We start from the raw sequence: 57,671 nt of genomic DNA, 5'->3' as shown, positions 1-57,671 counted from the left end.
GCGGTGAGCACCTGCCCAGCCCGCAACGACTCAGCCGACGCGTTCTGCGGCACCACCAGCTCGACGGATTTGGCGCCGAAGACCGTCGATGAGCCGATGTCGACCGTGACGTCGGACGGGATGGTATCCAGGTACGTCGGGTTGATCGCCAGATGGATGGCGGCGCGGCCATCGGGCAGTGTCTCGATGGAGTCCACTGAACCCACCTGAGCACCATGGAGTTTCACCTTGGCGTCGGGGTTCATCACCAGACCGGCGCGTTGCGACAACACGGTCACCGGCACGGTCGTCGTGAAGCTGCCCCGGAACAGTCCGATCGCGACCGCGATGACGGCGACCCCGGCGAGGACCGTGGCCAGGCCGGCCCGGGAACGCGTGTCGAAGCTCGTTGTCATCAGATGCTCGCTAGCCCGAGAGCTTGAAGTTGCCGTTGGAGCCGTAGATCGACAGTGACACCAGCAGGGTCACTGAGACCACGACCACCAGGGAGGTCCGTACCGCGTTGCCTACCGCCGCGCCGACCCCGGACGGGCCGCCGGAAGCGAAGTAGCCGAAGTAGGTGTGCACCAACAAGATCGCGATCGCCATCAGGATGGCCTGCAGGAACGACCACAACAAATCGATCGGGTTGAGGAACGTGTCGAAATAATGGTCATAGAGCCCGCCGGACTGACCGAACAACACCACCGTGGTGAACTGCGAGGCCAGAAACGACAAGATCACCGCGATCGAATACAACGGCGCGATCGCCACCATCCCCGCCACGATGCGGGTGGAGACCAGATACTGCACCGGCGGAATCCCCATCGACTCCAACGCGTCGATCTCCTCGTTGATCCGCATCGCCCCCAGCTGCGCGGTCACCCCCGCCCCGAACGTCGCAGCCAACCCGATCCCGGCCACCACCGGCGCCGCGATCCGCACGTTGATAAACGCCGCCAAGAACCCCGTCAGCGCCTCGATACCGATATCGCCGAGCGAGGAATACCCCTGGATCGCCAACGTCCCACCGGCGGCCAGGGTCAAGAACCCGACGATCACCACGGTGCCGCCGATCATCGCCAACGTGCCCGCACCCATGGAGATCTCGGCGATCAACCGGATGATCTCCTTACGGAAATGCACCGCCGCATGCGGGGTCCCGGCCAGCGCCCGCCCGTAGAACAACGTGTGATCACCGATACCGGACAACCAATCCACCGGCCGGTTGACATTCTTGGTCAGCCGCGGAAACCGCGACCGCAACACCGCAGAAGTACCCATAGCGCGCCCTAGCCCGTCGTCATCCGGATACCGATGGCGGTGACCACCACATTGATCACGAACAACGCCATAAACGCATACACCACCGTCTCGTTGACCGCGTTACCCACCGCCTTGGCCCCACCCCCGGAGATCGTCAACCCCCGGTAGCAGGCCACCAACCCCGCGATCAAACCGAACAACGCCGCCTTGACACACGAGATGATCACCTCGGGCACCCCGGTCAACAGGGTGATCCCCGCCGCGAACGCCCCCGGGTTGACGTCCTGGACGAACACCGAGAAGAAATAGCCGCCCAAAATGCCGATGATCACCACCAAACTGTTGAGCAGCAGCGCCACCAGACCCGATGCCAGCATCCGCGGGGTCACCAACCGCTGGACCGGGTTGATGCCCAGCACCTCCATCGCGTCGATCTCCTCACGGATGGTGCGCGAGCCGAGGTCGGCGCACATCGCGGTGGCCCCCGCCCCGGCCACGATCAGCACCGTCACCAACGGACCCACCTGGGTTACCGCACCGAAAGCCGCACCCGCGCCCGACAAGTCGGCCGCCCCGAGTTCGCGCAGCAGGATGTTCAGCGTGAACGACACCAGCACCGTGAACGGGATGGCCACCAACAGCGTCGGCGCCATCGACACCCGCGCCACAAACCACGACTGCTCCAGAAACTCCCGCCACTGGAACGGCCGCACAAACACAAACCGCACCGCATCCAACGCCATCGAGAAAAACCCACCGACGGCCTGCATGGGAGCGGAAGAACGCAACAGCGGGATCCCCGTCGACCAGCGGTCTGCGGCCTTGTTCACCATGTGCCGCCGACCCCTTCTTCGATGACGGATGTGAGCTTCTGCGCCATTCCGGCGACACACACGGTGACAGCAGCCAGTGGCGCAGCACACAGCCCGTCCCATCCACCGGGAAGCACTCGGCCCCGGGACTCGGCGGGCTGCAACATCGTCGGTGCGCCGACGCCAACCAAGGACGAAATCATGAACCTGCCCGCAGCCGCTGCGACCGCCGCACTGACGCTCGCAGCGCTCACTTCGGCACCATCTGCCCAGGCCGAGCCGTTCTTCGCGAACTACTCACTCAACATCGAGGGTCGGTATGACTTCCACACCTGGACGTGGGCGGTCACGTACTGCATCCCTGACACAGCGGACTGCGCGCGAATCAAGGCGATCCCGATGCCGACCGCCAAGGCCTTCGAGTACAGCGGCGACGCGCACCTGGTGGACGGCCGGTATACGTTGACGGTCGACGTCCCCGACGGATTACGTTGCGGGAACGTCTATTACGGTCCCGTCATACCCACCCGCGACGTGTACACCTGGGATGCCGACTCGCTGCGGGGCACGATGACCTCGTCGTTCGCAGCGGGCTGCGACGGCGCTCCGGGTGGGGCGTTCACCTATCCGTTCGCGCTGGTTCGCCTCTGAGGGGCACGTCCTTCGACTCCGGCCATCAGCAGTTCGTGGGCTTCCGGGTTCCCGTCAAGCATGCGACTGGTGCGCGCGGTGATCTGCCAGCGCCCGTCGATCCGGCGCACTTGAAAATGGTTGGCCGCGGCGCGCCACACCACGTACCCGGCCTTCGGTAGCCCCTTTCCGGTCGCAGCGCTCCCGCGCCCCGGAGAGCCGTCGTCGACACGTAGCACGACAAGGGACTCGCACACCGCCACCGCGTCGTCCCCATGAACGGTGATCGCGGCGGGCCCGAGGAAATGGCAACAGCCGTTGTCGACCAGCCGGCGATGTCCGCCGGAGCGCACCATCGCCTCGACGTCGCCACGGCTCGACATTCGCCAGCCCTCGACGTCGTAGCTGCCGTCGGAGCTCCACAGGGCCGCCGCACCTGCGGCGTTCGCTGCGTCCACGCACGGGCCGTACGTTGCGATGAGGCGTGCGATCTCGCGCTCGTCCTCGACGACACCCAGGCGTTGCTCGAGTCGACGGAGACGCTCTTCGAGGGCTGCGAGGTCCGGGGACATTCGTTTCTTTCCCTTCGTTGTTTCAGAGTGTTTCGACCAGCTCGCGCAACGATGCGAGTTGCTCGCAATAGTGTTCGGCCGAGTCTGCGGTCAACGAGCACGTCACTGCTGTGGCGCCCACATCACGCAATGCCCGCAGCGGCTTCAGGCATTCGGCGGGGGCGCGCGGATCCAGGGGACCAACCGGCAGTACGACGTCGAAGCCGTCCGGAACCTCTGTGGCGGCGAGCATTTGGGCGATCTCGGTGGTTCGCAGCCCGAACGGCATCCAGCCGTCTGCGAGTTCGACCGCGCGACGCAGCGAACGTCTGGTGCGTCCACCCACCCAGATGGGCACCCGAGGTTGCATCGCGCAGGGTTCGACCACCATCGCCTCGTAGCGGTAGAAGTCCCCGTGGTAGGACGGTTCGGGTACCGACAGTGACGCGCGTAATGCGCGGATGGCGTCGTCGGCGCGGGCTCCGCGGTCCTTCCATGCCGCACCGAGCATGTCGAACTCCGCGCCCAGTGAACCGACACCGACGCCGAGCACGAGTCGCCCACCGCTCAACCGGTCGAGGGTGCCGTAGCGCTTGGCGATCTCCAGCGGGTGGTGATAGCCCAGAACCAGTACCGAGGTGGCCAGCCGGATGCGCGTCGTCCGGGCTGCCAGGAACCCGAACGTGGCCAGCGGATCCCAGTAGACGCTGCCGCGGACGGCCGCATCGGCGACGGGAACTGCGACGTGCTCGGAACATGTCAGGTAGTCGAACCCGAGTCTGTCGGCAGTTTCGGCGATGCGTGCGACGTCCTCGATGCCGGCATCCCGTTCCCAGGGGCTGGCCGCCGCGGGCGTTTGCACCAGCACGGGCGTCGACAGTCCGATCAGCATCGTTCCGTTATAGCCGTGCCGGGCTGCCGGAAACTCGGTAGGTCTCGTTCTCCGGTACGCGGTCGTCGATCGCACCCGCAACCGCGTCCTGATCAGTGGGACGCCCCTTCGTCCGCCCGGGCCAAAACATAGTTAGATGAGCTCATGACTTCAGGGAATGCACCAGGGACGGACCGCGCCAAGTACGGACCGTGGGCGGTCATCGCCGGTGGCTCCGAGGGGGTCGGCGCGGAGTTCGCGAAAGCGCTGGCTGCCGACGGGTTCAATCTCGTCCTGATCGCTCGTAAGCCCGGACCGCTCGGAGAGACCGCGGACACGTGTCGCGCCTTTGGCGCCGAGGTCCGCACCTTGGCGCTCGATCTTCTCGAAACCGACTCGACGCCGCGCATCGTCGAGGCAACTTCGGACGTGGAGGTCGGGTTGCTGATCTACAACGCGGGCGCCAGCACCTGCAACGAACGCTTCCTCGACGCCGAGCTGATTGACTTCGCCAAGGTGCTCGATCTGAATGTGACCCGAATGCTGGAACTGACACAGCATTTCGGGCGCCGGATGGTGGCCATGTCGCGAGGCGGCATCATCCTGGTCGGCTCCCTGTCCGGTTACATGGGCGCCGAACGGCACTCGGTGTACTCGGGCGCCAAGGCGTTCAGCCGGGTGTTCGCCGAGAGTCTGTGGCTCGAACTGCGGGACCACAACGTCGACGTTCTCGAGTTGGTGCTCGGTGTGACGCGCACGCCGGCCATGGAACGCGGCGGCCTGAACTTCGACGTGCCCGGACTCGTCGTCAACGACCCCGCCGAGGTGGCCCGCGAAGGTCTGCACCGTATCGCGGAAGGTCCCGTGGTGGTCGCGGGCGGCAACGCAGAGCAAGCTCTGCGCAACAGCGGCCCGGACCGAGCCGCCGTTGTGCTGGGTGCCCACGAGACCATCAGGCGGCTCACCAGCCGCGTCGACAGTTGAGGTCGCCGTATCGGCGCATGAGCCGCACCGGTCATCCCAGTCCGGTCGGCCGGATGCGTTGCCGTGCATCGCGCACCATCAGCGCCACCGACAACGACGTCATCGATTCGGCATCGGCCAGGTCCACCCCGAGGATTTCCTCGATCGCAGCCAACCGTTTGTAGAGGGCGGGTCGGCTGATGTGCATCTGCTGCGCCACCGCCGCTTTGTTGCCCGCCAGCTTGAGGTAGACGCGCAGCGTCTCCATGTCGGTCGAGCCGCCGGCGCGCAGGAGGGGCTGGAGTTCGGTTTCGGCGAATCGCTGGACGCGCGCGTCGTCGCGCAACAGGGTCATCAACCCACGCAACCGCACGTCGGCGGCCCGGAAGTACGGTCGGGCGTCGTCGTGCATGGCCGCTGCGACCTCCGCGACGTGGGCGGCTTCGGCCAGTCCGCGGATTGCATCGGTGAGCTCACCTTCCGCGGTACCCACCGCGCACACCGAACCGGCGACGCCGTCGGCGCGGCCGAGGTCGGTACGTATCCGCTGCCCGAGGTCGGCCAGCGCCCTGTCCGGGCCGCCACGCGCCGAGCCCAGTGACAACACAGCGGCGACCTCGTCGTTGCGCCGGGTGGCGAACAGCGCCGTGTGGCCTGCGGCGTTGACGGTATGCACCACCGTGTCGAGGACGGTTACGTTGTGTCGTTGCGTCACAACCGGATCTGTCGTCCTGCCGGTCCGGTCCACGCGGACGACCATCGGGTGGTAGCGCGGGGCCTTCCGCAGCCCGAGCGCGTGGGCGCGTGCCGCGACGTCGCGTTCACCGGGGACCCGACCTTGCAGGACGTCGTCGATGAGCCCGCTCTGCGCTTGCTGGTGCAGACCGGTGTTGGCGCGCTCGACCATGCGGTTGAGCGCCAGTGCGACAGAGGCCCTTTCGAGCACCATGATCGATCGCTGACGGTCGGGGACGGCAAGCGGCACGATCAGGCGGCCCCACTCCTCGGTGCGCGGACCCACCAGGGTGATCGCCCAACCCTCGGGTCCACCGTCGGTGGTAGTGCTACGACGCGAACGATGTTCCCAGTCTTCCAGGAGCGTCGCCGTTTCAGTGGCATGCGCCGACAGTGCGACGGCCTGGTGCGTCAGATCCTCGAGGACGACCGGGTGCTCGAGGATGCGGGCAGCTGCATCGACGATCGCGGCCACCGTCGGACGCTTCATGCTCAGTTCGGTGAAGGTTTCGTGCACCCGCCGGTCGAACGCGACTTCGTCGTACTGCTCGGCGACGATGCGTCGGTGCACGATCTCGGTGACCTCGACGAACCGGATCTCACGATGCAACACCACGAGCACGAGATCCAGGCTCTCCGCCAACGACGCCAGCGAGTCGGACAGTCTGGTCGATGCCGAGCCGATTTCGACGACGGCGCCGAGGGCACCCGCGTCGGCGAGCCCCTGCAGATAGCGGCGGGGGGATCGACCCATCCGCGCCACCGTGGTCAGGACCAGTTCCCCGCCGTGCAGCAGCGTGGACAGGTCGGCCACGCCGCCCACGTGCAACCACCGGACCGGTGTCGACCAGCGGCATGAGCTGAGCACCTCGGGCCGTCCGCGCTGCACCACCGGCAGTTCGATCACATCCCCGACCGTCACCGCCATTTCCATAGTGTAAATCTCAGATGGACATTAGATACGGACTGTCACGGTGCGGCGGCGACCGCGCGTTTCACACTGGTGCCATGACAACGACCATTCCGCACTGGCTGGCCGGCGAACCGTTCACCGGAAACAGCGGCACCACGGCCCCGGTGACCAACCCGGCCACCGGCGCAGTGACCGGCAACGTGGCACTGGCTTCCGTCGCAGACACCCGCGCCGTCGTCGACGCAGCTGCCGCGGCCTACCCGGCGTGGCGGGACACCTCCCTGACCAAGCGGACCCAGGTGCTGTTCCGGTTCCGTGAACTGCTCAACGAACGCAAAGACGAACTCGCCCAGATCATCACCGCCGAACACGGCAAAGTCGTCTCCGACGCACTCGGCGAGGTCAGTCGCGGCCAGGAGGCCGTCGAGTTCGCCTGCGGCATCCCGTTTCTGCTCAAAGGTGGGTTCACCGAGAACGCGTCGACCAACGTCGACGCCTACTCCATCCGACAGCCCCTCGGGCCCGTCGCGATCATCTCGCCGTTCAACTTCCCGGCCATGGTGCCGATGTGGTTCTTTCCCCTCGCGATCGCGTGCGGCAACACCGTCGTGCTGAAGCCGAGCGAGAAGGATCCGTCGGCGTCGATCTGGATGGCGCACCTGTGGGCCGAGGCCGGCCTGCCGCCCGGGGTGTTCAACGTGGTGCAGGGCGACAAGACCGCGGTCGACGAGTTGCTGATCAATCCGAAGATCAAGTCGGTGTCGTTCGTCGGCTCCACCCCGATCGCGCAGTACGTCTACGCCACCGGCACCGCTGCCGGCAAACGGGTGCAGGCGCTCGGCGGCGCGAAGAACCACGCCGTCGTGCTGCCCGACGCCGACCTCGACCTGGCCGCCGATGCGATGGTCAACGCCGGGTTCGGCAGTGCCGGTGAGCGGTGCATGGCGATCAGCGTCTGCCTGGCTGTCGGCCCCGTCGGTGACGACCTGGTGGCCAAGATCGCCGAACGTGCCGCCGGCCTGCAGACCGGCGACGGCACGCGGGATGCCGACATGGGCCCGCTGGTCACCCGCGCGCACCGGGACAAGGTCGCCTCCTACATCGATGCCGGCGAATCCGCAGGCGCCAAGGTCGTCGTTGACGGACGTGAGGTGTCCGTGGACGGTTCGGAAGACGGCTTCTGGCTCGGGCCCACCCTGCTCGATCACGTCACCCCCGAGATGAGCGTCTACACCGACGAGATCTTCGGGCCGGTGCTCTCGGTGGTGCGCGTGGACACCTACGACCAGGCACTGGACCTGATCAACGCCAACCCCTACGGCAACGGCACCGCGATCTTCACCAACGACGGAGGGGCGGCCCGCCGCTTCCAGAACGAGGTCGAGGTCGGCATGGTCGGCATCAACGTGCCGATCCCGGTTCCCATGGCGTACTACAGCTTCGGCGGATGGAAGTCCTCATTGTTCGGAGACAGCCACGCGCACGGTATGGACGGCGTGCAGTTCTTCACCCGCCAGAAGGCCGTCACCCAGCGCTGGCTGGACCCGTCACACGGCGGCATCAACCTCGGCTTCCCCCAGAACGCCTAGCCGTCCCGTTTTGTCTCGGCGAGCGCGCGTGTTTGCGCCCCGGCACGCCGCCGGTGACCGGCATTTTGCGCGCGCTCGCCGCGAGACAACAGCCCGAACCCCCCACGCCATCCACCGCGTCTGGCAAGATGCTGAGAAGTCTGTTCACCAGACATACTGTCCAGCGAATTGCCAGATGCGAGGAGTGCCAGCCGATGCCGGAGACGATCGCCTCCCCCGGCCCCCAGCCGCCGACGTACGACGCCGCATGGGTGCGCGCGAAGTACGCATACGAACGCAACAAGCGGCTGCGCCCAGATGCGGTCGACCAGTACATCGAGGTCACAGCTGATTTCTCGCACTACGCCGACGACCCGTACACCGAGTGGGTCGAGCGCGAACCGGTCCGCGACCACGTCGGCGTCCTGATCATCGGCGGCGGGCTGGGCAGCCTCATCGCCGCGGCACGGCTGCACGAAGCGGGCATCACCGACATCCGCGTTGTCGACACCGCGGGCGACTTCGGCGGCACGTGGTACTGGAACCGCTACCCCGGCGCGCAGTGCGACATCGAGTCCTACATCTACCTGCCGCTGCTCGAAGAGCTGAACTACATCCCGACCGAGCGTTACGCGCACGGCCCGGAGATCCGCGACCACCTCCAGGCGATCGCCCGCCACTACGGCCTCTACGACAACGCGCTGCTGTCGACGACCGTGACCGGCATGCGGTGGAACGAGCAGGTCGAGCACTGGGAGGTCTCGACCAACCGCGGCGACGCCTTCACCGCGACACTGGTCACCGTCTCCCCCGGCTCGCTGACCCGCCCGAAGCTGCCGGGTATCCCGGGCATCAACGAGTTCCGCGGCCACACCTTCCACACCAGCCGCTGGGACTACGACTACACCGGCGGCGACGAATCCGGAGGGCTGACCAAGCTGGCGGACAAACGCGTCGGCATCATCGGAACCGGCGCCACCGGGCTGCAGTGCATCCCGCACCTCGGTCGTTGGGCGCAGAAACTCTATGTCTTCCAACGCACCCCGAGCACCGTCGCTGAACGTGGAAACCGTCCGACCGACCCCGCCTGGGCGACGACGCTGACCCCCGGCTGGCAGCGTGACCGCATGGAGAACTTCACCCGCGTCACCTGCGGGGTCGAGATGGATATCGACCTCGTCGACGACGGCTGGACGCGCAACGCGCTGGCACTGACCGACCCCGCGGTGATCCGCGAAACCGCGCGCCTGGGACGGGAAATGACGCCCGACGAGATCACCGAGTTCCTCTATCGCCTCGACTTCGAGACGATGGAACGATTGCGCAAACGCATCGCCGACACCGTGCGCGATCCGAAGACTGCGGAGTCCCTCAAACCGTGGTTCAAGCTGATGTGTAAGCGCACCGGCTACCACGACGATTATCTGGAAACGTTCAACCGTGACAACGTGGAACTGGTCGACACCGACGGCCGCGGCGTCGAACGCTTCACGGAGACAGCGGCAGTCGTCGACGGCGTCGAATACGAACTGGACGCGTTGATCTTCGCGACCGGTTTCGAGGTCGGCACCGAGTTCACCCGCCGCCTCGGCTTCGAGATCGTCGGCCGTGACGGGGTGCGCCTATCCGACAAGTGGGCCAAAGGCATGCGCACGCTGCACGGTCTGCAGACCCACGGCTTCCCTAATTGTTTCTTCCTCGGCTACACGCAATCCGGCGTCTCGCCGAATTACACGCACACCGCCGAGGAGCGCGCCCGCCACTTCGCTTATCTGGTGAAGACGTTCGTCGAACGTGGCGCGTCGACCATCGAAGCCACCCTCGCGGCCGAAGAACAATGGCTCGCCACCATGAACGAGGCCGGCGAGAAGGCCAAGGCGTTCTACGCCGACTGCACCCCGAGCTACCTGAGTTCCGAGGGCGACAAGGACAATCCGCACGGCATGCTGTCGACGAACTTCGGCGGCAAACCGGTGGAGTTTTTCGACATGCTGGCCGCGTGGCGCGCCTCCGGCGCACTCGACGGGGTCACGCTGACATGACCAAGACCGATTACGTGGCACCGAAACTCACGATGCGTGACCGCCACCGTCTGATGACCCGCGACCACATCATGACCGCTGCGTTGGAGGCGTTCGCCGACCGCGGGTATGTCGCTGTCACCATCGACGACATCGTGCGCCGCGCCGGGATCGGTCGCGCGACGTTCTATCTGCATTTCGACAGCAAGGCCGCCGTGCTGCGGGAGCTGCGGAACACCCGGATGACGGTGTGGGCGCAGGAGGACGCACCGCGCGGCGGCAGGTCCGGACGTCCCTCTGTCCGCGCGTTCTTCGAAAAGGTCGTCGACTTCTACACCGCCTCGCCGCAGCTCTATATGGCGCTGCATCAGGCCCGGGCCGCCGATCCGGATTTCGCCGAAGCGCACCGAGCCACTATGGAGGCCAACGTCATCGAGTGGATCGAGGCCGACGCCATCCCCGGAGCCACCGAGTCCCAGATCCGATTGGCCATCGCGATGATGTACACGATGGTCGACTCCTTCATGCACCTCTGGCTGGTCGACGGGTGGCCGTTGGAACGCGAGGCCGCGATCGACGCGATGACCGACGCGCTCTACGCCACCATGCGATGAAAACTCACCGATAGGAAACACATGTCGCGTCATCTCCACCTGAACCTGGTCGCCAACGACATCAACCTGCACCAGGGCGCCTACGGCTACGAGAAGGCCCATGGCATCGCCGATCGCAGCACTTTCGAGCGGCTACTCGAGTACGGCCGGTTCGGCGACGAGGGACTGTTCACCGCGCTGTTCGTCGGTGACATTCCCGGCATGCAGGGCTCCCCCGCGTTCGACGGCGGGCCGGCCGAGCCGATCACCGCGCTGACCGCGATCGCGCAACACACCAGACATGTGGGGCTGATCGCCACGGCCTCGACGACGTTCTACGACCCGTACAACCTGGCGCGCTTGTTGGCCTCATTGGACCAGGCCTCCGACGGCCGCGCCGGCTACAACGCCGTCACGTCGGTGATCGACGACTTCGCACTCAATTACAGCCTGCAGCAACATCTCAGCCGCGAGGAGCGTTACCAGCGGGCCGACGAGTTCCTCGACGTCTTGCGCGGGCTGTGGGACAACCGGGCGATGCGTCCCGACGCCGACGGACGGATGCGGTTCCACGCCGACCCGATCAATCACCGCGGCAACCTCTTTCAGGTCACCGGCCCGCTCAACGTCGCGCCCAGTCGGCAGGGCCGGCCGCTGATCGCGCAGGCGGGTGGGTCCGGTGCGGGTATCAAGGTTGCGGCCAAGCACGCCGAGATGGTGTTCACGAACTCCTCGACGCGAGACAGCGCGGCGGAGTACCGCCAGACGCTGGACAAGGCGCTCGTCGAGGAGGGCCGCGAGCCCGGGTCCGTCCCGGCGATTCCCGGCCTGATCCCGTACGTGGCCCTGACGAAGGCCGAAGCCGAAGAGCGGCTACGCGAGTTGGACAGCTACGTCGACTGGGCACCGATCGCCCCATTCGCCCTGGGGCAGTTCGGGATCCAGGTTCCCCTCGACGACATCGATGCGCCCTTCCCGGTGGCGGCGCTGCCGGTTCCCGCCGACGTCGAGAAGACCATCAAGAGCACCTTCGGCAACTACGTCGGCCTGTACCACTGGATCCAGGCGCGTCCCGGCGTCACCGTCCGCGAAGTTGTCGCCCAGGCAGTCGGCCGCGGCGGTGCCACGCACCGCAAGTTCGTCGGCTCCTACGACGACCTCGTCGAGGACTTCGCGACCTGGCACGCCGACGGCAACGTCGGCGGCTTCAACCTCATGTTCTCCGCTGGGGCGCAATCCATCCGGGAGTTCATCGACGAGGTGGTGCCCCGATTGATCGACCGCGGCATCTACCGCAGCACACCGGACGACCGGCCGCTACGCGAACGGTTCTAGCCAGGCCAGCGCTCGGTGATCATCTCGGTCATCTCCTCCACCCACGCGTCGTCGAGCGCGGCGTCGCGCCGCAGCAGGATGCGGAAGATGGCGCTGCCGGCGACGACCTCGGCCAGCATGGGCAGCGCGTCGTCGCCGCGACGCCCCTGACCGAAGCGGGTTTCGAAGTCGGCGAGGTTCCCCCCGAGACGGGCGATCATCGTCGCGTGCAGTTCGGGGTCGGCGACGGTATCAGCGATCAGGCCCGGAAGGGCCACCCGCACTTCCGGTTTGTCGAACATGACACGGATGGTTTCGACCAGCGCCCTGATGTCGTCGCGGATGTCGCCGGTGTCGTCGGGCACGGGAATCGCCTGGTCGGGCAGCACCGCCTCGTGAACCAGATGAACCTTCCCGGACCACCGCCGGTAGATGGCGGCGGTGGTGGTTCCGGCGCGCGCGGCGATGGCCGACAGCGACAGCCCGGAATAGCCGGTCTGCAAGATCAATTCGCGGGTGGCGGCGATGATCGCGGCGTCGATCCGGCCGTCGCGGGGTCGCCCCGGCGCCTTGCCATCCCCACGCTGATCTGCTGTCATATCCTCAGTGTAATTTCGATGCAGATCGCATCGTAACTGATGGAGACCGTGTGAACCTCAGCCCGCTCGACGAGTACCCGATCCATCAGGTGCCCGCACCGATCGCCTCACCGGCGACCTCAGACCGCAATTTCTACGATCGGTCCTACCTCAACGTGCTCGATCGTGACGGCCGCTTCATGGCGCTGACCGGCATCGGCTACTACCCGCGCCTGGGCGTCAAGGATGCTTACTTCCTGGTCCGACGTGGTGACACGCAGACCGCGGTACACCTGAGCGACGCGATCGACGATGACCGACTGCACCAACACGTCGGCTCCTACCGTCTGGACGTGGTCGAACCGCTGCAGGAACTGCACCTGACGCTGTCCGACACGGAGGGGATTTCAGCGGACCTGCGGTGGCGCGGCCTGTTTCCCGCGGCGCTCGAACGTCCGCACGAGATGTTCACCGAACGTCGGGTGACGTTGCAGGCGTGTCGCTTTGCGCAAGTCGGTAGTTGGGAAGGGTGGATCGACGTCGACGGCGACCGGATGATCGTCGACCACAGCACCAGTGTCGGCGCCCGAGACCGGTCCTGGGGGATCCGGCCCATCGGCGACCCCGAGCCTGCCGGACGTCCCGACGGCGCGTTCAACGGTATGTGGTGGCTCTACCTGCCCCTGGCGTTCGACGACTTCCAGCTGTTCCTGATCCTCCAGGAAGACGCCGACGGCCACCGCAGCCTCTACGACTGCACCCGTCGTTGGCGCGACGGCCGTGTCGAACAACTCGACGGCGTGCGCGCCACCATCCACTACACCCCGGGAACACGCATCCCGCACAGCGCCCACGTCGAGTTCATGAACCGCGCCGGCGACCGGATTCAGCTCGATGTGCAGTCGAAACTGTTCGCCCCCATCGCCTTCGGGTCCGGGTACGGTGGCGACTCGACCTGGGCGCACGGCACCTGGAAGGGCGGGCCGTTCACTGAGCGGGTCAGCTTCGACCTCACCGACCCCGAGGTGATGGCCCGCGCACCGTTCAGCCTGATCGATCATGTCGGGGCGGCGGTCTGCGCCGAACCCGACGGCCAGATCCGGCACGGCGCCGGCTTGTTCGAACACGGTGTCATCGGGCCGCACCACCCGTCCGGGTTCTCCGACTGGACCGACGGAGCCAGCTAGGAATGGCGCCCACGACAGTGGATTTCCGCCACGTCACCGACGCCCGCTTCGGCGGCAAGGCTGCCGGGCTGGCCGAACTGCACCGACTGGGGCTGCCCGTTCCGGCCGGGTTCGTGATCGCCGACGCGTCAGCACCGGGATCCATCGATGCGGCGACCGCGGCGTTCAACCGCATGCGTGCTGACGGCGTGACGGCGGTGGCGGTGCGGTCCTCGGCCGTGGGCGAAGACGGCGACGACCAGTCCTTCGCCGGACAGTACGACACGGTGCTCGGTGTGGACACCGAGGAGGCTTTCATCGCGGCGGTGCGCCGTTGTGTGGACTCAACAGACTCCGCGCGCGCCGCGGCCTACGGAGGACCATCCCCGGCCGTCATGCACGTCGTCGTCCAGCAGATGGTCGACGCACGCGCGGCCGGCGTCGTGTTCACCGCCGACCCGACCAGCGGTCGGCGCGACCTGATGGTGATCGACGCAGTGGCGGGTCTCGGTGAGTCACTGGTCGACGGGTCGTCGTCTCCCGACCACATCGTGCTCGACACCGACGGCGCAGTAGTCGTGCACGAGGTCGCAGTCGAACCGGTCGTGACCGCCGAAGAGGTGGCTGCCATCCGGGCCGGCGCCGTGCGCGCCGAAAAGCACTGGGGCAAAACGCTGGACCTCGAGTGGGCCATCGACCGGTCGGGTCGTCTGTGGTGGTTGCAGGCACGACCCATCACCACGCTGCCCGGCGACCTCAACGAAATGGACTCGCCGGTAGCCGGGCCCGACCACGTCTACACGAGGTGCAACATCGGCGAGATGATGCCCGGGGCCTTCTGTCCGCTGACCGCGTCGGTGTCGGCTTACGCGATCGACTACGCGATGCAGATGACGCAGGTGGTCGCGCGGGCGCAACCGCGCTACGAGACACCGTGGCTACAGGTCGGCTACTTCTACGGCCACATGTTCCTGAACCTGACCGAGGGCACGGCCCTGAGTTCCGGGATTCTGGGCAACTCACGTGAGCAGTTCTCGATGTCCATCTGTGGGCGGGTGGTCGACGAGCTGGAAGCCAAACCGCCGCAACCGTTTCACCGGAAGCTCGTCAACACGGTCCGGCTCACTTCTCACGCGTTGTCGGCGGGGCCGGCGATCCGTCGGTTGGAGTCGCAGATTCGTGGCTTCGCTGTGCCGACGAGCCGTGATGCACGAGTAGTGCTGCAGCAGTTGGAGTCCGGCGTCGACTTGTACTGTCATGTGACGTTGACCCACGTGAGGTCCTCGTCGCGTGCGGCGGTGGCTGCCAACATCCTGGAGAGTGTCCTGGTGCGTCAGGCCGTCAGGGACGGCCGCAGCGAGGAGGAAGGCCAAGCCGAGGCGACGCGGTTGATGGCCGGCGCGACCGACGTCGAGAGCGCGATGATGCTCGAGCAGTTACAGGGGGTGGTGCACACCATAGGCGTCGACCCCGTTGCTGCTCAACGATTTCTGTCCACCGCTGCGGAGGATGCGGTGATCGCCTTGCGCGGTGAGGACAGTGCCGCGGGAGCGGCGTTACGCGAGTTTCTGGATCGGCATGGCCACCGGGGTTACAGGGAGCTGTGCATGCGGGACCCGTCATGGGCCGAGGATCCTGCCGGGCTGGGCGCCATGATGCAGGTCATGCTCCGCTCGGACCCGACGGATCGGAGTCCCGCACCGACGCCGGTGCAGGCACCGTCGTCACGCGCCATCCGAGTGCTCGCCCACCTCGCCCAGGGCGGTGCCCGGGGACGCGAGGAGACGAAGTCGAAGATGGCGATGATGGCGCACGTGCTCAAGCGGGGCTACCGCCATCTCGGCGAGGTGCTGGCAGCGTCGGGCCGGCTCCCGGACGCCGACCTCGTGTTCTTCTTCGACCGCAGCGAGTTGCCCCGCCTGGTCGGCGACGACGACGTCACCGACCTCGTGCAGCAGGCGGTGCAGCGCCGGGCGGCGCTGCCGTTTCAGGATGCTCTCGAGTTCGAGGATGTGTCGGTCGGCAAGCCGAGACCCATCGTCACTCCCCCGCCGGTCACGTCAGCGGGTGACCAGGTCGTCGGCCGACCTGCCAGCCGCGGCACGGTGGAAGGGACTGTGCGCGTGGCGAAGTCGATTGTCGATGCGCGGTCGGTGCAGCCCGGGGAGATCCTGGTCGCGCCGGTCACCGACGTCGGCTGGACACCGTACTTCACCGTGATCGCGGCGCTGGTCACCGACATCGGCAGCTCGGTGTCCCACGGCGCGGTGGTTGCCCGCGAGTACGGGCTACCGTGCGTGGTCAACACGCTCGTCGGCACCCAGGTGCTCAAGACCGGCGATCGCGTGCGCGTCGACGGCGACCGAGGCGTGGTGACGCGGCTCGACGAGCCCTGAAGCGCCCACCGCTGACGGCCGGGTGAGCGACAATGGTGATCCGGGGGTGAGAAGATGACCGACAACCCTGGGACGCCGACTGACCGACGCCCCAACATTCTCGTGCTGTGCATGGATCAGTGGGACGTCCACATGGACCTGCCGCCGGAAGTCGACCTGCCCTCGATTCAGCGGCTCACTGCCGCCGGGGTGAGTCTTCGCGGCCAGTACTGCACCGTCCCGCAGTGCACGCCGTCGCGGGCGGCGATGTGGACCGGGCAGCATGCCAAGAACATAGGCCTGTGGGACAACACGAATTTCGCCTGGATCGACGTGCTGGATACCGATGTCCCGACCGTCGGCACGATGCTGCGCGAGCAGGGTTACTACACCGCCTTCAAGGGCAAGTGGCACCTGTCCCACCCGGAACGCTCCGCCGATGCGTTGGAGCACTACGGGTTCTCGGATTATCAGAGTTGGGGCGACGCCTGGGGAGCACCGCTGCACGGCGAACAGCTCGACGGCGCCGTCGCGTTTCAGACCGTCGACTGGCTGCGCCATAAGCGCCCGAAGGACCGGCCCTGGTTGCTGATCTCCTCGATGGTCAACCCGCACGACATCATGTTCCTGCGCGCCGGTGAAGACGAGCAGGCACACGAAAATGCAACGATGGCACCTTTGACCCACCCCGCCCAAGACTTGGGGTTCTTCCGTGACTTCGATGTCGAGCTCCCGAGCAACTTCCACGACGACCTCGACGCCCAGCCCTATGGTGTGCGGTCTTACAAGCGCAACATCGAGTGGAACTACGGCCGGATCCCGGAGAACCGTGAAGACCTCTGGAAGGTCCGCCGCAACTACCTCATCAACTGTTTGCGGCTGGTGGACAGGCAATTTCGGAAGATTCTCGATGAGCTCGACCGGCAGGACCTGTGGGGCGACACGGTGGTCGTCCTCACGTCGGATCACGGCGAGATGAACGGTGCGCATCAGATGGCGCAGAAGGGCGCGATCCCTTTTCAAGAGGCGTCGGTGGTGAACATGACGGTCGTCACGCCGCACGGGCCCAGCGGAGTCGAATCCGATGCCGTCGGATCCCATCTCGACCTCGCGACCACGTTTCTGTCGTGGGCGGGGTTGGACGACAACGAGATTCGCCGACGGTACCCGGTGCTGAAGGGGCGCAACCTGCGACACCTGTTCGAGGCACCTCAGCAATCGCCGCCGCTCCGCGGGTCGGCCTCCGAGCCCGGTGACGGCGCCCTGATCTGTTGGGACGGGCTCAACATGCTCGACCCGGAGTGGGCGATCCAGGGCGCTCTCGGTGAACTCGCTCAGCTGGGCGACGGACCGGAAAAGACACTCGAGGACTGCCGGGCCGTCGGCAGTGTGTACGGCGCGCCGGACATGACCAAGCGCACGTTTTTTCGAGCCGTGTCCGACGGTCGACACAAACTGGTGCGCTGGTTTTCGCCCACGGAGTACCAGACCCCTCGCACGGTCGAGGAATTGCATGCCAGCTCCGACGTGGCCCTCTACGACCTGCGCCACGACCCGGGTGAGACCAGGAACATCGGGGACCCGTCGCACCCTGACTACGACGAGAAACTGGTCGCGGACATGCTGAACAAGCTCGTCAGCCTCATCGACACCGAATTGGGCGAGGACGAGCCGCCGTTCGACCTCAACCTCTTCGGTACCCGCGAGGTCCGTTACCGGCCCGGTGACGAGAGCGCAGCGCGTATCTCTGCTATCTGACAGTTCGGGAGAGGGACTGCGCCGCTGTAATAGACACACATGCGAAACGGCCCCCGGACCGAAGTCCGAGGGCCATTCCACTTAGTAGCGGGGACAGGATTCGAACCTGCGACCTCTGGGTTATGAGCCGGCCGGTTACGTTCTCGCGCTTCTACCTACGTCGCTAACGTGCAGGTCGTCTCCGATCTCGCGTCTCGCATGTCACGCTGTGTCGAAGCAGTCGGATCCGTTGCGCAGGGTTTCGTTCACAAATTCGTTCACATCGATCGCGGCTGCCCAAACCTGCGAGCCCTTGACACCACGGAGCCAAAGGGGCGTGCATAGGCATCCCCAACCGTCCCCGCACACCTCCGTATCCACCTGTTTCGAGATGCTCGACGTAGCCGGACATCCAATCCGTCTGGTACTCCGACTCAGCGGCTAAGTTGCCTACCCGTTCCCGAGACATTTCCAGCGGCCTTTACGAGCTTCCCGTTCAGGTCCGACGGCAGCGGGTCCGTGTTCGTCCTGACACGAAGAGATAACTGTCGACCCGAACAGAGTATCGAGATCGACGTGTCGATGCCGCAGACTAGACGGTATGGGTGACCGCTGGCGTTGAGCTGGGGGTTGCGGGCCGGGGCCTCACACACAAAAACTCGTGGGTTACCGAGCAGAAGTCCCTGCCCGGCCTATCCGACATTTGTGGGAGGCCCCGGTGTTTATAGAGCGTACGAGCGTAGGGCTCGATGTGCACGCACGATCGGTTGCAGCAGCGGCGATCGATAGCGTCACAGGAGAGGTGATCCAGGCCAAGCTGACCCCGGATTACGGCGATATCCGCGGTTGGCTGGATCGGCTGGCCGGTCCGGTGGCGGTCGCCTATGAGGCCGGCCCGACCGGGTTCGGGTTGTACCGGCATCTGAAGGCCACAGGTGTGCGCTGCGAGGTGGTCGCGCCAAGCAAACTGCAGCGCCCCGCTGGTGATCGGGTCAAGACCGACGCCAAAGACGCGGTGCATCTCGCGCGACTGTTGCGCCTCGATGAGATCACCTCGGTGGCGATCCCCACCGTCGAGCAGGAAGCCGCCCGGGATCTGGTCAGAGCCAGAGAAGACTGCCGCGGTGATCTGATGCGGGCGCGGCATCGCCTCTCCAAGCTGCTGCTGCGCCACGGCGTCGTCTACTACGCAGGTGCGGCCTGGACCGGTGCCCACGATCAGTGGCTGCGCACGGTCGCAGCACCACAGCTGACGGTGCCGGCAACGCAGAGGGCGTTCGACGCCGACTACGACCACGTGTTGACGATGAAGGCCCGCCGACGCCGGCTCGATACCGCGATCGAGGAAATGGCCGCAGACAGTGAGTTCACTCCGGTCGTGCGCAGAGTGTCGTGTCTTCGAGGTGTGAGCACCCTGACCGGGTTCGCCCTGGCGGTGGAGATCGGTGATTGGAGCAGGTTCACCGGCAGCACAATTGGGTCCTTTGTCGGTTTGGTCCCCAGCGAGTACTCCTCGGGCGCTTCTCGGGCGCAGGGCCCGATCACCAGAACCGGCAACACCCATGTCCGCCGTTTGCTCGTCGAATCAGCCTGGCATCACCGGCCCCGGTATCGCGTTGGCGCGGTGATGCGATCGCGGTGGGACCGAGCCCCAGCCGCCGCGCGAGCCCGTGGAGAGCAGGGCAACCGCCGCCTTCACAACCGGTGGGTGGGCTTCCTGGAGCGACGCAAGCGGCCGGTGGTGGCTAACGTTGCGATCGCCCGTGAACTCGCTGGCTGGTGCTGGTCTTTGGCGGTCATGGACGACTGATCACCCTGTGAGGCCGTTTCCTCACCGAGGCCGGTGGTGGCAGCGCGTGGATCGACCCGCGACACTTCTATGAGCAGGCCTTCAGGTCGACGCTCGATCCTAGACAAGCGGATGCGATCCAGCCGAAACCCCGTCCTGCGGTAGCCAATCCGCGTATATCAGTCTGACCGCGCGTCGCCAACGACACGCTCACCACACAGGCTCGACGAGGAAGCAAGGAGGCGCCGTCGGGGTAACCCCCCGGCGGCGCCTCACCTTGCCCTCTTGACAAATTTCCCTACATATCAGATGTACTGGGTCATGAGGTTGGTTGCAGTCGGCTGACGGGTGGTAGGCTCCCGAGTGCGCTGTGACGGCGTTGAGTGTTGTAGTACTCGAGCATAAATCCTCCTGGTTATCGACGCAGCCTAACAAACGAACTCGTTCGTCTGTTTATGATCGGGACGTGAGAAACAAGGCCGAGCTACGCGATGACATATTGACCGCCGCCCGCGACGAGTTCGCGCAGCACGGTCTGGCCGGAGCCCGCATTGACCGGATAGCCCGCTCTGCGCAGGCCAGCAAGGAACGTTTGTATGCGCACTTCGGCGACAAATCGGCGCTGTTTCGCGAGGTGGTGATGGCAGATGCACAGGACTTCGTTCGCTCGATGGGACCCCGAATGGACGATGTGGGCGAGTTTGTCGGAACGGTCTACGACATTGCCCGTACACAGCCCGAGCGGATCCGGATGATCATGTGGGGTCAGCTGGAGAATGCCGCAGTCGAGGCGCCGCCGGCCGACGGCCACATTCCCGCGCACTTGCTGGCTGCACTAACTCGTGCCCAGGCCGGAGGCCGTGTCGATCCGTCCTGGGATCCCCTGGATCTCGCAGTGATGTTGTTCGGAATCGCGCTGGCCTGGGCGCATTGGCCAGATCCGTCGATCGTCACCGATGACGAACAAACACATCGGCGCCGACGCGCCGCAGCCGTTGACGCGGCCCTGCGCGTGGCTGCGTCTAACCCACCGGGCTGACGACATCCACCGGGTGCAGAGCGGTGATGGCCGGCGCTATCCAACGATGCAGGTAGTTTCGCAACTCCCCGGGTGAGCGCTGTGGTTCGCCCGGGTCTGCCAGCAATGACTGCACCAGGCGCAGCATCAGCTCCACAAGTTCGTCGATCTCCTCGGGCGACCACCCGCGTGCCGTCCAGTCAACATCGAACTGGCCGACGATGGTGCGGCCCGCGCTCAGCGCCGCCGATGATGTGACAACCTGCAGGCTCTCGCCGCGACCGCCCATTGCGAACAGCAGGCCGAAACGCCGATGCGCGCGCAGCCGCTCGGTGGTCAGCGCTATCGCCTCGATGCTCGCCTCGGCCGGGTCGCTGATGCCGGCGAGGCCGTCGGCGAGGCCGTCGAGGAACTGTTGGGTGGCTCGCTCTGCGGTGGCTCGCACCATGGCCTGGGCATCGGGGAAATAGCGGTAGACGGTGGTACGAGCGATGCCCAGACTCTTGGCGACCTGCAGGATGCTGATATCGGTGACGCCACCGTCGATCAGTTCAGCCGCGGCGGTAATGATCCGCTCCGCGGCCTCGTTGTCATCGGCCGGCGTGTAACCGGACCATCCGTGTGTGCGCACCACATCGCTTTCGGTCGAATTCGGCAAGCTTTGTAAACCGTACGCCGCAGACGGCATCCAAGTGGCTGGACATTGAGAGCTATGAGTGTATCGTCGTTGTGGCGAACCGCACAGCCTGCTCGAAAGGAATGCCGATGACCGAGGTGGTTTCGCGACCGCACGACACGGGTCAGCCCACGACCCCGACCCCGCTCGGCCCCGAACTGACTCGCCGCGGCCTCCAGCTCGCACTGGACAAGACGACCGATATGGCGCCGAGCACACTACGGGTCCCGCTCAACTACTACAGCGATGACAAGCTCGCCGAGGTGGAGCAGTCGATGATCCTGCGGCGCACACCGCTGCCGGTACTGGCCTCGGCGCAGGTTCCCAACCCCAACGACTACGTCGTGCGGTCGGTGCTCGACGACTCGCTGCTGATCACCCGCGACAGCCAGGGCAAGACTCACGTCCTGCTCAACTACTGCCGACACCGCGGAGCTATGCCCGCCTGTGGCGCGGGGAGCGCACGCCGCTTCACCTGCCCCTACCACGCGTGGGTGTATGACAACACCGGCAAGCTGAGGGGTCTGCCGGGCAAGTCGGGTTTCGACGATATCGACCGCGATCAGTACGGGCTGGTCGAGCTGCCGAGTGAGGAGCGCCACGGATTCATCTGGGCCGTACTCACCGCGGACGTCGAGTTGAATCTCGACACCCACCTTGGTTCGCTCAATGATGAACTGGCGCAATGGAATTACCAGGACTACCAGTATCACGGAGAGCAGTCGCTGGACTCCACGGTCAGCTGGAAGGGCGCACTGGAGGCGTTCGCCGAGGGCTACCACTTCCCGTTCGTGCACGGTAAGAGCGTCATCGGGATGAATACGCTCGCCAATACCCACGTCTACGACGAGTTCGGTGATCATCACCGGATCGGCTTCCCGTTCAACTGGATCACCGAGCTCGACGGCACCGAACCGGACGACAAGTGGGACCCCAAGCAGCAGATGGGTGTCATCTACTGGATCTATCCCAACCTCATCCTGGCCAACAGCATGGTCGGTGTCGAGGTGATCGACATCCTGCCGGGTAAGTCCGCCACAGACTGCACGGTGCGCCACAGTTGGATGGCGCGCTACCCGGCCACCACACCCGAGCAGACCGAGCTCTATGACGGGATTTTCGCCCAGGTGCACGCGGCGGTGCGGGATGAGGACTTCCTGATGCTGCCGCAGTGCGGCGAGGGCGTTCGTCGCGGCCAGCATGACCATATGATCATCGGGCGCAACGAAATTGCAGTCCAGCACATGGTCCGTGTGATGGCCGGCCGACTCGGTGTATCCCTGGGGTGAACTTCGACTGGGTCGGGTTGCAGACCTTCATGGTCGCCCAGTTGATCGGCGCGGTCCAGCACGTGGCGGCCCACCATCCACGGGACCACATCTACGCGGCATCCGTCACCGATATCTATGCGGAACGCATGCTGGTGCTCTGGCCGTCGATCTGCGTGTCCAGTGTGGAATCGCTTCCCCCGCAGCATGGGACACACGATCCCCGTTGGGATCCGGCGGAATGGCGCTGGCAATTCGACGCCTCCCCCGAGGGCGACGAATGGGCCGGCCGTGTCACGGCATACGCGGGCTCGAAGGGACAGGACTGGGATGACGTCGTCGCGCAGTTCCTCGACGCCATCGCCTCGGCGTGTGCCCGGGCCACCAGCGCTCTGCTCGCCGATCCACCGGGCGCTCTCGAGGACGGCTTCGTCATCGTCCCGATCAACGGCAATCCCGAACTGATCGAACGCTCCTTGGACGCAGCGCAACTGCAGCACTGTTTCCCCGTGCTCTCCCGGCGCCGCACCGAAATCCTCCGGCTTCACCGGCTACCACCCGGAGACCGGGTCGACGAGCTGGTGGCCACCCTGCGGGACTCTCCGGTCCACGGCGAAGGTTTCGTGCTGGCGGCGGAACTGTCGACCGAGATCGGCGCCGATGCCGCCGATGCCCTGGCCGTTCACGTGCATGCGGAATCACGAAACCCGACAGCTGATTTCGGCCGGCTCCTCGGTATGCTCGCAGTGATCGAGGATATCGGGCAGCCCACGACAACCGTCACCGATCGGCTCGTCGCCGTGCTGTCCGACCCGCAGGTCGACACGGTACTGCGGGCCGCGGCCGGTGAAACGCTGGCATGGCTCGGCCGGCTCGCCGAGATCGCCAAACACCTCGACGGCCTCCCTGGAGAGCTCGCGCTGAACTGCGCGGCCCGGCCCTATATCGGTGACCGCAAGAATGGCGCCCTGGACTACGGACCATGGGAAACCGTGCTGGAGCTGCACCCCGATTTCGATGGGCAGCTGTTCGGCCGGTTGTCGCCCAACGTCATGTTCGAGATCAACGCTGCCGACCTGACCACCGCGATGGATGCACTGTCCTCACCGTGGCGCGTCATCCGACGGCATGCCGCGATCGTCATACTCTCGACACACCTGTGAACGCGAGCACCCCAGCCCAGAGGATGCACACCACATGAGCACTACAGACCATGTCCTGGTCACCGGCGGGTTCGGGCTGGTGGGAACCGCGACCGTGGAGAAACTCGTCGCGGATGGGCGCAGGGTCACCGTCACCGACCTGGACACCCCCGCGAACCGAGAGGCTGCGGCCAGCCTGACCGGAGCCGACGTCCGGTGGTGTGATCTCACCGACCCGAAAGCGCTTGCGGCACTGCTGGAGGCGGTGGTCCCGACCGCAGTCATCCACCTTGCCGCCGTCATCCCGCCCTTCTGTTACTCGCGGCCCGCACTGGCACGCAAGGTGAATGTGGGAGCCACCCAGTCGCTCACGACGGCGGCCGCCCAAATGGCGATTCCGCCCCGGCTGGTCGTGGCATCCTCCATTGCGACCTACGGCCCGCGAAATCCCCACCGGGTCAACGACATATTGACTGCGGAAACGGCACAGCAGCCTGCGGACAATTACGGCACACATAAAGTCGAAGCCGAACGCATCGTGCGCGACAGCGGCTTGGAATGGGTCATCCCGCGGCTCGGTGGGGTGCTCACCACCCGTCCGCGCCTGACGATGCACCTTGACATGATCTATTTCGAGGGACTGTTGCCCACCGATGGACGGATTCAGACTGTGGACGTACGGGACGTCGCTCACGCCTTCGTCGCCGCCACCACCGCCGACGTCGTCGGCGAGGTGTTGCTCATCGGCGGTGACACCAGCCACCGCCTGACACAGGGCGATATCGCCGGTGCGACTGCAGCGGCGGTGGGACTGGTGCGCGGCCTTCCACCGGGCCGTCCCGGCGATCCCGACAGTGCCGATGGATGGTTCGCCACGGATTGGATGGATACCGCGCGGGCGCAGGAGGCATTGGCCTTCCAACATCACTCGTGGCCGGCGATGCTGTCGCAGACTCGGAGGAACGCCGGAGTCCGGTGGTATGCGCTGAGGCTCGCAGCGCCGCTCGTGCGGGTGCTGCTGAAACGCCGCTCGGCCTACTATCGGAAACCTGGTCGCTTCGCCGATCCGTGGCAGGCGATCCGCGAACGCTGGGGTGATCCGCGCCGCGAATCATGAACCGGCGTTACAGATCATGTGATCGAGCCCGGTTGCCCCCGTCGCGTTTAGCCGCGTACATCGCAGTATCGGCAGCCGCGACCAGGTCACCCACGATCGCCGCGGTGTCCCCGTCTGAATCGAGGCGAGCCGACGCGACGCCGATGCTCGCAGATGACGTCAGCGGAAGGTTGGCGATCTCGGAACACAACTGCGCGGCAAGGGCGGCGGCATCCTGGGTACCGAAGATCGCGATCACGAACTCCTCACCACCGGCCCGCGAGAGAATTGCGTCAACCGGGCAGTGCCGGAACAACAACGAGGCCACCGCCGTGAGCACCCGATCGCCGGCGTCATGACCGTGGGTGTCGTTGAGCAGCTTGAATTGGTCGAGGTCGACCATCAGAATCGACAGGCTTCGGCAGGCGTCGCGGTCTCTGCCGAGCTGGTGTTGCACAGCCTCGTTGAACCCCCGCCGGTTGAGTAGCCCCGTCAGCGGATCCTGGTTCGAACGTGTCGCATAGGTGCTCATAGCCAGCGACATACCGCGTACCGCGGCGGGCAGGACCGAGTTCAACATGCACATGATCCAAAACACGCTGGCAGCCACGCCAGCAGTGTGCTGTTCCAGCATCCGCACCGCGACCATTGCGGCGACGCACACTGACGCCAGAATATTGGCCGCCAGCAATCTCGCGCAATGGAAGAACGCGACGTAGCAGCTCGTCATCACCGCGGCGGTCCCCACCATTGCCGAGACCGTGACGTCGGGTGCCAAGGCGGCCCATCCAGCGGTACACGCCATACCGGCAAGTACAGCGCCATGGGATTGCTGCCGCGTAGGCCACTTTGTCAGCCAGAACCACGTCAGCGCCACGCAGAACAGGGCGCTGACGACGCCCGCGGCCGCAAGACTGAACGACGGATTGGTGCCGAGCAAAAGAACAGTGGCCAGGCCCGACATCGCACAGACCGCAGCCATTACCGCACGTGTGGGCCGGACGAAACTGTTGGCCACCAAGAACGCTGACATCGAGTCGAAGCGACTCGATTCAGCGCACCTCGGTACGGAGTTCATCGTGTGAGTGGCCTCCTGGCCGTGCGTAGCAACGATCGCCTCACTACCGTACGGCGCCACGCGCCCCAACTTGCACAAGATGCGTCAGCGTAAATCATCCGGTGTTCCAGTTCGCGCACGGTTCTTGTCATCGGAGGAGTAACTGTTGCCTCACCACACGATCTCCGGACAGATACGGGTCGATCTGATCTCATGCCATCCAGCGAATGTTTGCCCACGCCAGATTAGTCAATTAATCTGGTACGTACCACAACGTATGCGTCGAGCCCAGCGGACGGAACCCCCGATTGCCCCTCTCTCCGGACTCGATGCGTATCAACATCTTCGGATCCCTGCCGCCGACCTACACGGGAAGTGGCGACGTTGCCGCGACTGACGAGAAACTCGCGGGCTGCCGTCACCGAATTCTCGACGCGGCGGTGAAGATTGCCACCGAGGGCGGCTATCACGCAGTCGTCATTGACCAGGTTGCCCGCCGAGCCGAGGTTCCGCGCACAACGGTTGAACTCCTGTTCCCGTCCCCGGTCCACATTCTGGTTTCCGCGCTCAGCGCAGAACTTCATATATTCGACGATCGGCTCCAGTCGGCGCTGGGCACGGTGGGTGATCCGTTCGGCAGGCTGCGTGTGGCGCTGTCCAAGCTCATCGGCGCAATGGAGTCATCCGGCCACATTACGGAGGCAATGACACATGCTTATGCTGCATCGCATGCCGTCGCCACCGAGGGGGCTCAGACTGTGCGAGACCAGACCAGTGTCAGTTGGGCCGACGTGATGGGTGCCGGGAGGCCCACCGACGAACACCGTCAGGTAGCCGAGGTGATGGCCGACATCTGGACCGCGGAAGTGGTTGCCCTGGTGCAGGACCGCATCTCGCTCGATGATCTGCGCCGGCAGTGTTCCGAGGCAATCGATCTCATGGCCAGCCGTCGGCACTGACGGCCGGCCGCTCTCGGTTCGACGCTTCCCGGGTTCGAGACTTCTCGGCGTGGCCTTCGATACGGCACTGCGTCACGATCGCGCGTATCGGCCAGTGCGAACGCCGACACATCGGGCGGTACTACGAGGCCGGGTCATCACGGGCGGAGAACGACTTTGACGCAGTCGTCGGTCCGAGCGGCAACAGGGGTCTGCTGCACGAACAGGTGACAGTTTCGGTCACGCGGCCTGACTGGCCGGTGTGGTCATGATTGCTTCGAATTCAATCGGGGTCAACCGCCCGAGACCGGACTGTCGGCGGCGCCGATGGTAGGTGCGTTCGATCCAGGTGAAGATGGCGACGCGCAGCTGCTCGCGGGTGTCCCAACGGCGGCGGTCGAGCACGTTTTTCTGCAGCAGGCTGAAGAAGCTCTCCATGGCGGCGTTATCGCCGGCCGCGCCGACGCGGCCCATAGAGCCGACCATCTCATGCTGGTTTAGTGCATGCACGAATCTCCTTGACCTGAACTGAGATCCACGATCCGAGTGCAGAATGCATCCGGCGACATCCCCGCGTCGGGCTACCGCGCTGTGCAGTGCCCTGGTGGCCAGCCGGGACTTCATCCGGGAGTCGATGCTGTAGCCGACGATCCGGTTGGAGAACACATCCTTGATCGCACACAGATACAGCTTCCCTTCGCCAGTGCTGTGCTCAGTGATATCGCTGAGCCACAGCTGATTTGGCGCCCCGGCGGTGAAATCGCGGCCGACCAGATCGTCGTGCACCGCCGGCCCGACTTTGCCGTTCTTCCCGCGTTTGCGCTTGCCGAACACGCTCCACAGTCGATTCTGCGAGCAGATTCGCCATCCTGTGCGCTCGGCCATCGGCTGCCCGGCGTCGCGGGCTTCTTCGACCAGATAGCGGTACCCGAACTCGGGATCCTCGTGGTGAGCGTCGAACAGGGCGTTGGCGCGGTAGGCCTCGACGAGTTCGGCGTCGGTGACAGGCTGGGCCAGCCAGCGGTAATACGGTTGGCGGGCGAGCTTGAGTACCCGGCACGTCACCGCCACGGGGATCCCGTCGGCGGCGAGCTCTTTCACGAGCGGGTAGAGCCATTTCCCGGCAGATTGGCCTGCGACAGATACGCCGCCGCCCGGCGCAACACCTCGTTCTCTTGCTCAAGCAGTTTGATCCGCCGCCGCGCTTCGCGCAGCTCACCGGACTCGCCGGTGCTCTTGCCGGGCCTGGCGCCTTCGTCGATGTCGGCCTGACGCATCCACTTGTGCAGCGTCATCGGGTGCACACCGAAATCGTTGGCGATCTGCTCGATCGTCACACCGTCGTCGCGGTTGCGGGCGACCCGCACGACATCGTCGCGGAACTCGCGGGGGTAGGGCCTGGGCACAAGGACATCCTTCCAGCCTGCCCACGCCGGGCAAGCCAACTCAGATGTCACCTGTTCGTGCAGCAGACCCTTCATCACGCAACGACGACTCTGCGGCAGCCCTTGCTGCACTATCCACTTCGCCGGCATCGAAGTCGCTCAGCAGCGATCTCCAAGCGCCATCGGTAAAGGCGCCGATCACCTCCAGCCCGTTGGACGACGTTTCGCCCTCAGGTGCTGCGCTCTCGCTTGTCACGTGGCCCCCTCCCGCTGAGCACGCTGCAACCGATCGGCTTCCCCGCCCAGCGAAGAACAGCATCTCAAGGTCAACAAAGACCCGCGGCGGAAGTATCGAACTCGGACAGGAATCGCTCTTACAACCAGCGCCGCATCACACGCGGGCCGCTTCACACTGATCGCTATGCGCGAGCGACGCTTCAACTCCCTCGCGAATCATAGCCTGTCTAATGTTCCCAAAAGTGTTCCCAAATGGCATGAAAACGGCCCCCGGAGTGTCCTCCGAGGGCCGTTTTACCTGGTAGCGGGGACAGGATTCGAACCTGCGACCTCTGGGTTATGAGCCCAGCGAGCTACCGAGCTGCTCCACCCCGCGACGGGCAGACGCAAGGTTACCCAACGGTTGCGAACGGTCCAAATCGGCAGTTCAAGCGCGCTCGTTCGCCGCGAGCGCGCGCGAATTCAGGTCAGGTCGCGGCGTGTCGGGCAGCAGACGCGCGAGCTCGCCGAAACAAGGCAACCGGACCCGAACGGGAAATGACGGCTAGGTGCGGAGGGGCTGGCCGGTGGCCAGCACGCGGGCGGGGTCGTAGCGCTCGGCCAGCGCGGCCAGCCGGTGCAGTGTGTCGGCGTCGTAGACCCGCGCCGGGCGGGCCGGATCGTCCGACGGCGCGAAGTTGGGCATCTGTCCCCAACTGGCCCAGGGCGCGACGGCTGAGGTCACTGCGCGGGCGTGCTCGACGACCACATCGGCATCAGGCATCGGCACCCCGACGACCGCCAGCGAGAACGCCGCGTCGCGGTGACAGAACGCTCCGGGATGCCTCGATTGCCGTGCCAGCGCGCCACCGAGTGCCCTCAGTTCGACGATCACCTGCGGCGAGCCCGATCCCGGTCCGGCGACAGCCAGCAGCGCATCAACCGCTTCGGCCGGCAAGTCGGTCAGCAGAGCCTGATCCTCGTGGATCGGCATCGGATCGACCGGGTCGGCGTGCACCGCGCCGATCGCGGCATACGGCAGCACACCGACGGCGTCCAGAATCGGCGTTGCGACCTCACGCACCGGCGCCAAGAGCCGCTCGGCTTCGCCGAAGTCCCCGACCGCGGCGTAGCGCACGGCCACCGTCATGCGACCCGCCAACGGTTCGGGCACGCCCGGCAGCGGCGGCAACTGCTGGACGGCGATCGACGTGCTCACCGTCTCGGGCAGATCGGTGTGCCACCGCGCCCACGCGTGCAGCACCGCTGCGACGTCCGCACCATCGAAATACACAGCCCCGCCGTAGAACTCAGGAATCGGCAGCAGCTCCATCTCGACCGCGGTGACGATGCCCAGCATCGCCTTGCCGCCGCACAGGCCCCAGAACAGGTCGGCGTTCTCCGTGGGGGTGGCACGCACCAACTGCCCTTGACCGGTAACCACGTCGAAGGCACGCACGTAATCCGACGACAATCCGAAAGTCCGGACCAGCGGCCCGATCCCGCCGCCCGTCAGGTAGCCCACCGCCCCGACACCGGGCGCCGAACCGCACAGCGGCGCAAGCCCGTACGGCGCAGCGGCATCGACCACGTCCTGCCACCGGGCACCCGCGCCGATCCGCGCAGTCGAGTTCACCGCATCGACCTCGACGTGCTTCATCGCTGCGGTCACCACCAGGATCGTGTCGGCATCGACACCGACCGCGCCGTGCCCGGTCGCCTGGACGGCCACGGTGAACCCGTGCGCTGCCGCGAAGCGGACGGTGCCGGCGACGTCCTCGGCGGTGGTCGCCAGGACCACAGCGCCCGGCGTCACAGCGGCCGCCACGTTCCACGGCACACCGCGTTCGTAGCCCGGTTCGCCGGGCAGCGCCACGTGCGTGGCGACCTGGTCGCAGAGAGCGCGTAGGGCATCGTCGCGCGTCAGGTCGGCCGGAATCGTCATCGGGGTCCTTTCTCCCACGTCTTGCGTTGGAGAAAAGCATCACCGACCATCACCGGCGACGGGTTGAAAACGCGCCTCGAGAAACGTCCGAGTGCTCAAGATCACCGACGATGACATGCGCCAATGGCATCAAGTCGCGGGACCAGCAATCAGTTCCCGCGTGCGTTCCGGCTACTCGGCGGACTGGTAGCTGTTCATCGCATCGTCGAGACGCTGCAACGCCTCGCCGAACTCGGCGAAGTCACCGCTGGTCTGCGCTTCCCGCAATGCGTCGAGCGCAGTGTTGACCTCTTGCAGCGCAGCGGCTTTGGCGCCCGACAGCTGGGTCGGACCCGACGGGACCGCGGCCGCAGGCGGCTCGGGCCGCTGCTGCTGCGGCGCCTGACCGGGGCGGGCCGGCGGTGCGGCAGCCGGTGCCTGCTGATTGGCCGCCGGCGGTTGCTGCTGGGCCGCCTGACCGTTGGCCGGAGGTCCGGTGGGCGCGGGACCGGTGGCCGTGGCGTCCGCGCCGGGGCCGAACAGGTCGGTCAGTGCGTCCCGCACCGTCGGGCCGTACCCGATCTGGTCGTTGTACATCATCGCCACGCGGATCAGACGCGGATACGTCGAGGCCGCGTCGGTGTTGCCGGGCGAGGCGTAGATCGGTGCGACGTACAGCAACCCGCCGTCACCCAGCGGCAACGTCAGGAGGTTGCCCCACCGGATCCGGTTCTGTCCGTCCCGGCCGATCTGGCCCAACTCGGTGGAAATCGCGGTGTCGGTGCTGATCGCGTTGAACGCCAGTTTCGGGCCGTTGACCTGACCCGGGACGGTCAGCACCGTGAGCTTTCCGTACGTCTCGGGATCGGAGCTCGCACTGATGTAGGCGGCCAGGAAGTCGCGCCGGAACCGGTTCATCGCGCTGGTCAGCTGGAACGACGCCTCACGATTGTCGGCCGCCAGGTCCTTGGCGACGATGTAGTACGGCGGCTGGAAGCTGCTGGCCGTCGGGTTCGGATCCAGCGGCACGTCCCAGAAGTCCGACGTCGAGAAGAACGTGATCGGGTCGTCGACGTGGTACTTGGCCAGCAGCGCGCGCTGCACCTTGAACAGGTCCTCGGGATAGCGCAGATGCTCCTGCAGCTCCTCGCTGATGTCGGACTTCGGCTTGACGGTGTCCGGGAACACCTTCATCCAGGCCTGCAGCACCGGGTCCTCTTCGTCCTGGGCGTAGAGGGTCACGGTGCCGTCATAGGCGTCGACGGTGGCCTTGATCGAGTTGCGGATGTAGGACACCTGCTTGTCGAGCTGCAGCCGGTTCAGCGCCACTTCCTGGCTGTCGACGGTGGCCGAGGACAACGTGGTCAGCTCGGAGTACGGGTAGTTGTCCAACGTGGTGTAGCCGTCGACGATCCACACGATGCGCTCGTCGACGATCGCCGGGTAGACCGCGCTGTCGGTGGTCAGCCACGGCGCGACCGCCTCCACCCGGTCGGCTGGGTCACGGTTGAACAGGATCTTGCTGTTCTCCCCGATGACGTTGGAGAACAAGAAGTTCCGCTCGGCGTACTTGGCCGCGAACACACTGCGGGTCAGCCAGTTGCCGATCGGCACACCGCCCTTGCCGGTGTAGGTGTAGTTGCGGGTCTCGACGTTGTTCTCGTAGTCGTACTCGCGCGGCGGCCCGTTCTCGCCGACGATCGCGTAGTCGGCCGGGGTGTTGGCGATGACCGGGCCGTAGTAGATGCGCGGCTGGGCCAGCGGCGCCGGCCCGGGCGAGATCACCTCGCCGTTCGCCCCCACCACGCTGGCCAGGAACTCCGGGTAGCCGCCGTTCTGGTTGGGGTCGTTGGCCACGCCGCGCACGGTGTTGGCCGGCGAGGCGATGAAGCCGTTGCCGTGGGTGTAGACCGAGTGCCGGTTGATCCAGTCACGCTGGTTGTCGATCAGCCGGTCCGGGTTGAGTTCGCGTGCGGCGACCACGTAGTCGCGCAGGTTGCCGTTCTCGTCGCGATACCGGTCCATGTTGAGCTGGTCCGGGAAGTAGTAGAAGTTCTTGCCCTGCTGGAACTGCGTGAACGCCGGGCTGACGATGTTCGGGTCGAGCACCCGGATGTTGGAGGTGGTGGCCCGGTCGGCCGCCACCTGCGCGGCGGTGGCCGCGGCGTTGCCCGGATAGTCGCGGTAGGTGACCACGTCGTCTTCGAGGCCGTACGCGTGCCTGGTCGCGGCGATACTTCGGCTGATGTATTCGCTTTCCTTCTGCGCCGCGTTGGGCCGGACGCTGATCTGCTCGACGACCAGCGGCCAGCCGGCACCGATGACCAGCGACGACAGCAGCAGCAGCACCACGCCGATGGCCGGGATACGCAGGTCGCGCAGCACCAGCGCGGAGAACACCGCCGCCGCGCAGATGACCGCGATCGCGACCATGATCAACTTGGCGGGCAGCACCGCATTGATGTCGGTGTAGCCGGCGCCGGTGAACGGCTTGCCGGCTCGGGTGTTGCTGAGCAACTCGTAGCGGTCCAGCCAGTAGGCCACGGCCTTGAGCAGGATGAACAGTCCCACCAGCGAGATCAGTTGGATACGCGCGGCCCGGCTGAGAGCGCCCGTGCGGCCCGACAGCCGGATGCCGCCGAACAGGTAGTGGCCCACGAGGTTCGCCACGAACGCGAGGAAGGTGGCGACGAACAGGTAGGTCAGCACCAGCCGCCAGAACGGCAGGTCGAACGCATAGAAACCGAGGTCGATGCCGAACTGCGGGTCCTGGATACCGAAGCTGCCGCCGTGCAGGAACAGCTGCACGCGGTCCCAGTAGCTCTGGGCGACCAGGCCAGCCAGCAGGCCGATGAACACCGGCACCCCGATGCCGATCAGTCGCAGGCGCGTCATCACCGCGGTGCGGTAGCGCGCCACCGGATCGTTGGGCCCGGCCGTGGGCACGAACACCGGCCGGGTGCGGTAGGCCAGCGCCAGGGCCGCGAACACGACGGCCCCGATGAACAACGCCACCACCACGAAGATGATCAGACGGGTGACGAGCTGGGTGGTGAACACCGAGCGGTACCCCAGCTCACCGAACCAGAGCCAGTTGACATAGGTGTCGACCAGCCGCGGGCCGAGCAACAACAGCAGCACGGCAACGACCGCTACGGCGATCAACACCCGGCTTCGTCCCGTCAGATTCGGCATTCTCGCCGCGGGCCGCATACCCACTCGGTTACTCCAGTCTCGCTTGAACCTTCACTGCCAGCACGATCGAACAGACCGCCACGCACGCATCCACCGCAGGCTGTTTGCGCATCACTCTACGCATCGGCGTGGACATCGCGGGTCAGCAGCGGGGCGGATCTCCCCCGGCAGTCAGCACCCGCAACGAGTCGACGGCCTGCTCCAGGGTGTCGACGGTGAGCAGATCCAGACCCTCCACACCGGCGGTCTTGGCTTCGGCGCAGTTCTCGGCGGGCACGAGGAACACCGTCGCGCCGGCCTCCTCGGCGGCGACGATCTTGTGGCTGATCCCGCCGATCGAACCGACCTTGCCGTCTCCGGTGATCGTGCCGCTGCCGGCGACGAACTTGCCGCCGTTGAGTTCTCCCGTCGTGAGCTTGTCGACCACGGCCAGGCTGAACATCATCCCGGCCGACGGGCCGCCGATGTTGGCCAGGTTGAAGTCGATGGAGAACGGCGCCCACGGCGCGTCGAGCACCCCGACGCCCAGGAAACCCTGCGGCCGTTCCGGGTGCTCGCCGAGGGTGATCTCGACGCTGCCGGCCGGGGCGTTCTTGCGGCGGTAGTCCACCACGATGGTGTCCCCCGGCTTGGTGTCGGCGAGCAGCGCCTGGAATTCCTCGAGGTTGGCCACCGGCTTGTTGTCGACGCCGTCGATCGCGTCGCCGGCCTGCAGCTTGTCGTGCGACGGACCCTCCTCGTCGACGTTGTCGACCGTGACGGCCATCGGGTACTTCAGGTAGTGCAGCGCCGCGTACTCGGCGCTGTCCTCGGACTTGCGGAAGTCACGGGTGTTGGCCTCGTTGATCTCCTCGCGCGTCTTGTCCGGCGGGTAGACCATCTCGCGCGGGATCAGTTGGTCGCGACCCGACGCCCAGAACAGCAGCGCCTGGCCCAGCGTCAAGCCGTCGCGCTGGGACACCGTCGTCATGTTCAGGTGACCACCGGTGGGATGCAGGTCCGCACCCTCGATGTCGACGACGGGTTTGCCGTCGACCTCACCGAGGGTGTCGAACGTCGGCCCCGGTCCCAACGCCACGTAGGGAACCGTCACGACGGTCACCAGCACACCAAAGATCATGATCGGCACCAGCGCGACGAGCAGGGTCGATATCCGCCTGTTCACGCCGCCCACAGTAAAGGGCACGGGGCGGTTCACTCTCAGCGTGACCCGCAGCAGCGCGCGGCCGCCTCTCGGTGAGTACCGTTGAGGACATGGCTGACCTGCCCTTCGGGTTCTCCGCCGGGGACGACCCCGACCGTGACAAGCGCAAGAACGATCCCGGCTCGGGGGCCGGGGGCGACCCCTTCGGCGCGTTCGGCGGCGGCGCCGAGTTCGACATGTCGCAGCTGGGTCAGATCTTCAGCAAGTTGGGCGAGATGTTCAGCGGCGCCGGATCCGCGATGGCCGGCGGTCAGAGCGCCGGGCCGGTGAACTACGACCTCGCGCGCCAACTCGCGGCCAACTCCATCGGATTCGTCGCACCCATCCCGGAGCAGACGTCGTCGGCGATCGCCGATGCGGTCCGGTTGGCCGAGACGTGGCTCGACGGCGCGACCGCGCTGCCGGCGGGCAGCACCCGCACTGCGGCCTGGACACCGAGCGACTGGATCGACAACACGCTCGAGACGTGGAAACGGCTGTGCGACCCTGTCGCCGAACAGATCTCCTCGGTGTGGTCGGCTGCGTTGCCGGCCGAAGCCCAGGCGATGGCCGGCCCGCTGCTGGCGATGATGTCGCAGATGGGCGGGATGGCGTTCGGTTCACAACTCGGTCAGGCGCTGGGGAAGTTGTCGCGGGAAGTGTTGACCTCCACCGACATCGGGCTGCCGTTGGGTCCGCCCGGGGTCGCGGCGCTGATGCCCGAGGCCGTCGAGTCGCTGGCCGAGGGTCTGGAACAGCCGCGCAGCGAGATCGTCACCTTCCTGGCCGCGCGGGAGGCGGCCCATCATCGACTGTTCAGCCACGTGCCGTGGCTGTCGGCCCAGCTGCTCAACGCCGTGGAGGCGTTCGCCAAGGGCACCAAGATCGACATGAGCGGCATCGAGGAGTTCACCCAGAGCTTCGACCCGTCCGCGCTGACCGACCCGTCGCAGATGGAGCAGCTGCTCAACCAGGGCATCTTCGAACCGAAGGCCACCCCGGAGCAGACGGCGGCGTTGGAGCGTCTGGAGACGATGCTCGCGCTGATCGAGGGATGGGTGCAGACGGTGGTGTCCGATGCGCTCGGCGACCGCATCCCGGGCACGTCGGCGCTGAGCGAGACGCTGCGCCGGCGCCGCGCCACCGGCGGTCCGGCCGAGCAGACCTTCGCAACATTGGTCGGTCTGGAACTGCGGCCCCGCAAGATGCGCGAGGCCGCGCAGTTGTGGACCCGCCTGACCGAGGCGGTCGGCGCCGACGCGCGTGACGCGGTGTGGCAGCACCCCGACCTGCTGCCCAGCGCCGCGGACCTCGACGAGCCGGCGGCGTTCATCGACCGGATGATCGGCGGGGACACCAGCGACATCGACAGCGCGATCGAACAGGCCCTCAACGAGGCTGCCGGCGGCGACTCCGACGAGGACGGACCCGACAACCCCCGGTAGCCGCGGGGGCTGTGGATAACTTCGTCGGCGGTCGTCGGCGCGTGCCAGTGTCGTCTCATGACGCGGTTTGCACTCGATCCGGCGCGGCCGGTGTTGACCCGGCCGGACGGCTGCGTCCAGGTCGGCTGGGATCCGCGTCGCGCGGTCGTGTTGCGGCCGCCCGAGGATCTGCCGCCGCCGGTGCTCGCCGAACTGCTGCGCGCGCTGCAGCACGCCGCGACAGTCTCAGACCTGCAGGCCAGGGCAGCCGAACACGGCGTCGCCGCCGACACCGTCTCCGGTCTGGTCGACCATCTGCTGTCGGCCGGGGTGGCGGCGCCGGCGGCCTCGACCCGGACGCACTCCACCGCGATCCGGGTGCACGGGGACGGTCCGCTGTCCGAGCTGCTCGTCACGTCGCTGCGCTGCAACAACATTCGCGTCAGCCGCAGCAACCGGCCGCACGCGTCGTCCACCTTGATCGATCTGGCGGTGCTGACCGACTATCTGGTCGCCGATCCGCGCGTGGTGCGCGATCTGCAGGACGCCGGGATCCCGCACCTGCCGGTGCGCGTGCGCGACGGCGTCGGGTTGATCGGCCCGCTGGTGATTCCGCGGGTGACCAGTTGCCTGAGGTGTGCCGACATGCACCGCAGCGACCGCGACGCGGCGTGGCCGGCGGTGGCGGCGCAACTGTGCCGGACCGTCGGCACCGCCGACCGCGCCACCGTGCTGGCCACGGTGGGGCTTGCGCTGGTGGAGATCGACCGGGTGATGCGGGCACTGGACTACGACGGCAGCGGACCGGTCCCGGTCCCGTCCACGCTGGACACCACGTTGGAGTTCGACGTGGCCACCGGGACGGTGACCGCGCGGGAGTGGGTCCGGCACCCCCAGTGCTCGTGTTGACATCGCGTGTTGCCAACTCAATGGTCGAACTCGTCGCCCGTCATGGATGATGGACGGGTGAGCGACATCAAGCGAGGGCGCGCTGCGCGCAACGCAAAGCTGGCTTCACTGCCGGTCGGTATGGCCGGACGTGCTGCGCTGGGCCTGGGCAAACGCCTGACCGGCAAGTCCAAGGACGAGGTCAACGCCGAGTTGATGGACAAGGCCGCCCAGCAGCTGTTCACCGTGCTCGGTGAGCTCAAGGGCGGCGCGATGAAGGTCGGGCAGGCCCTGTCGGTCATGGAAGCCGCCATCCCCGAGCAGTACGGCAAGCCCTACCGCGAGGCGCTGACCAAGTTGCAGCGCGAGGCGCCGCCACTGCCCACACCCAAGGTGCACCGGGTGCTCGACCAGCAGCTGGGAACGAAGTGGCGGGAACGGTTCCAGTCATTCGAGGACACCGCGGTCGCCTCGGCCAGCATCGGTCAGGTGCACAAGGCGGTGTGGGGCGACGGCCGCACCGTCGCGGTCAAGATCCAGTACCCCGGCGCCGACGAGGCGTTGCGCGCGGACCTGAAGACCATGCAGCGCATGGTCGGGATCCTCAAGCAACTCTCCCCCGGCGCCGACGTCCAGGGCGTGGTGGACGAGCTGATCGAGCGCACCGAGATGGAGCTGGACTACCGGTTGGAGGCCGACAACCAGCGTGCCTTCGCCAAGGCCTATGAGGGGCACCCGAAGTTCGTGGTGCCGCGCGTGGTGGCCAGCGCTCCCAAGGTCGTCATCCAGGAGTGGATCGAGGGCATCCCGCTCTCGCAGATCATCCGCGAGGGCACCCAGGAACAGCGGGACCTGATGGCCACCCGGATGTTCGAGTTCTGCAACGACGCGCCGACGCGCCTGGAGATGGTGCACGGCGACGCGCACCCCGGCAACTTCATGCTGCTGCCCGACGACAAGATGGGCATCATCGATTTCGGCGCGGTCGCACCGATGCCCGGCGGCTGGCCGATCGAGCTGGGTCAGATGTTGCGGTACGCCGTCGACAAGAACTACGACAAGTTGCTGCCGACCATGGAGAAAGCCGGCTTCATCCAGAAGGGCGAGCAGGTCTCCACCCGCGAGATCGACGACATGCTCAAGCAGTACGTCGACCCGCTCGAGGTGCCGGTGTTCCACTACAACCGGAAGTGGTTGCAGCGCTTGACCACCCTGGAATTGGACAAGGCCGCCGGCCAGATCAAGGCTGCGCGCCAGATGGACATCCCGCCCAAGCTCGCGATCCCGATGCGCGTGATCGCGTCGATCGTCGCGATCTCGTGTCAGCTCGATGCCCACGTGCCCACCCGAAGCATCGCCGAGGAGTCGGTGCCTGGGTTCGCCGACCCCGACGCCGTTTAGCGTCGGGGCCGGTCGAGAACTAGGCGGCCACAGTGGCTTCGGTGTTCTTGCGGGGACGTCCGCGCGGCCGTTTGCGGGCGATGACCGTGCCGCGTTCGAGGATCTCGCCGCCCCACACGCCCCAGGGTTCCTGACGCTGCAGTGCGGCGTCGAGGCATTCGCGGCGCAGTGGGCAGTCAGCGCACAGCGCCTTGGCCCGTTCGAGGTCGCGTGGATCGTCGGCGAACCACAGGTCGGGATCCTCGACGTGACACGGCAATTCGGCCTTTCTCGCTTCGCATGTCGTCTCGCATGTCACAGCAGACATGTCCGGTCCTCTGCTTTCTCCGTCGTCGATGGTTTGCGTGAGTGGGTGGTGACGGATGGGCCGAGAAACAAAACGGCCACGGATCCGTCTGATTGCGGGTCCGTGGCCTCGAGGCGTTGATCGGGTCTACCTAATGAGAACCCCTCACGGACGCGGCAATCGCGCGGGCGGCGCGACGCTTGCGCGGCGCGGCGGCAGCGGCGGTGGCAATGGCGGGGTGGGCCCCGGCGACGATTCCAGCGACAACGGGGGCACCACGCATGGCCGAAGCGGCTACGCCGATGACGGCGTGATTGCTTTCCATGATCGCGGCACCCTCCTTTCGCACGTGTTCTTCGAGGCTAAACGGTAGCAGTTGGACCGCACAACCCATTTTCGACCAGCCGTTTTGGCATGATCTTGACGATCATTGGCGGTTCTTGACCAACTCGAGGACGTCGGCGCCGTACTGCTCGAGCTTGCGTGCGCCGATGCCGGGGATCGCCACCAGCGCCGCGTCGTCGGTGGGCAGGAGTTCGGCGATGGCGATCAACGTGTTGTCGGTGAACACCAAATACGCCGGGACACTCATCTCATTGGACGTACGCAACCGCCACTCTTTGAGGTCGGCGAGCAGTTGTTCGTCGATGTCGGACGGGCAGGTTTCGCAGCGCCGCAACACGATCGAGGTCGACGAGGACAACGGCGTGTTGCAGATCCGGCACCGCGGCGCCGGCCCGCGCGCCCTGCGGGGCCGGCTGGGTGTCTCGTCGCGCTGGGATTGCGGTGCGATGCCGTTGAGGAACCGCGACGGCCGGCGGCCCTGACGACCGCCGGGATTGCGGGCCAACGCCCAGCTGAGCGTGAGATGTACACGGGCACGGGTGATTCCGACGTAGAGCAGACGGCGCTCCTCTTCGACGGGTTCGCTGTCGGGTCCGTGGCTCAGCGCGTGCGAGATGGGCAGTGTGCCGTCGGCCAGCCCGACCAGGAACACCGCGTCCCACTCCAGGCCCTTCGCCGCGTGCAGCGACGCCAGTGTCACACCCTGCACCACCGGTGGGTGACGGGAGTCGGCGCGCTGCCGCAGCTCGGCAAGCAGGGTGCGCAGGTCGAGATGCGGGCGCGCGGCGACCTCGTCGTCGACCAGTTCGGCCAGGGCGACCAGCGCCTCCCAGCGGTCCCGGGCCCGTGTGCCCTGCGGAGGTTCGGCGGTCAGTCCGAGCGGTTCGAGCGTGTCGCGCACCAGTTGTGGCAGGTCCGCACCCGCCGGTTGTTCGTCGTCGGCCACCCGTTCGGCGGTGCGCTGCAACGCCAACAGGGCCTGACGCACTTCCTGCCGCGTGAAGAACCCTTCCCCGCCCCGGACCTGGAACGGGATACCCGCCTCGGTCAGCGCCTCCTCGTACACCTCCGACTGCGCGTTGATCCGGTAGAGCACCGCGATCTCGGCGGCCGCGGTGCCGGATTCGATGAGCTTCTTGACTTCGGCTGCGACGGCGGCGGCCTCGGCCACCTCGTCGGGGTACTCCTTGAACTGCGGGTTCGGGCCCGGCGGACGCTGCCCCACCAGGTGCAGCCGGCTGCCCGCCATCCGGCCGCGCGCGGCCGCGATCACCCGGTTGGCCAATGACACCACCTGCGGCGTGGAGCGGTAGTCACGTTCGAGGCGCACGACCGCGGCGTCCGGGAAGCGTCTCGAGAAGTCGAGCAGGTAGCGCGGCGAGGCCCCGGTGAACGAATAGATGGTCTGGTTCGCGTCGCCGACCACGGTCAGATCGTCACGGTCGCCCAGCCAGGCGTCGAGCACGCGCTGCTGCAGCGGGGTGACGTCCTGGTACTCGTCGACGACGAAGCAGCGGTACCGGTCGCGGAACTCCTGCGCGACGGCCGGATCGTTCTCGATGGCCGCGGCGGTGTGCAGCAGCAGGTCGTCGAAATCCAGGAGCATGAGGTCACCGCCGCGGGACTTCAGCGACTCGTAGCCCGCGTAGGCCTTGGCGATCTTCTCGGCGTCGAACGGGATGTCGCGGCTGACCTCGGCCACTGCGGCCGGATAGGTCTCCGGGCTGATCAGGGAGGCCTTGGCCCACTCGATCTCCCCGGCCAGGTCACGGACGTTCTCGGTGCCGGTGGGCAGTCCGCTGCGGTTGGCGGCCTGCGCGACGATCGCGAACTTCGAGTCCAGCAGCTGCCAGTCGGTGCTGCCGACCACCCGCGGCCAGAAGTAGGACAGCTGCCGTCGGGCCGCGGCGTGGAACGTCTGTGCCTGCACCGCGGCCGTCGAGGGGCCGCTGTCGTCGGTGGTCAGGCTGCGCAGCCGGGCGCGCATCTCCCCCGCCGCGCGCGACGTGAACGTCACCGCCAGCACTTGGCCCGGTGCCACGTGGCCCGCGGTCACCAGGTGCGCGATGCGCCGGGTGATGGTGCGCGTCTTACCGGTGCCGGCGCCGGCCAGGACGCACACCGGTCCCCGAGGCGCGAGCACCGCCTCGCGTTGTTCGTCGTCGAGGTCACCGAGCAGCTTGTCGTGCACTGTCGGGGCCATGGCGACCATCATGGCAGCGCGCCCTGACAAGCGCGGACCTCGGGACGGGCATGTTCGGCGGGTCGACTACGTTGAGGTGCTTATGAGCACTGACGAAGCCACTGTGACGATGTACACCACGACGTGGTGCGGCTACTGCTCGCGCCTGAAGATGGCGTTGAAGTCCGAAGGCATCTCGTGGACCGAGGTCGACATCGAGGCCGACCCCGAGGCGGCCGAATTCGTCGGCTCGGTCAACGGCGGCAACCACGTGGTGCCCACCCTGAAGTTCCCCGACGGTTCCACGCTGACCAACCCGACGATCAAGCAGGTCAAGGCCAAGCTGGCCGGTTAACCGTCGTCGCCGCGGCGGATCCGGGTGACCCCGGCGACCACCGACAGCACGCCAAGGATCGCGAACAGGGTCGCCATCACCAGGTAGACGAAGCCCCCGTGGTTGACGAATCCGACCACCCGGAACACGGCGAGCACAGCCATCAGAGCGCCACCGACCAGCAGCCATCGGGCCTGTCGGACGGTGGCGGGGATCAGGGTTTCCACGTGCGGATCCGTTCTGTTTCGCTGACTTGTGTCAGTTCAGCCTAGTCCTGCGCGGCCCAGGACTCGATGATCTCGCGGGCGATGGAAATCGAGCCGGGCAGCAACAGCCGGGAGTCGTCGGCCGACGAGCCCCAGTCACCGCGGTCGAGCGCCTCCCGGATCTCGGCCCGGGTGAACCAACCCGCCTCGGCGATCTCGCCGTCGCTGAACGTGAACTCCTGCTCCGGGTCCCCGATGGCGTGGAAGCCGACCATCAGGGAGCGCGGAAACGGCCACGGTTGGCTGCCGAGGTATTCGACGTCGGTGACCGTCAGGCCGATCTCCTCGGCGATCTCACGGACCACGCACGACTCGAACGACTCCCCCGCCTCGACGAAACCCGCGAGGATCGAGAACAGCCGCGGCGGCCACAGCGTCTGACGGGCCAGCACCGCGCGGTCGTGACCGTCGTGCACCAGGCAGATGACCGCCGGGTCGATACGCGGGAACTCCTCCCGCCCGGTCAGCGGGTCGACGCGCGACCAGCCGGCCTTGACCGGTTTGGTCGGCGCCCCGTCGACCGGCGAAAACCGGGCACTGTCATGCCAATTGAGCAACGCGGTGGCCGTGGCGACCAGCTGGGCGCTGACGTCGTCGAACACGTCGCCGGTGCGGCGCAGGTCCAGAACCTCGACCGGGCCGTCCAGGTCTGCGGGTGGTTCGAGCTCGGCCCGCACCGCCCACACGTGGCGGCCGTCCTGGAGCCGCCCGAGGAACACCGCGTGCTCGGGCGGGGCGTCGGCGATGTCGGTCGCGCGGTTGAGCACCGCCCGGCCGGCGGAGATCAGCACCTGGTTGCGGCGATCCACGCGCAGCAGCAGTGCGTCGGCCCACCCCGCGATCGCCGCGTCGATGTCGGTGCGCAACGTGTCCGCACGGTCGGCGCCGACCCGCGACAGCAGCGGGACGTGGCGCAGCCGGAAGGGACTCACCGGTGCGATCTCCTCTTCGCGCAAGCGCTCATCGGTCGGCGTCCGCGGAGCGGATGTACAGCAACCGGTCCCCGAGTTCGAGCGCGTCGACCTCGGGGTCGTCGACCCGGATCAACCTCTGGTCGCGCACCACGCCCAGCACGATGTCGCTCTGGTGACGCGGCGAGCCCCCTGCCTCCTTCGGGGTGACCTCGCGCTCGGAGATCGCGAAACCACGGTCGGGAGTCAGGAGGTCTTCCATCATCTCCACGACGCTGGGGGTCTGCACGGCGATGCCCAGCAGCCGTCCCGCGGTTTCGGAGGTCACCACGGTCGAATCCGCACCGGACTGTTTGAGCAGGTGTTCGTTGTCTGTTTCGCGGACGGCGGCGATGATCTTGGCCTTCGGCGCGAGCTCGCGCGCGGTGAGCGTGACCAGCACCGCGGTGTCGTCGCGGTTGGCCGCGACGATGATGGTGCGGGCGTGCTGCGCGCCCGCCAGCCGCAGCACCTCGGAATCGGTTGCGGTGCCGCGCACCGTCACCAACCCGGCGCTCTTGGCGCGTTCCAGCGCGGCGGCGTCCTCGTCGACGACGACGATGTCGGCCGGCGCGATCTCGTCGCCGACCATCGCCGCCGCGGCGGTTCGGCCCTTGGTGCCGTAACCGACGATGATGATGTGGTTGCGCAACCTGCTCCTCCAACGCTGGATCTGGTAGGCCTGACGCGACTGCGTGGTGAGGGTCTCGACGGTGGTACCGATCAGCACGATCAGGAAGGCGACCCGTAGCGGGGTGATCACCAGGACGTTGATCAGCCGCGCCTCGGGAGTGATCGGGGTGATGTCGCCGTAGCCCGTGGTGGACAGTGACACCGTGGCGTAATACAGGCAGTCCAGCAGCGACAGTTCGTTGTCCTGGGCGTCGCGGTAGCCGTCGCGGTCCAGGTAGACGATCAGCACCGCCAGGAACAGTGCGCCCAGCGCGTAGATGACCCGGACCGTGATCCGCCGCGCGGGACTGACCAGCGTGGTCGGGATCTGCACCCGGTCGGTGAGGGCGTGCACCGGCAGATCCGCCAGGGTCTGATCGAACCGGCGGAGACGACGGCGCAGACTGCCGCTAGGCAACGGGGTCCGTCACGGGGTAAGGCTGCCGCACCAGCACAATGTAATCATGACCTCTTCTTCGACGGCTTCGCAGCAGGCCGCGACACGCGCGTATCGCACGGCGGCATCGCTGCTGGGCATCGGGGCCCTGCACTTCGTGGCGCCGAAGCCGTTCGACAGCATCGTCCCGGCCGAGCTGCCGGGCAGCCCCCGCACCTACACCTACGCCTCCGGAGTCGCCGAGATCGGCATCGGCGCGCTGCTGCTGGCGCCCCGGACCCGACGTCTGGGCGCACTGGCGGCGGTGGCGCTCTACGTGTCGGTGTTCCCGGCCAACGTCAACATGGTCCGGCTGTGGTTCGCCGACCCGACGAAGTCGCTGCCGATGCGACTGATCGCGATCGCACGGCTGCCGATGCAGATCCCGATGATCACCCAGGCGCTGAAGATCTACCGCCAGTCCTGATTCGCGGTCAGGCCGCCTGCTCGGCGATCAGTGCGGCCAATTCGTCGGCGCCGGGTAGCACGTCGGGCCGCACGGTCTGTCCGGTACGCACATAGTGGAAAGCCGCCCGCACCGAATCCGGCGCACAGCCGTGCAGCTGTGACCACGCCAGCCGGTAGATCGCCAACTGAATCGCATTGTGCTGCAGTTCTTCCGGGGTCGATGGCGGCTCCCCGGTCTTCCAGTCGAGCACGGTGACCGCCCCGTCGTCGTCGGCGAACACCGCGTCGATACGACCGCGCACCACACGGTCGCCGAGCATCATGTCGAACGGAACCTCCACGTCGATCGGGGTGCGGGCCGCCCATTCGGACACCGCGAACGCTGCCTGCAACTCCTCGAGTTCGCCACGGTCCTGCCGGTCGGCATCGACCGCGCCCGGCAGATCATCGAGATCGAACAACTTGTCGGCCTGGAAGTAGCGCTGCACCCAGTCGTGAAAAGCCGTGCCCAGCAGCGCCTGTGAGTCGGGCCGGCGCGGCAGCCGACGCTGCAGGCGCTGCAGCGCGGCGTCGCGGTCGCGGCCCAACTCGACCATCGCGCTGACCGACAGCGCGGGCGGCAGGGAAAGCGGCGGGCGTTGGTGGGCGCGCTGACGTTCGGCGAGCAGTGCGTCGACGTCCGCCGACCAGCCGTACCGGTCGGGCGCCTGGTCGGGGGTCTGCGCCGCCATCGCCTGCGCGACGAGCTGGGCGCCACGTTCGGTACCGGCGCGACGCGACGCGATCGGATCGACCGGCCACATCGCCTCGACGGCACGTTCACGCAGCGGGTTGGCCTCGCCGTCGGCCGGCGCATCGGCCCACACGTCGACGGTGCCGCACGGTGTACCCGCCGCCAGGGACGCGTCGATGACGTCTTTGAGCTCACACAGGAACGTCGACGGCCCGCGCGGCTTGGACTCGGTGGCCCCCCAGTGGTGCCCGGAGACCAACAGCGTGTGCTCGGCACGGGTGATCGCCACGTACAGCAGCCGCCGCTCCTCGTCCGCGCGACGTTGTTCGAGGCTGTTCTTGTGCTCGGCGATCTTGTCCGACAAGCCCTTCCGGTCACACACATCGGAGGTGTCCAACACCGGCACGCCGTGCTCGGACACCGCGGCGCAGTCCCCGCGCAGCAGCGGCGGCAGGTCGGCTGCGTCGGTCAGCCAGGTCCGCGGCATGGCGGTGGACGGGAAGACCCGTCCGCTCAGGTGCGGCACCGCGACGACCTGCCACTCGAGGCCCTTGGCTGCGTGCACCGTCAGGATCTGCACCCGGTCGGTGGCCACGCTCACCTCCGCCGGCGCCAGACCGTTCTCCACCTCTTCGGCGATGTCGAGATAGGCGAGCAGTCCGGTGACCGTCGCCGAGGCCCGCGACGCGTAGTCCGCCACGATGTCGCCGAACGCGTCGAGATGTTCGGTGCCGGACCAGCCGGCGGTCACCGGTGCGGCGGCGCGCGCTTCGGCATCCACTCCGAGCAGCCGCCGCACCTCGGCCACCAGGTCCGGCAGCGGACTGTCCAGGTGGGCGCGCACCGCGACAAGCTCGCGGGCGAGCTCGGCGATGCGCCGGTACCCGAATGCCGAATATGCCTCGGCGGGACCGGGATCGGCGAGGGCGTCGGCCAGACAGGCCTCGTCGACGTCGGGACCCGACTGTGCGACGACCTGCTCGGCCACGCTGCCCGTCGTCGGAGCGGGGTCACCGGCGTGCAGCGCCACCGCACGTCGCCACAACGCGGCGAGGTCACGAGCCCCCAGCCGCCACCGGGGACCCGTGAGCACCCGCAGCGCGGCCGGCCCGGCGGTCGGGTCGGCGGCCAGCCGCAGCATCGCCACCACGTCGGCGACCTCGGGCACGGCCAGCAGACCGGCCACCCCCACCACCTCGACCGCGACGCCGCGGCGGCTCAGTGCATCGGCCATCGGTGCGGCATCGGCGTTGCGGCGCACCAGGACTGCGGCGGTGGGAGCGCACCCCGCGTCGGCGATCCCCGCGTGATAGCGGCGGGCGACCTCGTCGGCAACCCATTCGCGCTCCGTCTCCACGTCGGTGAACAGCGCGCAGTGCACGTCGCCGGCTTCGGCCTGCGGACGCGGACGCAGCGCGCGCACCGCCACCGAACGGCGGCGCGCGTCGGTGGACACCTGGTTGGCCAGATGCAGCACCTCGGGGGGATTCCGCCAGCTGGTGCGCAGTTCCAGCGTCGGGGCGGCGCTGCCGTCGGAACGCGGGAAGTCGGTGGTGAACCGAGGCAGGTTGGTGGCCGACGCGCCCCGCCAGCCGTAGATGGACTGGATCGGGTCGCCGACGGCGGTCAGTGCCAACCCGTCGTCGACGCCGCCGCCGAACAACGACGACAGCGCGACGCGCTGCGCGTGGCCGGTGTCCTGGTATTCGTCGAGCAGCACCACCCGGAAGCGTTGCCGCAGCTGCTCACCCACCTCCGGGCACTGGGCGGCCAGTCGCGCCGCCGAGGACATCTGCATCCCGAAATCGACGACCCGCTCGTCACGCATCCGCTGGTGCAACGCGTCGATCAGCGGCACCAGCAGCGTGCGTTCGGTCTGGGTGGCCAGCATCCGCAGCAGCCACTGGCTGGGACCGCGGTCGCGCTGATACCGGCCCGCCGGCAAGGTGTGCACCAGTCGCTCCAGTTCGACGTGGGTGTCGCGCAGCTGGTCGGTGTCGACCAGGTGCTCGGAGAGCTGGCCTGCGAGTTTGAGCACCATCTCGGTGATCGCCGCCGGCGTCTTCTCGGTGGGCAGCTCGTGCGGGTGTTCGCAGACGACACGGAAGGCCAACTGCCACAGTTCCGTTTCGCTGATGAGACGCGAGTCGGGTTCGACGGGCAGCAGCAGGCCGAACTCGCGGAGCAGGGTTCCCGCGAATGCGTGGTAGGTGCTGATGGTCACCGGGTCGTCGGCGAGGTCGGAGCCGGGGATCATCAGTCCCGCACCGGCCAGGCGTGCCAGCCGAGACCTGACCCGCCGCAGCAGCTGCCCGGCGGCTTTGCGGGTGAAGGTCAGACCCAGGACCTCGCTGGGCCGGGCGAAGCCGTTGGCCACCAGCCACACCACACGGGCCGCCATCGTCTCGGTCTTACCCGCCCCGGCGCCCGCAATCACGACCAGCGGTCCGGGTGGTGCGGCGATCACGGCGGCCTGTTCGTCGGTGGGCGCGAAGAGGCCGAGGGCGTCGGCCAGTTCGGCCGGTGTGTAACGCGGTGTCATCGATGTTCGCTCCTGTTCTGGGCGGGGCACATCGCGCGTACCGGGCAGTGTGCGCAGCCGTCGTTGACCTTGGCGAGAAACTCGGGGCCCTGGGTGGTCGCCGCGGTCTGCGCCACCTCGGCGCGCCACTGTTCGACTGCTTCGGGGGTCAGCGCCGCCTGCTCGCGTTCGGTGGCGCCGGCCTTGCCGACCTTGCCCAGGTACACCAGGCGCCCCCCGCCCGGCTGGTCGCCGTCGGTGAGCAGGCCGGCGGCGACGGCCAACTGGTACATCGCCAGCTGGGCGTGGTTCTGCGCGTCGTCCTTGGTGACGGGGCTCTTGCCGGTCTTGACGTCGACGACGACCAGTCGGCCGGCGTTGTCGCGTTCCAACCGGTCCAGACGGCCCCGCACCTTCACCGCGGGCAGGTCGCCGTCGGAGTCTCGGATCTGCCCCTCGACGTCGATCTCGGTGCCGATCTCGGTCAGCTCGCCGCGGGTGTCGGTGCGCCACCGCAGAAATGTCTGCAGCATCTCCGCGTGACGGGCCAGTTCGTTGTCCGCGTGCCATTTCGCCTCGAACGGCAATGCGCCCCAGACCTTCTCGAGTTCGGCGAGCAACGCGGACTCGCTTCGACCGGACTCGCTGACCAGGGCGTGTACCAGGGAACCCAGCGTGGAGCGCACGTCGCGTCCACGGTTGCCGCCGTGACGTTCCAGCAGCCACCGCAGCGGGCAGTCCGACAGGGTCTGCAGGGTCGACGGCGACAGCGTCACCACGTGATCCTCCCCGCCCCACAGGGGCTCGGTGGTGGACACCGGGGTCATGCCGTACCAGGACGCGGGGTCCGCGCCCGGGACGCCGGCGTCGGCCAACCGGGCCAACTGGGCTGCGGCGCATGCTCTTTCGGTGTCGGTGACCTGGTCTGTCGCCGCGCACACCACCGCGCGCAGCCGGCCGACCAACGCCGAAGCCACCAGCATGCGGGGGGCGCGGACCGGTTCGTCCGGTTCGGGCCGCGGTTCGGTTGCCAGCGCGACGAGTTCGGTACAGAAGGTCGACGGCAGCAGTGCCTCGTCGCTGTCGTCGCTGTCGACGGCGGTGACCAGTATCCGGTGGCGGGCCCGGCCCATCGCGGCGATCAGCAGTCGCCGCTCCTCGGCCAACAGGGGCGCACGACTGGACAATTCCCGCTGCCCGACCTCGGCGACCCCGTCGATCACGTCGACGAGCCGCTGGGTGCCCAGCACGCCGCCACGCGGAGCGATGTTGGGCCACAGGCCTTCCTGCAGCCCGGCGATCACAACGAAGTCCCAGTCACGGTGCAGGGCGGAGTGGGCGCTGAGGACCGCCACGGCCTGGGCGGGTCCCTCGTCGTCGCCGCCCCCCGGCGGCAACGACAAGCCTGCGACGTGGTCGATCAGCCCGCGCAACGTGGCCCCGGCGGTGCGCGTCACGTACTGCTCGGCGACGTCGAACAGGGCCGTGACGGCATCGAGATCCCGGTCGGCCTGCGCACCGGCCGGTCCGCCCCGCTCACTGGCCGCCAACCAGCGGCGCTGCAGCCCTGACCGGTGCCAGGCCTGCCACAGGGTGTGCCGGGGGTCGTGACCTTCCTCGGCGCTGCGGCGTGCGGCGGTCAGCACGGACCGCAGCCGCCGCAGCGGCCGGGCCTGCTCGTCGGACAAACCGCGCACATCGCGCGTCAGCGCTCGGACCAGCAGGTCCTCCCCACCGCCCGGCTGGGCACACGCGCGCCGCAGCGAGCGCCGCAGCTGCCGCAGCGACACCGGGTCCACGCGGCCGATCGGACCGGTGACCAGCGCCAGCGCCTGCTCGGCGTCGAGCCGGTCCGCTGTCGCCTCGAGCACGGTCAGCAGTGCTCGCACACCGGGTTGGTCGGGCAGCGCGGCGGTGTTGCCGGCGACGTCGACGGGGACACCGGCCGTCGACAGCGCCCGGCTCAGCGGGGCGCCCATCCGCGGCACCGAACGCACGATCACGGCCATCCGATCCCACGGCACCCCGTCGACGAGATGGGCACGCCGCAACGCGTCGGCGATGAGCGCGGACTCGGCATGCGGGGACGCGGCGATCTGCACCGACAAGGAGCCCTCGGCGTCGGTCCCGGTGAACGCGCGGCGTGCGGCACTGCCGGGCAGCCGCGCCGCCACAGCGCTGATGGCCTCGGCCAGCGGTGCGGCGCAGCGCCGCGACTCGGTCAGCCGGAGCGTGGGCCCCTCGCCGACGAGCAGAGCCGGGTCGGCGCCCCGGTAGCCGAACACCGTCTGCTGCGGGTCACCGGCGATCACCGTGAGCTCCGCCCCGCCGGCGAGCACATCGACCAGCCGCGCGGCCTGCGGGTCGAGGTGCTGGGCGTCGTCGACCAGCAGCACCTTCACCCGGGCGCGTTCGGCAGCCAGGAGCTCGGCGTCACCGGCCAGTGCCTCCAGCGCGGCGCCGACGAGCTCGGCGGCGCCCAGCGCGGGGGTGGTGGCCTGCGGGGCGGCCATGCCCACCGCCGAACGCAGCAGCATGACCTGCTCATAGACCTGCGCGAAACGCCCTGCAGCCGACCATTCGTCGCGGCCGGCGAGCCGTCCGAGGCGTTGCAGCTCGACGGGATCCACCCCGCGCTCGCTGCAGCGCGCCATCAGATCGCGCAGCTCGGTCGCAAAACCGGCGGTGGTCAGGGCCGGCCGGAGCCGGGCGGGCCACCGTACCGGGGACGCATCCCCGTCCTCGGCGTCACCGGCGAGCAGCTCACGGATGATGCCGTCCTGTTCGGCGCTGGTGATCAGCCGCGGCGGTGGGCAGCCGGTGCGCTGCGCGGCCAGCCGCAGCACCGCGAACGCATACGAGTGCACCGTGCGCACCAGCGGCTCGCGCACGGCGCGGCGCTCCCCCGCGGTCAACAGCCGCGAGGTGATGGCCGCCCGCGCCTGCGCGCCCAGCCGCGCCGAACCCGTCAGCAACAGCAACGATTCCGGGTCATACCCGGACTCGATGTGCGCGACGGCGGTGTCGACCAGCAGGGTGGTCTTTCCGGTGCCTGGCCCGCCGAGTACCCGCACCGAGCCGCGCACGTCCCCACTCGTGAGGGACTGCGGCGTGAGTTCGGTGTGGGGTGCGGACATGAGGGCATGACACCACGGGGGTCTGACATCCGGCCTCGGGTGGACCGGCCTCGCACCGCACTGGCAGCATCGACAGGCGTGACCGACATGCTGCACACCTACCGCTACGGTCCGCCCGGACCCGTGCGGGTCCTCGCGATCCACGGTCTGACCGGCCACGGCAGGCGCTGGCAGACGCTGTTCGAGCGTCATCTGCCCGACATCACCACTGCCGCACCGGATCTGATCGGCCACGGCCGGTCCACCTGGGATGCGCCCTGGACCATGGACGCCAACGTCGCCGCACTGACCACGCTGCTCACCGACGAGCAGCCCGCGGTGATCGTGGGGCACTCCTTCGGCGGGGCGCTGGCACTCAACCTCGCCGCGGCGCGCCCGGACCTGGTGGCCGGTCTGGTGCTGCTCGATCCCGCGGTGGGCCTGGACGGGCGACGGATGCGCGAGATCGCCGATGAGATGTACCGCAGCCCCGACTACACCGACCGCGCCGAGGCCCGCCAAGAGAAGGTCGACGGCTCCTGGGGTGAGGTCGACGAGGCCGAGCTGGAGCGCGAGCTCGACGAACATCTGGTCGCGCAGCCCAACGGCCGCGTGGGTTGGCGGATCAGCATCCCCGCGATGTTGAGCTACTGGAGTGAACTGACCCGGCCCGTCCCGATCCCGCGCGACGGCATGCCCACCACGCTGGTGCGGGCCGCCCGCGTCCAGCCGCCCTACGCCAGTGACGAGTTGATCGCGGCCCTCGACGCCGGCCTCGGCCCCAATCTGACCGTGCTGGAATGGGATTGCGACCACATGGTGCCGCTGGCCCGACCGGAGCAGACCGCCGAACTGATCCGTCGGCACCTGCGCTGACATGGCGGCCATCACCGACGCGCAGGTGGAGTCGGTGCGCGCGCTGGTCGCGGCGATCCCGCCGGGTCGCGTCGTCACCTACGGTGACATCGCCACGGCAGCAGGGCTTTCCAGCCCGCGCATCGTCGGCTGGATCATGCGCACGGATTCGTCGGACCTGCCGTGGCACCGCGTGCTCCGGGCCACCGGCGAACCGGCCCCGCACCTGCGCACCGAGCAACTCGAACGGCTGCGCGCCGAAGGCGTGTTGGCCGACGACGGCCGGGTACCGCTGGCGCAGTACCGTCACGTGTTCTGACGCCGCGAAAGTGCTCTCACCGTCGCAGCACCGCCGTCGGCACTACGCTGGGCGCACTCTCGTCGACGACTAGACAGCCAGCCGCACCAGCGCGGCGGTGCGCGCGAGCCCCGGGAACGCCGCCGGCGTCGAACGGGGATGCAGGGCATGCACCGCAAGCCGGAACATCAACGCGCGCAGCAACATCTGCGGCCACTCCGGCAGCATCTCCCAGCGCTCGATCAGACCGTCGTCGGCCTCGCCCCACGACAACGCGTCGACGACGATGACGCCCGCCGCCCACGCCGGTGGACGCCAGTACGGCGTGATGTCGGTGATGCCCGGCGCGGCGGTCCCGGCGAACAGCACCGTGCCGTACAGGTCTCCGTGCACGAGCTGACTCGGACTCTTGGTCGGCTTACGCAGACCGGCGAGCTGGTTGATCAGCTCGATCGACTTCTGACCGTCACTGGTCGACGGCGCCACCCGCGCACCCGGCGGCAGCGAGTGCAGCGGCCGGTCCTCCCACGCCGCGCGGTCGGCGGCGGTGAACACGTCGACGTCCGACCACGGCGCGACGGGCGGCTGCGTCAGGAACCGGGGCCGTTCGAGTTTCGCGGTGGCCTCGTGCAACCGGACCGCGGCCGAGACCACCTCGTCGTGACGGGGTTCCGGGGTGCCGGCGACGTAGGTGTCCGCCCGCCAGCCCGCGACGACGTAACGACCGTCGGTCGAGCGCACCGGACGCGCGAGGCGCACCCCGTCGACGAACAGGGTTTCGCGCACTTTCGCCGACCACGCGGCTCGGGCATGGTCGGGCACGATCGACAGGACGACCTCACCGCAACGCCAGCCGCCCTCCCAGCTGGGGCCCAACGGCACCGGCTGCACCCCGGACAGCCCGAAAGCCATGAGGACATGCTCTGGTGGTCGCTCTGCGGTCACGGCATCAGCGTAAGCGCAACGGGCGGCGACCCTGCGTCAGTACATCACCATGTCGGGTTCGAATTGCTTGGCCCACGCCACAATGCCGCCCTGCAGGTGCAGCGCGTCGCTGAAACCGGCGTTCTTGACCACCGCGAGCGCCTCCGCCGAGCGGATACCGGTCTTGCAGTACAGCACCGGAACCCGGTCGTGCGGCAGCTTGGCCAACCCGTCGCCGGCCTCGATCGCGGACTTCGGGATCAGCTCGGCGCCGTCGATGTGGTTGATGTCCCACTCGACGGACTCCCGGACGTCGATCAACGCGTACTTCTTGCCGGACCCCAGCATCTCGCGCAGTTCGCGCGGCGTGACCGTGGAGTCCGCAGCGGCCTGCGCGGCGTCCTCGGACACCACGCCGCAGAACGCCTCGTAGTCGATCAGCTCGGTGATCTTCGGCGTCGACGGGTCCTTGCGGATCTTGATGGTCCGGTAGGTCATGTCCAGCGCGTCGTAGACCATCAGCCGGCCCAGCAGCGGCTCCCCGATGCCGGTGATCAGCTTGATGGCCTCGGTGCCCATCACCGAGGCGATCGACGAGCACAGGATGCCCAGCACACCGCCCTCGGCGCAGGAGGGCACCATGCCCGGCGGCGGCGGCTCGGGATACAGGTCGCGGTAGTTCAGGCCCAGGCCGTCGGGCGCGTCCTCCCAGAAGATCGAGACCTGGCCCTCGAACCGGTAGATCGATCCCCACACATAGGGCTTGCCGGCAAGGACCGCCGCGTCGTTGACGAGGTAGCGGGTGGCGAAGTTGTCGGTGCCGTCGAGGATCAGGTCGTACTGCTTGAACAGATCGACCGCGTTGTCGGGCTCCAGGCGGAACTCGTGCAGGCGGACGTCCACCAGCGGGTTGATCTCCAGGATCGAGTCGCGCGCGCTGTGCGCCTTGGGGCGGCCGATGTCGGCCTGGCCGTGGATGATCTGGCGCTGCAGGTTGGACTCGTCGACGACGTCGAACTCGACGATGCCGATGGTGCCCACACCGGCGGCGGCCAGGTAGAGCAGCGTCGGCGAACCCAGCCCGCCGGCCCCGATGACGAGGACCTTCGCGTTCTTCAGCCGCTTCTGTCCGTCCATACCGAGGTCGGGGATGATGAGGTGGCGGCTGTAGCGTGCGACCTCTTCACGGGTGAGTTCGGCCGCTGGCTCGACCAGCGGCGGCAACGGGGATGACACCGAGTTCTCCTTGGTTGGCGGTTGAAACCATCTCAGCAGGTAATGGGGTCAACAGCAATGAGGGGTCACAGCTTCCCGCGCCACCGCCGGGTGACGTTCCTGACACCTGTCAGGCGATCGGATACGGCCAGGGGTTGAACCGGCAGGCCTTGCCGTCGGCGACGACGGTGCCGGGGTCGAAGCGGGCAGCGTCGTCGTTACTGGTCGAGAACGTCTGCTGCATCATGATCGGCGCCAGTTCCCCGTTCTCGGCGCACTGCTCGTGGCGCTGGTAGCCGATGGCGTGCCCGACCTCGTGGTTGATCAGGTACTGCCGGTAGGAGCCGACGTCGCCCTGGAACGGGATCGCGCCGCGCACCCAGCGCGCCTCGTTGATGAACACGCGGGGCAGTCCCTCGAAGAGCGGGTTGTAGCAGGACGCCTCGAGCTGGATCTGGTAGCCGCAGCCGTCGCGCACGGTCATCGGCGAGGTCAGCGAGACCCGGAAGTCGGGCGCGACCCCGGCGGAGGCGTCGACCCGGACGAACGCGAACTGCGGGTTGTGCGTCCAGCTCTTAGGGTTGGCCAGCGTCTCGCTGACCATGCGCGCGAAGCCCTCGTCGCCGCCGTAGGTGGTGGTGTCGATGCCGTCTTCGACCTCGACGGTGTAGGTGAAGACCTTCGTGGTGCCCTGGCCGACCTGCGGAGCGGCGCCGGGGACGACGTGCCAGGTGCGGGCACCTGCCGGGGTGAACGGTCCCCCGTCGGGCAGGATCCCGGTGGGCAGGTTGGCGTCGAACTCGGTGAGTCCCCGCGGTGGCGCGCCGACGATCTCGGTGCTGGGGACCCCGAGCGTGGGTGGACCCTGCACGGGTCCTTCTTCGTCGACGACCGGCGGCGGGACGCTGGTGCCGGTGATCGTCTGGTAGATCACGACGACGGTCAACACCACCAGCAACGGCAGCGCATAGGCGCGCCATCCGTAGGTCGAGGCGAAGCGGCCGAGCCAGGTCTGTTTGCGCCAGCGCTTGTGTTCGTCGCGGTTGGACCGGATGCGGCCGGGCTGTTCGGCCAAGGGGTCGCGCAGTGCGCGCAGCGGCTCGCGCCACTCGTCGCGCAACACGGGCACGCGACCGTCCCCGCGACGCTCAGGACCCAGTTGTCCGGTCACCGAAACAGGATGACACAGCGGCGCCGCAGCACGGCTCCGGCGCGCCACCGACCCGGCGCACAGCACATCGGTGCGGGCCGCGCCCCGACCGCGAAAAGCACGTCCTCACAGGAGCGAACCACGATCAGTAGTAGTGTCAGTGCGAACAATTGACGACGCCGGTCGCGCCGGCAGTGACATCTGAGGTTCTGATGAGCGAACTCGCCAAGACGGCGCAGCGGCGGGGCGGACAACCCGCCAACGGCACCGGTAGCTCCGGTGCCGGCACCGCGCGGCGCGGTAACCGCTTGCCCCGTGACGAGCGCCGCGGCCAGCTACTGGCCGCCGCCAGCGAGGTCTTCGTCGACCGCGGCTACCACGCTGCCGGCATGGACGAGATCGCCGAACGCGCCGGTGTCAGCAAACCTGTTCTCTACCAGCACTTCTCATCGAAGGTGGAGTTGTACCTGGCGGTGCTGCAACGCCACGTCGACAACCTGGTCTCCGGCGTGCGTCAGGCCCTGCGGACCACCACCGACAACCGGCAGCGCGTCCGCGCGGCGGTGCAGGCGTTCTTCGACTTCATCGAGCACGACGGTCAGGGCTACCGGCTGATCTTCGAGAACGACTACGTCACCGAGCCGCAGGTCGCCGCGCAGGTCAAGGTCGCCACGGAATCCTGCACGGATGCGGTCTTCGACCTGATCAGCCACGACTCGGGTCTCGAGCCGCACCGCGCGCGGATGATCGCGGTGGGCCTGGTCAGCATCAGCGTCGACTCGGCGCGGTACTGGCTCAACAACGACCGCCCCATCGACAAGGACGACGCCGTGGAAGGCACCGTCGCTTTCATCTGGGGCGGGTTGTCACACGTGCCGCTGACCCGGTCCTAGGGTTCCCAGGACCGGGTGCACCGGTCTCAGCCGGCGGTCTTGGCCGGGTCGAGCCCGACGCCGAACCCGACGCGGCGCGCTTCGGCGGGGCCGATCTCGACGTAGGCGATCTTGGCGTTGGGCACCATGAAGCGCCGACCCTTCTCGTCGGTCAGTGCCAGCACCCCGCTGCCGGCGTCCAGAGCATCGGTGACCAACTTCTCCACCTCGGCCGGCGTCTGCGCGCTGTTGAGAACCAGTTCGCGTGGGCTGTCGGTGACACCGATCTTGACCTCCACGGTGAAAACCCTTCCGTTGTCGTCCGCACTTCTTCCTCAGCAGGTTAGTTGACGTCAGCGCGCTCCCGGCGCGCCGCCACCTCAGCCGTCGGCGAACGGCCGCGATTCGGCGGCGACCGAACTGAGGCCCGACCGTGACCGCCCAGGGAGCGCGTCAGCCTCATCTGTCACTTTTGCCTCATTAGCATCGGGTCAGAACCGGAAGCCACGACTGGGACAACAGGATGAGCAGGCAATACACCGCATATTCTCCGTACTCGCTGACGCCGACCGAGCGTCTCCGCAGCGCGCGTGGCGGGTCCCGCCTCGACGACCCCGAGGGCTACTCCGACCTGGACACCGACGTCTACCCGCGTTATGACGAGCCCCGGTACGACGACCCGCGTTACGACACCGCCGAGGACTACGACGAGTACATCGACGAGGCACGTGTCGACCGTCGCTGGATGTGGATCGCCGGCGTCGCCGGGGCGATCCTGTTCGTCGCAGTGATCGTGGCCAGCACCATCCTCAGCGGCGGGGACAGCGGTTCGGTGTCGGCGACCGTCGTCTCCGAGGCCCCCAGCCCGAGCGCTGCCGCACCGGCCCCGTCGCGCGCGCCCGCACCGCCGGTGGCCGCCCCGCCGACGCAGTCGTTGCCCGCCGAGACCGTGACGACGGTGACCCCGACCCCGGAGGCACCCGCACCCTCGACCGCAGCCCCGGTGCTGCCCCCTTCGCAGGCCGCGCCGCCACCTGCGTCAGCCGCCCCCGGCACGGTCACCTACCGCGTCACCGGCAACCGCGCACTGCTCGACCTGGTCACCGTCATCTACACCGACCAGCAGGGCGCACTGCAGACCGAGGTCAACGTCGCGCTGCCCTGGTCGAAGACCGTGGTGCTCGATCCCGGCGTGACGCTGAGTTCGGTGACGGCCACCAGCGTGGGCGGTCAGCTCAACTGCAGCATCACCGACGCCAACGGCAGCGTGCTCGCCGCGCAGAACTCGAACTCGATCATCACCAACTGCACCCGCTAAATCCCCCGCCGAAATTGCATTCCACGCGCGTCAAAAGGCCCTTGATGTCAAGTGGCTATGACAACGATTAGGCGGCTTGGCTAAGAAGTTGGGTCATGCGTTGGGCGGGTGTGTCCAG

General features: G+C 67.5%; 50 protein-coding genes and 1 tRNA gene (1 of these 51 running past the window's edge). 25 read left to right on the top strand and 26 right to left on the bottom strand.

All coding sequences use genetic code 11. The annotated features are described in order from the left end of the window. The 3 genes in view from ACAG25_RS13975 to ACAG25_RS13965 are tightly spaced (at most 10 nt apart) and all read right to left on the bottom strand, a layout consistent with a single transcriptional unit that may run on beyond the window. Positions 1-395: the start of an MCE family protein gene (locus tag ACAG25_RS13975; RefSeq protein ID WP_370489062.1), read on the bottom strand. 796 nt of this gene lie to the left of the window's left edge; only the first 395 of its 1,191 coding nucleotides appear in the window; it begins with the start codon at positions 393-395; the stop codon falls past the left edge of the window. A gap of 10 nt (positions 396-405) precedes the next feature. Continuing rightward, positions 406-1,263 (bottom strand): MlaE family ABC transporter permease, encoded by an 858-nt coding sequence (locus ACAG25_RS13970; RefSeq protein WP_370489061.1) that lies wholly within the window; start codon positions 1,261-1,263, stop codon positions 406-408. Between the two features lie 8 nt (positions 1,264-1,271). After that, complete coding sequence (locus tag ACAG25_RS13965; protein WP_370489060.1) at positions 1,272-2,078, bottom strand: MlaE family ABC transporter permease; 807 nt, start codon at positions 2,076-2,078, stop codon at positions 1,272-1,274. Positions 2,079-2,258: 180 nt separating this feature from the next. Here ACAG25_RS13965 and ACAG25_RS13960 point away from each other — a divergent pair, with 180 nt between their 5' ends. Next, positions 2,259-2,708, top strand: a complete 450-nt coding sequence (locus ACAG25_RS13960) for a hypothetical protein (protein WP_370489059.1) — start codon at positions 2,259-2,261, stop codon at positions 2,706-2,708. Here the strand turns inward: ACAG25_RS13960 and ACAG25_RS13955 are convergent. Together ACAG25_RS13955 and ACAG25_RS13950 are read right to left on the bottom strand one after the other, a co-directional pair. Next, complete coding sequence (locus ACAG25_RS13955; RefSeq protein WP_370489058.1) at positions 2,681-3,259, bottom strand: nuclear transport factor 2 family protein; 579 nt, start codon at positions 3,257-3,259, stop codon at positions 2,681-2,683. The genes ACAG25_RS13960 and ACAG25_RS13955 overlap by 28 nt on opposite strands. A gap of 22 nt (positions 3,260-3,281) precedes the next feature. Then, a complete protein-coding gene (locus ACAG25_RS13950; protein WP_370489057.1) occupies positions 3,282-4,130 on the bottom strand; it encodes an LLM class F420-dependent oxidoreductase in 849 nt (282 codons plus the stop codon). Positions 4,131-4,274: 144 nt separating this feature from the next. Between ACAG25_RS13950 and ACAG25_RS13945 the strand changes: the two genes are divergently transcribed. After that, positions 4,275-5,093: an SDR family NAD(P)-dependent oxidoreductase gene (locus ACAG25_RS13945; protein WP_370489056.1), complete on the top strand. Its 819-nt coding sequence runs from the start codon at positions 4,275-4,277 to the stop codon at positions 5,091-5,093. A 31-nt stretch (positions 5,094-5,124) separates the two neighbouring features. Here ACAG25_RS13945 and ACAG25_RS13940 read toward each other — a convergent pair whose 3' ends face one another. Further along, the gene (locus tag ACAG25_RS13940; protein ID WP_370489055.1) at positions 5,125-6,735 is read right to left on the bottom strand and encodes a PucR family transcriptional regulator; all 1,611 of its coding nucleotides are present in this window, start codon (positions 6,733-6,735) and stop codon (positions 5,125-5,127) included. A gap of 80 nt (positions 6,736-6,815) precedes the next feature. Between ACAG25_RS13940 and ACAG25_RS13935 the strand changes: the two genes are divergently transcribed. From ACAG25_RS13935 to ACAG25_RS13920, 4 genes are all read left to right on the top strand, one after another. Beyond that, on the top strand, positions 6,816-8,309 hold the full coding sequence (locus tag ACAG25_RS13935; RefSeq protein WP_370489054.1) for a CoA-acylating methylmalonate-semialdehyde dehydrogenase: 1,494 nt from the start codon (positions 6,816-6,818) through the stop codon (positions 8,307-8,309). 194 nt (positions 8,310-8,503) lie between these two features. Continuing rightward, complete coding sequence (locus ACAG25_RS13930; protein WP_370489053.1) at positions 8,504-10,330, top strand: flavin-containing monooxygenase; 1,827 nt, start codon at positions 8,504-8,506, stop codon at positions 10,328-10,330. Beyond that, positions 10,327-10,923, top strand: a complete 597-nt coding sequence (locus tag ACAG25_RS13925) for a TetR/AcrR family transcriptional regulator (RefSeq protein WP_370489052.1) — start codon at positions 10,327-10,329, stop codon at positions 10,921-10,923. The genes ACAG25_RS13930 and ACAG25_RS13925 overlap by 4 nt, the downstream gene beginning before the upstream one ends. 21 nt (positions 10,924-10,944) lie before the next feature. Continuing rightward, positions 10,945-12,237, top strand: coding sequence for an NtaA/DmoA family FMN-dependent monooxygenase (locus tag ACAG25_RS13920; protein WP_370489051.1), 1,293 nt, complete (start codon positions 10,945-10,947; stop codon positions 12,235-12,237). Here the strand turns inward: ACAG25_RS13920 and ACAG25_RS13915 are convergent. After that, positions 12,234-12,815, bottom strand: coding sequence for a TetR-like C-terminal domain-containing protein (locus ACAG25_RS13915; RefSeq protein WP_370489050.1), 582 nt, complete (start codon positions 12,813-12,815; stop codon positions 12,234-12,236). The genes ACAG25_RS13920 and ACAG25_RS13915 overlap by 4 nt on opposite strands. A gap of 50 nt (positions 12,816-12,865) precedes the next feature. Here ACAG25_RS13915 and ACAG25_RS13910 point away from each other — a divergent pair, with 50 nt between their 5' ends. The 5 genes from ACAG25_RS13910 to ACAG25_RS13890 all read left to right on the top strand — a co-directional run bounded on the left by ACAG25_RS13910 (position 12,866) and on the right by ACAG25_RS13890 (position 20,900). Beyond that, positions 12,866-13,981: a hypothetical protein gene (locus tag ACAG25_RS13910; protein ID WP_370489049.1), complete on the top strand. Its 1,116-nt coding sequence runs from the start codon at positions 12,866-12,868 to the stop codon at positions 13,979-13,981. A gap of 2 nt (positions 13,982-13,983) precedes the next feature. Then, positions 13,984-16,356, top strand: a complete 2,373-nt coding sequence (locus ACAG25_RS13905; RefSeq protein WP_370489048.1) for a PEP/pyruvate-binding domain-containing protein — start codon at positions 13,984-13,986, stop codon at positions 16,354-16,356. A 54-nt stretch (positions 16,357-16,410) separates the two neighbouring features. Then, positions 16,411-18,093: a sulfatase-like hydrolase/transferase gene (locus ACAG25_RS13900; RefSeq protein ID WP_370489047.1), complete on the top strand. Its 1,683-nt coding sequence runs from the start codon at positions 16,411-16,413 to the stop codon at positions 18,091-18,093. 697 nt (positions 18,094-18,790) lie between these two features. Then, complete coding sequence (locus ACAG25_RS13895) at positions 18,791-19,882, top strand: IS110 family transposase (protein ID WP_370489046.1); 1,092 nt, start codon at positions 18,791-18,793, stop codon at positions 19,880-19,882. Between the two features lie 445 nt (positions 19,883-20,327). Next, complete coding sequence (locus tag ACAG25_RS13890) at positions 20,328-20,900, top strand: TetR/AcrR family transcriptional regulator (protein WP_370489045.1); 573 nt, start codon at positions 20,328-20,330, stop codon at positions 20,898-20,900. Here ACAG25_RS13890 and ACAG25_RS13885 read toward each other — a convergent pair. Continuing rightward, complete coding sequence (locus tag ACAG25_RS13885; RefSeq protein WP_370489044.1) at positions 20,884-21,537, bottom strand: TetR/AcrR family transcriptional regulator; 654 nt, start codon at positions 21,535-21,537, stop codon at positions 20,884-20,886. The two genes, ACAG25_RS13890 and ACAG25_RS13885, sit on opposite strands and share 17 nt — an antisense overlap. Before the next feature lie 107 nt (positions 21,538-21,644). Here ACAG25_RS13885 and ACAG25_RS13880 point away from each other — a divergent pair, with 107 nt between their 5' ends. Genes ACAG25_RS13880 through ACAG25_RS13870 form a run of 3 tightly spaced genes read left to right on the top strand, consistent with a single transcriptional unit; the run spans position 21,645 to position 25,082 of the window. After that, complete coding sequence (locus tag ACAG25_RS13880; protein WP_370489043.1) at positions 21,645-22,844, top strand: SRPBCC family protein; 1,200 nt, start codon at positions 21,645-21,647, stop codon at positions 22,842-22,844. Then, positions 22,841-23,986, top strand: a complete 1,146-nt coding sequence (locus ACAG25_RS13875) for a hypothetical protein (RefSeq protein WP_370489042.1) — start codon at positions 22,841-22,843, stop codon at positions 23,984-23,986. The genes ACAG25_RS13880 and ACAG25_RS13875 overlap by 4 nt, the downstream gene beginning before the upstream one ends. Positions 23,987-24,020: 34 nt before the next feature. Next, the gene (locus tag ACAG25_RS13870) at positions 24,021-25,082 is read left to right on the top strand and encodes an NAD-dependent epimerase/dehydratase family protein (RefSeq protein WP_370489041.1); all 1,062 of its coding nucleotides are present in this window, start codon (positions 24,021-24,023) and stop codon (positions 25,080-25,082) included. Between the two features lie 7 nt (positions 25,083-25,089). On the opposite strand, the gene ACAG25_RS13865 is transcribed toward ACAG25_RS13870, so the two are convergent. Continuing rightward, positions 25,090-26,094: a GGDEF domain-containing protein gene (locus ACAG25_RS13865; protein WP_370489040.1), complete on the bottom strand. Its 1,005-nt coding sequence runs from the start codon at positions 26,092-26,094 to the stop codon at positions 25,090-25,092. A gap of 353 nt (positions 26,095-26,447) precedes the next feature. Between ACAG25_RS13865 and ACAG25_RS13860 the strand changes: the two genes are divergently transcribed. Beyond that, a complete protein-coding gene (locus tag ACAG25_RS13860; protein ID WP_370489039.1) occupies positions 26,448-27,077 on the top strand; it encodes a TetR/AcrR family transcriptional regulator in 630 nt (209 codons plus the stop codon). Positions 27,078-27,296: 219 nt separating this feature from the next. On the opposite strand, the gene ACAG25_RS13855 is transcribed toward ACAG25_RS13860, so the two are convergent. The 6 genes from ACAG25_RS13855 to ACAG25_RS13830 all read right to left on the bottom strand — a co-directional run bounded on the left by ACAG25_RS13855 (position 27,297) and on the right by ACAG25_RS13830 (position 34,941). Then, a protein-coding gene (locus ACAG25_RS13855) for an IS3 family transposase (RefSeq protein WP_370489038.1) occupies positions 27,297-28,462 on the bottom strand; the annotation gives its coding sequence in 2 pieces (ribosomal slippage) (positions 27,297-28,175 and positions 28,178-28,462; 1,164 coding nt in all). Between the two features lie 40 nt (positions 28,463-28,502). Continuing rightward, complete coding sequence (locus ACAG25_RS13850) at positions 28,503-28,697, bottom strand: hypothetical protein (protein WP_370489037.1); 195 nt, start codon at positions 28,695-28,697, stop codon at positions 28,503-28,505. Positions 28,698-28,977: 280 nt separating this feature from the next. Then, positions 28,978-29,054: transfer RNA gene (locus ACAG25_RS13845), tRNA-Met, on the bottom strand. 168 nt (positions 29,055-29,222) lie between these two features. Further along, positions 29,223-30,602, bottom strand: a complete 1,380-nt coding sequence (locus ACAG25_RS13840; protein WP_370489036.1) for an FAD-binding oxidoreductase — start codon at positions 30,600-30,602, stop codon at positions 29,223-29,225. Between the two features lie 171 nt (positions 30,603-30,773). Continuing rightward, on the bottom strand, positions 30,774-33,800 hold the full coding sequence (locus ACAG25_RS13835) for a UPF0182 family protein (RefSeq protein ID WP_370489035.1): 3,027 nt from the start codon (positions 33,798-33,800) through the stop codon (positions 30,774-30,776). A gap of 118 nt (positions 33,801-33,918) precedes the next feature. Further along, positions 33,919-34,941, bottom strand: coding sequence for a PDZ domain-containing protein (locus tag ACAG25_RS13830; RefSeq protein ID WP_370489034.1), 1,023 nt, complete (start codon positions 34,939-34,941; stop codon positions 33,919-33,921). 89 nt (positions 34,942-35,030) lie between these two features. Between ACAG25_RS13830 and ACAG25_RS13825 the strand changes: the two genes are divergently transcribed. From ACAG25_RS13825 to ACAG25_RS13815, 3 genes are read left to right on the top strand one after another with little or no spacing between them, the layout of a single operon-like run. Further along, positions 35,031-36,404 carry a zinc-dependent metalloprotease gene (locus ACAG25_RS13825; RefSeq protein ID WP_370489033.1) on the top strand — a complete coding sequence of 458 codons (1,374 nt, stop codon included), beginning with the start codon at positions 35,031-35,033 and terminating at the stop codon, positions 36,402-36,404. A gap of 57 nt (positions 36,405-36,461) precedes the next feature. Beyond that, the gene (locus tag ACAG25_RS13820) at positions 36,462-37,292 is read left to right on the top strand and encodes a cyclodehydratase (RefSeq protein WP_370489032.1); all 831 of its coding nucleotides are present in this window, start codon (positions 36,462-36,464) and stop codon (positions 37,290-37,292) included. 42 nt (positions 37,293-37,334) lie between these two features. Further along, positions 37,335-38,672 carry an ABC1 kinase family protein gene (locus ACAG25_RS13815; RefSeq protein ID WP_370489031.1) on the top strand — a complete coding sequence of 446 codons (1,338 nt, stop codon included), beginning with the start codon at positions 37,335-37,337 and terminating at the stop codon, positions 38,670-38,672. A gap of 19 nt (positions 38,673-38,691) precedes the next feature. Here ACAG25_RS13815 and ACAG25_RS13810 read toward each other — a convergent pair whose 3' ends face one another. Next, complete coding sequence (locus ACAG25_RS13810; RefSeq protein WP_370489030.1) at positions 38,692-38,979, bottom strand: WhiB family transcriptional regulator; 288 nt, start codon at positions 38,977-38,979, stop codon at positions 38,692-38,694. Between the two features lie 133 nt (positions 38,980-39,112). Between ACAG25_RS13810 and ACAG25_RS13805 the strand changes: the two genes are divergently transcribed. Then, positions 39,113-39,331, top strand: a complete 219-nt coding sequence (locus ACAG25_RS13805) for a hypothetical protein (protein WP_370489029.1) — start codon at positions 39,113-39,115, stop codon at positions 39,329-39,331. 54 nt (positions 39,332-39,385) lie between these two features. Here ACAG25_RS13805 and ACAG25_RS13800 read toward each other — a convergent pair whose 3' ends face one another. Next, entirely contained in the window at positions 39,386-41,506 is a 2,121-nt protein-coding gene (locus tag ACAG25_RS13800; protein ID WP_370489028.1) for an ATP-dependent DNA helicase UvrD2, read from the bottom strand. Between the two features lie 82 nt (positions 41,507-41,588). Here ACAG25_RS13800 and ACAG25_RS13795 point away from each other — a divergent pair, with 82 nt between their 5' ends. Further along, the gene (locus ACAG25_RS13795) at positions 41,589-41,840 is read left to right on the top strand and encodes a mycoredoxin (protein ID WP_370489027.1); all 252 of its coding nucleotides are present in this window, start codon (positions 41,589-41,591) and stop codon (positions 41,838-41,840) included. On the opposite strand, the gene ACAG25_RS13790 is transcribed toward ACAG25_RS13795, so the two are convergent. From ACAG25_RS13790 to ACAG25_RS13780, 3 genes are read right to left on the bottom strand one after another with little or no spacing between them, the layout of a single operon-like run. Then, entirely contained in the window at positions 41,837-42,046 is a 210-nt protein-coding gene (locus ACAG25_RS13790) for a hypothetical protein (RefSeq protein WP_370489026.1), read from the bottom strand. The two genes, ACAG25_RS13795 and ACAG25_RS13790, sit on opposite strands and share 4 nt — an antisense overlap. 41 nt (positions 42,047-42,087) lie before the next feature. Beyond that, the gene (nudC, locus tag ACAG25_RS13785) at positions 42,088-43,017 is read right to left on the bottom strand and encodes an NAD(+) diphosphatase (protein ID WP_370489025.1); all 930 of its coding nucleotides are present in this window, start codon (positions 43,015-43,017) and stop codon (positions 42,088-42,090) included. Positions 43,018-43,045: 28 nt separating this feature from the next. Next, positions 43,046-44,125: a TrkA family potassium uptake protein gene (locus ACAG25_RS13780; protein ID WP_370489024.1), complete on the bottom strand. Its 1,080-nt coding sequence runs from the start codon at positions 44,123-44,125 to the stop codon at positions 43,046-43,048. Positions 44,126-44,171: 46 nt separating this feature from the next. Here ACAG25_RS13780 and ACAG25_RS13775 point away from each other — a divergent pair, with 46 nt between their 5' ends. Beyond that, complete coding sequence (locus tag ACAG25_RS13775) at positions 44,172-44,570, top strand: hypothetical protein (RefSeq protein ID WP_370489023.1); 399 nt, start codon at positions 44,172-44,174, stop codon at positions 44,568-44,570. Between the two features lie 7 nt (positions 44,571-44,577). Here the strand turns inward: ACAG25_RS13775 and ACAG25_RS13770 are convergent, their stop codons facing one another. Continuing rightward, the gene (locus ACAG25_RS13770) at positions 44,578-47,826 is read right to left on the bottom strand and encodes an ATP-dependent helicase (protein WP_370489022.1); all 3,249 of its coding nucleotides are present in this window, start codon (positions 47,824-47,826) and stop codon (positions 44,578-44,580) included. Beyond that, a complete protein-coding gene (locus tag ACAG25_RS13765) occupies positions 47,823-50,942 on the bottom strand; it encodes an ATP-dependent helicase (RefSeq protein ID WP_370489021.1) in 3,120 nt (1,039 codons plus the stop codon). Before ACAG25_RS13765 ends, ACAG25_RS13770 begins: the two co-directional genes overlap by 4 nt. A gap of 78 nt (positions 50,943-51,020) precedes the next feature. Here ACAG25_RS13765 and ACAG25_RS13760 point away from each other — a divergent pair, with 78 nt between their 5' ends. Together ACAG25_RS13760 and ACAG25_RS13755 are read left to right on the top strand one after the other, a co-directional pair. Next, positions 51,021-51,797, top strand: coding sequence for an alpha/beta fold hydrolase (locus tag ACAG25_RS13760; protein WP_370489020.1), 777 nt, complete (start codon positions 51,021-51,023; stop codon positions 51,795-51,797). 1 nt (position 51,798) lies between these two features. Further along, positions 51,799-52,095, top strand: coding sequence for an MGMT family protein (locus ACAG25_RS13755; RefSeq protein WP_370489019.1), 297 nt, complete (start codon positions 51,799-51,801; stop codon positions 52,093-52,095). Positions 52,096-52,164: 69 nt separating this feature from the next. Here the strand turns inward: ACAG25_RS13755 and ACAG25_RS13750 are convergent, their stop codons facing one another. The 3 genes from ACAG25_RS13750 to ACAG25_RS13740 all read right to left on the bottom strand — a co-directional run bounded on the left by ACAG25_RS13750 (position 52,165) and on the right by ACAG25_RS13740 (position 55,372). Further along, positions 52,165-53,019, bottom strand: a complete 855-nt coding sequence (locus ACAG25_RS13750) for a TIGR02569 family protein (protein ID WP_370489018.1) — start codon at positions 53,017-53,019, stop codon at positions 52,165-52,167. A 36-nt stretch (positions 53,020-53,055) separates the two neighbouring features. Then, positions 53,056-54,234, bottom strand: a complete 1,179-nt coding sequence (gene moeZ, locus ACAG25_RS13745) for an adenylyltransferase/sulfurtransferase MoeZ (protein WP_370489017.1) — start codon at positions 54,232-54,234, stop codon at positions 53,056-53,058. 109 nt (positions 54,235-54,343) lie between these two features. Further along, the gene (locus ACAG25_RS13740) at positions 54,344-55,372 is read right to left on the bottom strand and encodes a DUF3152 domain-containing protein (protein WP_370489232.1); all 1,029 of its coding nucleotides are present in this window, start codon (positions 55,370-55,372) and stop codon (positions 54,344-54,346) included. Positions 55,373-55,575: 203 nt separating this feature from the next. On the opposite strand from ACAG25_RS13740, the gene ACAG25_RS13735 reads away from it, so the two are divergent. After that, positions 55,576-56,256, top strand: a complete 681-nt coding sequence (locus ACAG25_RS13735; protein ID WP_370489016.1) for a TetR/AcrR family transcriptional regulator — start codon at positions 55,576-55,578, stop codon at positions 56,254-56,256. A gap of 26 nt (positions 56,257-56,282) precedes the next feature. On the opposite strand, the gene ACAG25_RS13730 is transcribed toward ACAG25_RS13735, so the two are convergent. Continuing rightward, positions 56,283-56,534, bottom strand: a complete 252-nt coding sequence (locus tag ACAG25_RS13730) for a DUF3107 domain-containing protein (RefSeq protein WP_370489015.1) — start codon at positions 56,532-56,534, stop codon at positions 56,283-56,285. Positions 56,535-56,758: 224 nt separating this feature from the next. Here ACAG25_RS13730 and ACAG25_RS13725 point away from each other — a divergent pair, with 224 nt between their 5' ends. Further along, the gene (locus ACAG25_RS13725) at positions 56,759-57,553 is read left to right on the top strand and encodes an MmpS family transport accessory protein (RefSeq protein WP_370489014.1); all 795 of its coding nucleotides are present in this window, start codon (positions 56,759-56,761) and stop codon (positions 57,551-57,553) included. Positions 57,554-57,671 lie beyond the last annotated feature (118 nt).

The organism is Mycobacterium sp. pV006 (genome assembly GCF_041287115.1).
Taxonomy (GTDB): Bacteria; Actinomycetota; Actinomycetes; order Mycobacteriales; family Mycobacteriaceae; genus Mycobacterium.
This window is presented reverse-complemented; position numbering and strand designations above follow the sequence as displayed.

Coding starts and splice junctions, on each gene's coding strand:
- ACAG25_RS13940 (WP_370489055.1), bottom strand. CDS start 6,735: ATGGCGGTGACGGTCGGGGATGTGATCGAACTGCCGGTGGTGCAGCGC.
- ACAG25_RS13905 (WP_370489048.1), top strand. CDS start 13,984: ATGGCGCCCACGACAGTGGATTTCCGCCACGTCACCGACGCCCGCTTC.
- ACAG25_RS13900 (WP_370489047.1), top strand. CDS start 16,411: ATGACCGACAACCCTGGGACGCCGACTGACCGACGCCCCAACATTCTC.
- ACAG25_RS13755 (WP_370489019.1), top strand. CDS start 51,799: ATGGCGGCCATCACCGACGCGCAGGTGGAGTCGGTGCGCGCGCTGGTC.
- ACAG25_RS13865 (WP_370489040.1), bottom strand. CDS start 26,094: ATGTCAGCGTTCTTGGTGGCCAACAGTTTCGTCCGGCCCACACGTGCG.
- ACAG25_RS13930 (WP_370489053.1), top strand. CDS start 8,504: ATGCCGGAGACGATCGCCTCCCCCGGCCCCCAGCCGCCGACGTACGAC.
- ACAG25_RS13840 (WP_370489036.1), bottom strand. CDS start 30,602: ATGACGATTCCGGCCGACCTGACGCGCGACGATGCCCTACGCGCTCTC.
- ACAG25_RS13775 (WP_370489023.1), top strand. CDS start 44,172: ATGACCTCTTCTTCGACGGCTTCGCAGCAGGCCGCGACACGCGCGTAT.
- ACAG25_RS13820 (WP_370489032.1), top strand. CDS start 36,462: ATGACGCGGTTTGCACTCGATCCGGCGCGGCCGGTGTTGACCCGGCCG.
- ACAG25_RS13735 (WP_370489016.1), top strand. CDS start 55,576: ATGAGCGAACTCGCCAAGACGGCGCAGCGGCGGGGCGGACAACCCGCC.
- ACAG25_RS13800 (WP_370489028.1), bottom strand. CDS start 41,506: ATGGCCCCGACAGTGCACGACAAGCTGCTCGGTGACCTCGACGACGAA.
- ACAG25_RS13805 (WP_370489029.1), top strand. CDS start 39,113: ATGAGAACCCCTCACGGACGCGGCAATCGCGCGGGCGGCGCGACGCTT.
- ACAG25_RS13970 (WP_370489061.1), bottom strand. CDS start 1,263: ATGGGTACTTCTGCGGTGTTGCGGTCGCGGTTTCCGCGGCTGACCAAG.
- ACAG25_RS13945 (WP_370489056.1), top strand. CDS start 4,275: ATGACTTCAGGGAATGCACCAGGGACGGACCGCGCCAAGTACGGACCG.
- ACAG25_RS13810 (WP_370489030.1), bottom strand. CDS start 38,979: ATGTCTGCTGTGACATGCGAGACGACATGCGAAGCGAGAAAGGCCGAA.
- ACAG25_RS13725 (WP_370489014.1), top strand. CDS start 56,759: ATGAGCAGGCAATACACCGCATATTCTCCGTACTCGCTGACGCCGACC.
- ACAG25_RS13955 (WP_370489058.1), bottom strand. CDS start 3,259: ATGTCCCCGGACCTCGCAGCCCTCGAAGAGCGTCTCCGTCGACTCGAG.
- ACAG25_RS13860 (WP_370489039.1), top strand. CDS start 26,448: ATGCGTATCAACATCTTCGGATCCCTGCCGCCGACCTACACGGGAAGT.
- ACAG25_RS13915 (WP_370489050.1), bottom strand. CDS start 12,815: ATGACAGCAGATCAGCGTGGGGATGGCAAGGCGCCGGGGCGACCCCGC.
- ACAG25_RS13815 (WP_370489031.1), top strand. CDS start 37,335: ATGGATGATGGACGGGTGAGCGACATCAAGCGAGGGCGCGCTGCGCGC.
- ACAG25_RS13935 (WP_370489054.1), top strand. CDS start 6,816: ATGACAACGACCATTCCGCACTGGCTGGCCGGCGAACCGTTCACCGGA.
- ACAG25_RS13920 (WP_370489051.1), top strand. CDS start 10,945: ATGTCGCGTCATCTCCACCTGAACCTGGTCGCCAACGACATCAACCTG.
- ACAG25_RS13870 (WP_370489041.1), top strand. CDS start 24,021: ATGAGCACTACAGACCATGTCCTGGTCACCGGCGGGTTCGGGCTGGTG.
- ACAG25_RS13795 (WP_370489027.1), top strand. CDS start 41,589: ATGAGCACTGACGAAGCCACTGTGACGATGTACACCACGACGTGGTGC.
- ACAG25_RS13770 (WP_370489022.1), bottom strand. CDS start 47,826: ATGACACCGCGTTACACACCGGCCGAACTGGCCGACGCCCTCGGCCTC.
- ACAG25_RS13880 (WP_370489043.1), top strand. CDS start 21,645: ATGACCGAGGTGGTTTCGCGACCGCACGACACGGGTCAGCCCACGACC.
- ACAG25_RS13960 (WP_370489059.1), top strand. CDS start 2,259: ATGAACCTGCCCGCAGCCGCTGCGACCGCCGCACTGACGCTCGCAGCG.
- ACAG25_RS13965 (WP_370489060.1), bottom strand. CDS start 2,078: ATGGTGAACAAGGCCGCAGACCGCTGGTCGACGGGGATCCCGCTGTTG.
- ACAG25_RS13765 (WP_370489021.1), bottom strand. CDS start 50,942: ATGTCCGCACCCCACACCGAACTCACGCCGCAGTCCCTCACGAGTGGG.
- ACAG25_RS13925 (WP_370489052.1), top strand. CDS start 10,327: ATGACCAAGACCGATTACGTGGCACCGAAACTCACGATGCGTGACCGC.
- ACAG25_RS13825 (WP_370489033.1), top strand. CDS start 35,031: ATGGCTGACCTGCCCTTCGGGTTCTCCGCCGGGGACGACCCCGACCGT.
- ACAG25_RS13950 (WP_370489057.1), bottom strand. CDS start 4,130: ATGCTGATCGGACTGTCGACGCCCGTGCTGGTGCAAACGCCCGCGGCG.